Here is a 55,538-nt window from a genome sequence, read left to right as displayed (position 1 = left end):
TCTGCAGATCGACGATCTGATCCTGTCGTCGCTGGCGTCGAGCACCGCGGTGCTCACCTCGGACGAGCGCGAGCTCGGTGTGGTGCTGGTCGACATGGGCGCGGGCACGACGGATCTGGCGGTGTTCGTGCAGGGCGCGATCTGCCACACGGCCTCGTTGCCGATCGCAGGCGACAAGGTCACCGAAGACATCGCGCACATGCTGCGCACGCCGACGCCGGAAGCCGAGCAGATCAAGGTCCGTTACGCCTGCGCGCTGGCGCAGCTGGCGACCAGCGAGGAATCGATCCAGGTGCCGAGCGTCGGCGATCGTCCGCCGCGTCGTCTGCCGCGCCAGTCGCTGGCGCAGGCGGTACAGGCGCGCTACGAGGAGATCTTCGAGATGGTGCAGGCCGAACTGCGCCGCTCGGGCTTCGAGCAGCACGTCCGCGCCGGCATGGTGCTGACCGGTGGCGCTTCGAAGATGGAAGGTGTGGTCGAACTCGCCGAGGAAATGCTGCAGATGCCGGTGCGCGTGGGCATTCCGCAGCACGTCACGGGCCTGGGCGAGGTGGTCGGCAATCCGGTGCACGCCAGCGGTGTGGGCCTGCTGCTGATGGGCAGCCAGATCGAACATCCGCGGCGCCCGGTGGTTTCCGGCGGCCGCGCCGGCGGGTGGCTGAAAAAGATGTGGGCGCGGTTCAACGGCGAATTCTGATTCGCGCCAGTGCGGGACGCGGCGGGCAGGGCGACAGCGACAGACGCAAGTGCGGCACGCAGTACATAAACCAATAGATGCCGGGAAGGACGTGGACACCACGCCGAACCCGGCCCAAACCCAGAGGACGACGGACATGGCACATTTCGAACTGGTCGAGAAGATGGCTCCAAACGCGGTGATCAAGGTCATCGGCGTCGGCGGCGGCGGTGGCAACGCGGTCGCACACATGGTCAACAACAGCGTCGACGGCGTGGAGTTCATCACCGCCAACACCGATTCGCAGGCGATCAAGAACTGCGGCGCCAAGCTGCAGCTGCAGCTCGGCAGCAGCGTCACCAAGGGTCTGGGCGCAGGCGCCAACCCGGAAGTCGGCCGTCAGGCCGCACTCGAAGACCGCGAGATCATCATGGATGCGCTGCAGGGCGCGGACATGGTGTTCATCACCGCCGGCATGGGCGGCGGCACCGGCACCGGCGCAGCGCCGGTCGTCGCGCAGCTGGCCAAGGAGATGGGCATCCTGACCGTCGCCGTGGTCACCAAGCCGTTCCCGTTCGAAGGCCGTCGCCGCATGCAGGTCGCACTCAAGGGCATCGAGGAGATGTCCGCGCACTGCGACTCGCTGATCACCATTCCCAACGAGAAGCTGATCACCGTCCTGGGCCGCAACGCCACGATGATCCAGGCCTTCCGCGCCGCCAACGACGTGCTGCTGGGCGCCGTGCAGGGCATCGCCGACCTGATCGTCCGTCCGGGCCTGATCAACGTCGACTTCGCCGACGTGCGCACCGTGATGTCGGAAATGGGCCTGGCGATGATGGGCACCGGCAACGCACGTGGCGACGACCGCGCGCAGGCCGCCGCCGAAGCTGCGATCCAGAACCCGCTGCTCGACGACGTCAACCTGGCCGGCGCCAACGGCATCCTGGTCAACATCACCGCGGGCGCGGACTTCACGATGGCCGAGTTCGACGAAGTCGGTCGCACCGTCGAGAACTTCGCCAGCGAAGACGCGACCATCGTCATCGGCACCGTGCTCGATCCCGACATGCAGGACGAAGTCCGCGTGACCGTGGTCGCCACCGGCCTCAACCGCGCACCCGCGCGCACCACCGGCTACAACGGCGACAGCGCCGGCCGTGGCAAGCCGCAGGTGCAGCTGATCAGCAACAACCAGCGTGGCGTCCGCGACGGCACGACCGGCATGCTGATCGAAGACGAGTCCGACGCGGTCGCCCCGTACAGCCCGGGTCACAGCATCGCGGCATCGCTGCGGGGCAACGGTGGCGCTGCGCCGGCGGCATCGCCGCTGCGTGGTGCGGCCCGCGCCGAGTCGTCGGATGCCCCGAAGGCTGCCGACTTCGGTGGTGACAGCAGCTACCTGGACATCCCGGCGTTTCTGCGCCGCCAGGCCGACTGATCCGCGTCGATCGCGGCAGTCCGTTGCGCGCGCATCGTTGAACGATGCGCGGCGATGGCATGCCGCTGCATGGCGGATCGTCCTCCCGCCATGCGGTTTTGCCCGGCGTCGCGTTGTCCGCGCGGCGCTTTTGGGTCCACCGGGGATTTCCGGTGGACCGTTTTCCCGGCATTGCCATGCGGCATCACCGCATGCATCTGTCGCGCTGAAGCACCGCCGCGCTTTCGTTCAGGTTCAGGCGATGCCGTGATAATCTGCCCCCGGTTCCGATGACAGTCCCATGACGGACACGCGGGACCTTTCTTTCTGCGGACTCCCCCATGCCCCGCCAACGCACCATCAAGAACGTGATCCGCGCGACAGGCGTCGGCCTGCACAGTGGCGAGAAAGTGTTCCTGACCTTGCGTCCGGCAGCGCCCGACACCGGCATCGTGTTCCGCCGTGTCGACCTGGATCCCGTGGTCGAGATCCCGGCTGACGGCAACCTCGTCACCGAAACCACGTTGTGCACCGGCCTGAGTTGCGGCCCGGCCAACGTGCAGACCGTCGAACACCTGATGTCCGCGCTTGCGGGCCTGGGCGTCGACAACCTCTATATCGAACTGTCCGCGGCCGAAGTGCCGATCATGGACGGCTCGTCCGGTCCCTTCGTGTTCCTGCTGCAGTCGGCCGGCGTGGTCGAGCAGGACGCACCCAAGCGTTTCATCCGCGTGCTCAAGCCGGTGGAAGTCCGCGAGGGCGACAAGATCGCCCGCTTCGAGCCCTACGACGGCTTCAAGCTCGACTTCACCATCGCCTTCGATCACCCGGCGATTCCGGTCGCGCAGTCGCGCGCCGAAGTCGAGTTCTCGACCGAGGCCTACATCCGCGAAGTCAGCCGCGCGCGCACCTTCGGTTTCATGCGCGATCTCGAATACATGCGCGAGCGCAACCTCGGCCTCGGCGGCTCGATGGACAATGCGATCGTGCTCGACGAGTTCCGCGTGCTCAACGACGACGGCCTGCGTTACGCCAACGAGTTCGTGCGCCACAAGATCCTCGATGCGGTGGGCGATCTGTATCTCGCCGGTCATCCCATCCTCGGCCGCTTCGTCGGCTACAAGTCGGGCCACGCGCTCAACAACAAGCTGGTGCGTGCGCTGCTGGCCGAGGTGGACGCGTGGGAGAAGGTCAGCTTCGACCGGACCGCGCCCGCGCCGGTGGCATACGGTACGCCGGCAATCGCCTGATCCGCTGGATTCAGCTTCGCCAATCGGCGATGAACTCCGACGCGATGCGCGGGTACGGTTCAGCGCATACGGCGCGTCTAACAGAAATTTAACTTCAAATTTCTGATCTCTTAATTTTCAGTTAACTTCCTGCCGTGGAACCGCCGGTAGGATGCCCGCTCCCCTTCACTCGGCGTCGACGTCGGTGACCAGGGGGAGAAGAAGGGATCATCCGACTCAAGACGTCCCGTTGTCCTCGCCGTCCGGCGATTGCAGCGAGGCCAGTGCGGCCGCCACGGCCCTGCGGGCCACGGCGGACGGCGGTTTCGGACGTGCGCGGCCCGCATCGACCTCGGGTCGCAGCGGCCGGGTCGAGGTCCTGATCACGATGTCGCTGACATCCAGCCCGATGGACCGGGCGGCGTCGAGCAGCACATCGGCCGACAGGCGCAGCCTGGCGTGCCAGATGGGCGAATCGACGAGGAAGACCAGCCTGTTGCCGTCGACATTGGCCAGCCGCGCATGCGGCGCCAGCGTCGGAGGGAGCAGGGGAACGAGGCGGCGGTCCAGCGCGTCGAGCCACATGGCCCGGCGGATCGGATCGGCCGACGCACCACCCAGTGCCGCATCCAGTGCGGACGTCGCCTTCCCGGTACGGGATGGACCGATGCGGGGTGGCTTGGACCTGGACCTGAAATCAGACATTGGCACGCATGACCCTAGATACGTTGTTGAATGATATGCGCGGCCGCGCCGCGCAGGTGGCCGCCAAGGCCCGCGCACTCGCGGTACGCAAGCCCCTCACCGTCATGACCGCCGTTGCGGTTGCCAGCCTGTGCGGCGGCGCCGCACTCAATGCCGCCGAAGTCGCGCGCATGCATGGCGTGGCCTCGGCGAACGAACGCGGTGTCGAGAACACCCGCCGTGAGGCGCAGCGCGAGATCAACGCACTCGCCGCGCGCATGGGCGAACTGCAGGCGCAGGCCAACCGGCTCAATGCCCTCGGCGACCGCCTCGCGCGTGGCGCGGGCCTCGAAGACGGCGAGTTCGATTTCGACCGTCCGGTCGGCCAGGGTGGTGCGGAGCCGGCGCGTGACATGCCCGCACGCAAGCTGCTCGGTGGCATGGACGCGCTCGATGGCGACCTCGCCCACTCCGGCCAGCAGCTTTCGGTGCTCGAAGCGCTGCTCTTCGACCGCCGCATCGAGCAGAGCGCCCGGCCGTCGCGTTCGCCGGTCGCGAGCAGCTTCGTGACCTCGTCGTACGGGTATCGCGCCGATCCCTTCGGCCGCGGCGGCCAGTTCCACAAGGGCATCGACTTCGACGCCCGCACCGGTGACCCGGTGATGACCGTCGCCGACGGCGTGGTCAGCTATTCGGGCGTGCGCGGCGGGTACGGCAACACGGTGGAAGTGGACCATGGCAACGGCTTCGTGACCCGGTATGCGCACAATTCGCGCAACGGCGTGAAGGTCGGCGACCTGGTGCGCGTCGGGGATGAGATCGCCAAGGCCGGTTCGACCGGTCGCTCCACCGGCGCCCACGTGCATTTCGAAGTCTGGGAGAACGGACGCGTACAGAACCCGCGCCAGTTCCTCGGCGAGATGGGCGTGCGCCGCCAGTAACGGCAGGCGCCGCGTGCGTGCCGGCGCCGCGACCTGCGGGCACCGGCGCTTGAAAACGCGCGGCGGCTCCCCAAGCTACAATGCGTGTTGCCAACGAAAGGGCGCCCAGCGCCCTTTTCTTTTTTGCGGCTTCGGGGGAAACCGCCCGGACGCCGCGTTCCGTCTCCAGGATCCGGATCGCCAATGTTCAATCGCCTGCTCACCAGTGTCTTCGGTAGCCGCAACGACCGCTTCGTCAAACAGCTCGAGAAGATCGTCGCGAAGATCAACGCGCTGGAGCCGCAGATGGAGGCGCTGTCGGACGCCGAGCTGCAGGCCAAGACCCCCGAGTTCAAGGACCGCGTCGCCAAGGGCGAGACGCTGGACAAGATCCTGCCCGAGGCCTTCGCGGTGTGTCGTGAGGCCAGCAAGCGCGTCCTGGGCATGCGTCCCTACGACGTGCAGCTGATCGGCGGCATGGTGCTGCACATGGGCAAGATCGCCGAGATGCGCACCGGTGAGGGCAAGACCCTCGTCGGCACGCTGCCGACCTACCTCAATGCACTCGAGGGCAAGGGCGTCCACGTCATCACGGTCAACGATTACCTGGCGCGTCGCGACGCCGCGCAGATGGGCAAGCTCTACAACTGGCTGGGCCTGACGGTCGGCGTGATCTGGCCGGGCATGCCGCACGGCGAAGCCAAGCGCGATGCCTACCGCGCCGACATCACCTACGGCACCAACAACGAGTTCGGCTTCGATTACCTGCGCGACAACATGGCGCTGTCGAAGGCCGACCGTTACCAGCGCGGCCTGAACTACGCGATCATCGACGAAGTCGACTCGATCCTGATCGACGAGGCGCGCACGCCGCTGATCATCTCGGGTCCGGCCGACGATTCGCCGGAGCTGTACATCAAGGTCAACCGCATCGTCCCGTCGCTGGTGCGCCAGGAAACCGAAGAGGGTGACGGCGACTTCTGGGTCGACGAGAAGGGCAAGCAGGTCCACCTGTCCGAGGCCGGCCAGGAACACGCGGAAACGCTGCTGCGCGGCGCCGGTATCCTCGGCGAGGACGACAGCCTCTACGCACCGCAGAACATCCACGTCGTGCACCACCTCAACGCCGGTCTGCGCGCGCATGCGATCTACCAGCGCGACGACCACTACATCGTCCGCGACGGCGAAGTCATCATCGTCGACGAGTTCACCGGCCGTACGCTGCCGGGCCGTCGCTGGTCCGACGGCCTGCACCAGGCGGTCGAGGCGAAGGAAGGCGTGCCGGTGCAGCGCGAGAACCAGACCCTCGCCAGCATCACCTTCCAGAACCTGTTCCGCATGTACGGCAAGCTCTCGGGCATGACCGGTACCGCGGATACCGAAGCGTTCGAGTTCGAAAGCATCTATTCGCTCGAGGTCGTGGTCATCCCGACGCATCGTCCGATGATCCGCAAGGACGCGCCCGATGCGGTGTTCCTCAACCGTCCGGGCAAGTACCGCGCGGTCGCGCGCGAGATCGAAGCCGCGAACGAACGCGGCCAGCCGGTCCTGGTCGGCACCACGTCGATCGAAGTGTCCGAACTGCTCAGCGAACACCTGCGCAAGGAAGGCATCCACCACGAGGTGCTCAACGCCAAGCAGCACGAGCGCGAGGCGACGATCATCGCGCAGGCCGGTCGTCCGGGCGCGGTGACCATCGCGACCAACATGGCCGGCCGCGGTACCGACATCGTGCTCGGTGGTTCGCTCGAAACCGAGCTTTCGACGCTGGAAGCGGAAACCGGCGTGCCGGTCGACGACGCGACGAAGGCGAAGCTGCGCGCCGAATGGCAGGTGCGCCACGACGCGGTCAAGGCCGCCGGCGGCCTGCACATCATCGGCACCGAGCGCCATGAATCGCGCCGTATCGACAACCAGCTGCGCGGCCGTTCGGGCCGCCAGGGTGACCCGGGTTCGAGCCGTTTCTACCTGTCGCTCGAAGACAACCTGATGCGCATCTTCGCCGCCGACTGGGTGCAGAAGGTCATGGCGCGCATGGGCCTGCAGGAAGACGACATCATCGAATCGCCGCTGGTCACCAAGCAGATCGCGAACGCGCAGCGCAAGGTGGAAGCGCACAACTTCGACATCCGCAAGAACCTGCTCGACTTCGACGACGTCAACAACGACCAGCGCAAGGTGATCTACGGCCAGCGCGACGAACTGCTGGACGCGGAGAGCGTCAAGGACAACATCGACGGCATCCGCGCCGACGTCATTGCCGGCATCGTCGGCCGCTACGTGCCGCCGCAGTCGATCGACGAGCAGTGGGACCTGCCGGGTCTGGAGTCGGAGATCGATCGCGAGTTCAGCCTGCGCCTGCCGCTGGTGGAGATGGCCAAGACCAGCGAAGAGCTCGATTCCGAGCAGATCACCGAGCACGTGCAGCAGGAAGTCGATCGCCTGTTCGCGGACAAGGAAGCGTCGCTCGGCGACGAGACGATGCGTATGCTCGAGAAGCACATCATGCTCAACGTGCTCGACCAGGGCTGGAAGGAGCATCTGGGCCGCATGGACTATCTGCGCCAGGGCATCCACCTGCGCGGTTACGCGCAGAAGCAGCCGAAGCAGGAGTACAAGCGCGAGGCGTTCGAGCTGTTCTCCGAGATGCTGGAGAAGGTCAAGCAGGACGTGGTGACGATGCTGGCGCGCGTGCGCGTGCGCAGCGAGGACGAGATCGCGGCGCTGGAAGCTGAAGAGCGCCGCCAGGTCGAAGCCAAGCTCAACCAGGCCCAGTTCCAGCATGCCGACGCCGGTGGCTACGGTGCCGACGAGGAGGCCGAGGACGTGCGCGCTGCACGTGCCGCGCAGCCGGCCACCGTCGTACGCGAGGGTGACAAGGTCGGTCGCAACGATCCCTGCCCCTGCGGCAGCGGCAAGAAGTACAAGCACTGCCACGGCCAGTTGAACTGAGCCACGCCTCGTCGGGCCCGATGCACGCCTGCGTGCCGGGCCTGATCGATCGTCCTGTTGGCCGTCTGTCTGCCGGTGCGGGCGTGGACGGCGGAGCGCGCGATCATGGTCGCGTGTGATGACGGGTGATGCGGCCGGCGGTCACACCGGCGCACCTGCTCCCCGATGACCTGGTGATCTGCGCTGGCGAGGCCCGCGCGGCCCGGGTTGTCGCGCTTCTGGAAGACCGGTCGACCGACGCGTGTTCGCGCATGTGCCTGTACACGCACTCAGGGACATGAGGACGCGCTTACGGTTTCTCGACCGGCACTTGATGCCCGGCGCGCGAGGATCGGTGTGTGGCGACGTCATCTGCATCTGCGACGCGCCGCGACCCCTCCGAACCAGGACGAGATCGCCATGAACAAAGACATCATTGCCGGCAAGTGGACCCAGGTGAAGGGCAAGGCCCAGGCCAAGTGGGGCGACCTGACCGACGACGTGTTCGATGTCGCGGCCGGCGACAGCAAGTACCTCGCGGGCAAGCTGCAGGAAAAGTACGGCTGGGAGCGTGACCGCGCGGAACGCGAGGTCAAGGAGTTCGAGAAGACGCTCGACAGCTGATGCTGCGATCGTGCGTTGCGACGCGCGGCGCCAGCGAAGCCAGAACGGACCGGCCTGTGCCGGTCCGTTCGCATATGCGCTGTTGAAAAATACGGATCGATCAGGGATCCGGTACGAAGCCGCCCGGAAACGCTTCGGGACGACGTGCCTGTGCCCAGGCGTGATGGCGCGGCAGCACGCCACGCGCCACCAGCACGTCGACGCTGTCGTAGCGCAGCGTGGTGATCTGCACGGGCGTGCGCGTGGCGCGCTCGAATGCGGTGGACGAAACCGGCGCCCACTCGCGTGCGCCATGGCCGGTGCCCATGCTCTGACTCTCCGCGCGCATGCTCGACGCGTTCGATTGGGCCGCGACCGAATCGGAGGCGGCTGACGCCGAGCGTTCGCGTGCAACGGGCGCGGGCGGCGACGGCGGTGCTGGATAGGGAGCCCGGGACACCGCGACGGGCGGCGGCGGTGCGCGTTCGCCGAACACCGCGATGCCGATCGTACCGACGTTGTCCGGACGGCCCGTGCGCGCCGCGTAGCTGTCGCCGAGCGCGGCGAATTCGAAACGTGCGACATCGTCGTGCGACTTGCGCCAGCCGGTGATCTCGGTCGTCTGCCAGGGCGCGAGCACGTAGCCGGTCTGCGATGGCGCGGCGGTCTCGCCGCTGATCGCATTGACGCCGTCGACCGACAGCACGACGAGCACGCGCGCGCCGGTCGTGTTGGTCAGGCGGATCGCGTACGGCGCGCCGGGTGTGCCGGCGATCCAGCTGTCGCCACGGTGCGACACGGGCTGGGTCGTGCTGCCGGTGTCGCGATCGACGACCTCGATGCGGACACGCTCTTGCGCCTTCCAGGCGCGGGCCGCGTGCGCGGCGGGCATCGCCAGCAGACTGCCCAGCAGCAGCCAGGCGGCGATGGATCGGACGGGGCGGGGTGCGTGCATGGCGGGTCTCTCGCGGGGGGTGTACTGGCGAACGGCCCCGCATCGCGAACGGGGTTACGGCCGGTCGCACGCCGGGCAGCGGTTAGACTGGCGACCTGTTTTCCGCAGCCTGCAGCCCATGTCCCAGCGTCCCCAGCGCGTCCTCACCGGCATCACCACGTCCGGCACGCCGCACCTCGGCAACTACGTCGGCGCCGTGCGTCCGGCGATCACCGCCAGCCGCGCGCCGAACACCGAGAGCTTCTATTTCCTCGCCGACCTGCACAGCCTGATCAAGGCGCAGGACCCGGCGCGCACCCAGCGCTCGACGCTGGAGATCGCGGCGACGTGGCTCGCGGCCGGACTGGATCCGTCGAAGGTGTGGTTCTACCGCCAGAGCGATGTGCCGGAGACGACCGAGCTGATGTGGCTGCTGACCTGCGTGGCCGGCAAGGGCATCCTCAACCGCGCGCACGCCTACAAGGCCGCGGTCGACAAGAACCGCGCCGACGGCGAGGACGACGATGCCGCGGTGACAGCGGGCCTCTTCATGTACCCGGTGCTGATGGCCGCCGACATCCTGATCTTCAACGCCGACCGGGTGCCGGTGGGTCGCGACCAGATCCAGCACATCGAAATGGCGCGCGATTTCGCCCAGCGTTTCAATCACGTCTACGGCCGCGACTGGTTCAACCTGCCGGAAGCGGCGATCGACGACAACGTGGCCACGTTGCCGGGTCTCGACGGCCGCAAGATGAGCAAGAGCTACGACAACACCATTCCGCTGTTCGTGCCGCAGGCGCAGCTGAAGAAGCTGGTGTTCTCGATCCTCACCGACTCGAAGTTGCCGGGCGAAGCGAAATCGACCGACGGCTCGGCGCTGTTCCAGCTCTACCAGGCCTTCGCGACACCGGACGAGACTGTGGGCTTCTCGAATGCGTTCGCCAACGGCATCGGCTGGGGCGATGCGAAGCAGCAGCTGTTCGATATCGTCGAACGCGAAATCGCCCCGATGCGCGAACGCTACGAGGCCCTGATCGCGAAGCCGGGTGACATCGAGGACATCCTGCGCGATGGCAGCCAGCGCCTGCGCGAGCGTTATGCGATTCCGTTGCTGCGCGAACTGCGTGACGCGGTCGGCCTGCGCAACCTCGGCAGCGCGGCGTCGATTCCGTCCGATGCGCCTGCGTCCGCCAAGGCCGCGCCGCCTGCGTTCAAGCAGTACCGCGAAGCCGATGGAAAGTTCTATTTCAAGCTGGTCGACGGCGAACGCGTGCTGCTGCAGAGCGCAGCCTTCGATGCGCCGCGCGATGCGGGCCAGACGATCGCGCGCCTGCGCCGCGGTGAGCTCGCGCTCGCCGATGCGCCGGCCACGCTCGGCGACGGTGTCGATGCCGAGACAGTGCAGGCCGCGTTCGATGCGCTGGCCGCAGCCGATGCCGAGAAGGCCGCCTCGTGAACCCGACCGTCGCCCAGAATCTGGCGCTGCTGCTGTTCCTGCCGTGGTTCCTGATTCTGGGCGTGCTGTTCTGGGTGTACCCGCGCCAGCCGCGTGGCGCGCGCAGGGTCGTGTTCGATCTGGTCAGCCTCGCGGCGTCCGTCGTCGCATTCCTGATGTCGATCCACTGGGCGCATGTGGTCGCCGACCGCGGTCACGGCACGATGTGGGCGCAGATCCTGGCGACAGCAATGGGCTACGGCGTGTTTCTCGCGATGCTCGGTACCGCGTTCGCGTTGCGCACGCGCGTGTTGCGCCGCCGCGGCTGAGCAGCTTCGACCAAGGCCGTATCGGGCGTCGACACCGCGCGCCCTAGACTGTCGGTTCTGTTCAACGGGAGACGCGCGATGCACGATCGACACGCGATCACGATCATCGACACCGGCTACGTTCGCCCGGGCCTGTGCGCGGCCTACCTCGTCGAATCCGGCGGCCGCGCCGCGCTGATCGACTGCGGCACCGCGACCTGCGCGCAGACGTTGCTCGATGCGATCGACACAGCGGGTGTGCCGCGCGACGCGGTCGACTGGCTGATGGTCACGCACGTGCATCTCGATCACGCCGGTGCAGCGGGCCCGCTGATCCGCGCGTTGCCGAACGCGAAGCTCGTCGTGCATCCGCGCGGGGCGCCGCACATGATCGATCCCACGAAACTCATCGCCGGCGCAAAGGCCGTCTACGGCGAGGCGATGTTCGAACGCGACCACGCCGGCATGCTGCCGGTCGCCGAAGACCGCGTGGTCATCGCCGACGACGGCCACGTCGTCGAACTCGCCGGGCGTGCGCTGCTGTGCATCGACACGCCCGGCCACGCGCTGCATCACTACAGCGTCTGGGACGCCGCGACGCGCAGCTGGTTCGCAGGGGACACGTTCGGCCTGTCGTATCGCGAACTCGATACCGCGAACGGCGCCTTCATCCTGCCGACGACCTCGCCGGTGCAGTTCGATCCCCAACAGATGCACGCCTCGATCGACAAGCTGCTCGCGAAGTCGCCGGTGTCGATCCGCATCGCGCATTACGGCGAAGTCACCGGATGCACGCGACTCGCCGCCGATCTGCACACGCAGATCGACGCGATGGTTGCGATCGCGCGCGATGCTCACGGGCATGCCGATCGCCACGAGCGCATCGTCGACGGCCTGACGCAGCTCTATACCGGTCGCGCGCTCGCGCACGGCATCGAAAACGCGGATGCGCGCGTACAGGACATCCTCGGCGGCGACATCGTCATCAATGCGCAGGGACTGGGTGTGTGGCTCGACCGGCAGGCACGCGCGGGCTGAGGCCGCGCGTCAGTCCCAGGTGTTGTGGTGCGGGCCCATCGGCGTGCGCTGCGGGCGTACGACGCAGAAGCGGTGCCCGCTCGGCGCCTGCATGACCCACCAGGTTTTCACCTGTTCGACGCGTACGGCGCCCAGTTGTTCCAGACGTGCGACTTCGGCATCGACGTCGTCGGCTTCGATGTCGAGATGGATGCGCGACGCGTGGTCGACCTTCTGCAGCATCAGCACCGGCTCGTCGTCGGCGGTGTCCAGCACCGCGTAGCGGCCGTCATCGTCTTCGGGCGGCAGCGGCTTGACCGGTTTGCCGAGCGCCTGGCGCCAGAACTCGACGTGCGGCGCGAGATCCTCGACGTTGCAGTCGAGGACGAACGTGGACAGGCGGCTGTGGTGCGGCATCTCCGATCCTCCGATGTGGATGCACCGGAGGATCCCGCGCTGATCGCGCAGCGGATGTGATCAGGGCAGCAGCGGCTGGCCCAGATCGGCGAACAGCAGGTTCTGCGCCTTGCGCGCGTTCGAGCGCGGCACCTTGGCGACCACGCCGGGATGCGTGAGCGCCAGATTGCCCTGCATCACCAGCGCATCGACGTGCACGTAGCTGCGCGTGGTGTAGCGGTCGCCATCGCGGTCCACTTCGAAGCGCATCGGCGCGGTCAGGAAGTTGACGCCCTTCTGGTAGACCCGGCGGCGGCCGTCATCACTGCGCAGCTTGTAGCCGTTGGCGGACGCCCAGGTGTCGATGCGTCCGAGGACATCGCCGTCCGCGTTGAACGTGCGCTCGTCCCACGGGTTGTTCGCGCTCTTCGCCCGGTTCGCGGTGAACACGAGTGCGCCGAATCCAATGAGACCACCGACAATCGCCCAGACCATGATCGACATTGCACGCCTTTGTTTTTTGATGAATGGGCGCGGACTGTAGTACGTGCCCTGTGAGGGAGATGCTGGGGCGCGCCCCATCTGGACACGAAGTCCGGCATGCGGCAGGCGGCGCCGGTCGATCAGCCCGCAAGCATCTGGCCACCGTCGACCGCGAGAACCTGCCCGGTGATCCATCGCGACTGGTCCGAACACAGGAACAGGGCGGCGGCTGCGACGTCTCCGGGGGCACCGAAACCGCCGAACGGAATCGAATCGCGCACGCGGCTGTACAAGGCAGGATCTTCGATGGCGCGTGCAGCCCACAGGCCGCCGGGAAACTCGATCGATCCCGGCGCAAGCGCGTTGACGCGGATGCGCGCCGGCGCGAGTTCCGCGGCCAGCGTCACCGTGTAGTAGGTCAGGGCCGCCTTCGCGGTGGAATAGGCGGTCGCGCGTGGCGTAGGTCGCAACGCGTTGATCGAGGCGATGTTGAGGATCGCGGGATGTTGGCTGTCGCGCAGGTACGGCAGGGCGGCGCGGTTGCAGCGCACCGCCGCCATCAGGTCGACCTCGAAGCCGGCCCGCCAGGCATCGTCGTCGGTGCCATGGGCGAGCGCGGAGGCGTTGTTGACCACGATGTCGACCCCGCCGAGCGCCAGCGTCGCGGCCTCGACCCAGCCGGCAGGCGCATCCGCTTCGGCGAGATCGCAGCGGTGCGTGTGTATCCCGGTGCCATGGATCCGGAGTCGGGAGGCGGCCTGATCCAGTGCCTCTGTGCCGCGTGCGCAGATGGACACGCTGGCGCCGGCCTGCGCCAGTGCGTCCGCGATCGCCAGTCCGATGCCGCGGCTGCCGCCTGCGACAAGCGCGCGGCGTCCGTGGAGCGTGCCGGACGGCAGCTGATCCATTACGGCGCGGCGCTGACGTCGGCGTCGCTGCCGCGCCCCGGTCCGACGTGCGTGCGGACTTCGAACAGTTCGGGGAAGAAGGTCAGCTCCAGCGCCTGCTTGAGGAAGCCCACGCCGCTCGAGCCGCCGGTGCCGCGCTTGAAGCCGATGATGCGCATCACCGTGCGCATGTGGCGGAAGCGCCACAGCTGGAACTGGGATTCCAGATCCACCAGGTCCTCGCACAACGAGTACTCGCGCCAGTGGCGTTCGGTGTCCTCGTAGATCGACTCGAACACCGGCACCAGCGTGGCATCGAAGGTGTGCGGCTGGCGCCACTCGCGCTGCAGGTGCCGCGGATCGACGGGGTGGCCCCAGCGGGCCAGATAACACAGGAATTCGTCGTAGAGGCCGGGCGCGTCGAGCACGGTCTGCAGCGCCGCCTGGCCGTCGGGTTCGTGCGCGAACACGTCGAGCATCGCCGCATTCTTGTTGCCGAGCAGGAACTCGACGGTGCGGTACTGCAGCGACTGGAAGCCCGACGAGGGGCCCAGCACGTCGCGGAACTCCATGTACTCGGCGGGCGTCATCGTCTCCAGCACCGACCATTGCTCGGTCAGCTGCCGCAGCACCTGCTTGCAGCGCGCCAGCACCTTGCGGCAGCGCCAGACCTCGTCGCGCTGCAGGTGGCCGATCGCCGCCGACAGTTCGTGGATCAGCAGCTTGAGCCACAGCTCCGAAACCTGGTGCTGGACGACGAACAGCATCTCGTCGTGGTGCGGCGGCTGCGACAACGGCTGCTGCGCGGCCAGCAACAGGTCCAGGCGCAGGTAGCCGCCATAGGTGATGCGGCCGGACAGGTCGCGGTGGATGCCGTCTTCGAGAGGGCGCTGGTTGCGGTCGATCGTCATCGGCGCAGGGTACCGCAGGCCTCTCGCTGCCGGGCGCGCTGACGCTGCGCGGCGACAACTGCCGGCACGCGTCATGCAATCGCCATCCAACCCCGGCACAATCGGGGGCGGGGCGCTTTCGCCCGGGGATACCAGGGGATTCACGCATGACTCGAACAACCAGCCGACTGCTGTCGGCCTTGTTGCTGTGTTGCGGCGCCGGCGCCGCGCAGGCGGACGTCGTCGTCAGCCAGGTCTACGGGGGCGGCGGCAACAGCGGCGCCACCTACAACGCCGATTTCGTCGAGCTGTTCAACAGCGGTGACCTGCCGGTCTCGCTGGCCGGCAAATCCATCCAGTACAGCAGTGCGACCGGAACCGGCCACCTGGGCGCCAATGCCAACCAGCTGGTGGTCCTGCCGGACGTCGAGATTCCGGCCGGGGGCTACTTCCTGATCGGTCTCGCCGGTGGCGCCAACGGCGTCGCGCTGCCCGGCACGGACGCGATCGGCACGATCAACATGGCCGCGGGTGCCGGCAAGGTCGCCCTGGTCGAAGGCACGGCGTCACTCGGTTGCAACGGAGGCAGCGCGCCCTGCGAACCGGCACAGCTCGCGCGGATCCTCGATTTCGTCGGCTTCGGCAACGCCAATTTTTTCTGGGGCAGTGGCGCTGCGCCCACCCTGTCATCCTCGCTCGCTGCATTGCGCGGCGGGGACGGCTGCACCCAATCACGTGACAACGCGGCCGACTTCACTGCAGTCACGCCCGCGCCGCGCAACAGCGCCAGCATCCCCAACATCTGCAGCGGTGGCGGCACGCTGTACATCAGCATCAGCGATACCCGTAGTGCCGAGGGTGACAGTGGCACCAGGCCGTTCTTCCTGACCATTTCGTTGAACCAGCCGGCCGGGCCGGAGGGTGTCTCGTTCGAGTACGCCACCGCCGATGGCACCGCGACCGTCGCCGACAACGACTACATCCCGCTCAGCAGCGCCCACACGTTCGAAGAAGGCCAGCGCGAGGTGTCGATCCACGTCGAAGTCGTGGGTGACGAAAAGGTCGAGCCGGACGAGGTGTTCTACGTCAACCTGGACAACGTCACCGGCGCCGAGGTGGCGAAGGCCCAGGGCGAAGTGACGATCGTCAACGATGACGTCTTCACCCTGCCGATCCACGCGATCCAGGGCAGCGGCGAACGTTCGCCCTACGAGAACCAGCCGGTTGCGACCCGGGGCATCGTCACCGGGCGCAAGAACAACGGCTTCTTCATCCAGACCCGCGACGGCGAGGATGACGGGGATCCGGCGACGTCCGAAGGCCTGTTCGTGTTCACCAGCAGCACGCCGCCGGTCGACGCGGCCGTCGGCAACGAGGTGCTGGTCCAGGGCACGGTGATCGAATACATCCCGACTGCCGACCTGCTGCAGTTGCCGCTGACCCAGATCAGCCTGCCCACCTCGGTGGTCGCGCTGTCGGAAGGCAATCCACTGCCCGCACCGGTCGTGCTCACGGTCGACATGCCCAATGCCGACGGCGGGCTCGCCCAGCTGGAGCATCTGGAAGGCATGCGGGTCACCGCGCCGAGCTTCACGGTGGTCGCGCCGACCGGTGGCAATACCAACGAAACGCAGGCGACGGGCAGCAGCAACGGCCGTTTCGCCGTCGTCGTCACCGGCACGGCGCGTCCGTTCCGCGAACCCGGCATCCAGATCCCGAATCCCGATCCCTCGGGCAGCAGTGCGGCCAACATCCCGCGCTGGGACTTCAATCCCGAGCTGATCGCGGTCAACAGCACCACGATCGGTGCGCCGACTGCGGATCTGGCGGCTGGCTGCCGCATCCTCGACGGCTCGCTGACCGGTCCGCTCGACTACACCTTCCGCCGCTACACCATCTATCCGGAAGGCGCACTGTCGAGCGACTGCAGTGACGCGGGCGAGCCGCGTCCGTCGATGGCGCCGGGTCCTGACCACGTGACCTTCGCGACCTACAACCTGCAGCGCTTCTTCGACACGGTGAACGATTCCAACAGTGGCCCGACGCTGACGCCGGACGCACTGGCGCGTCGCCTGTCGAAGGCGTCGATCGGTATCCGCGGCTATCTGCATACCCCGGACATCGTCGGCGTCACCGAGGTCGAGAACCTGCCGGTGCTGACCACGCTTGCCGAGCGCATCAACGCCGACGCGGTTGCAGCCGGTCAGCCGGATCCGCGCTACGTCGCGTATCTGGAAGAAGGCTTCGACGTCGGCGGCATCGATGTCGGCTTCCTGGTCAAGACCGCGTCGGTCGGCGGTGTCGCCCGCATCGCGGTGGCGTCCGTCCAGCAGGAAGGCGTCGACGACGTGCTGGTGAATCCGAACGGGTCGACCAGCAAGCTCAACGACCGTCCGCCGCTGGTGCTCGACGCCGTCGCGCATTTCGCCGATGGCCGCAGCTACCCGTTCACCGCGATCGTCGTGCACCAGCGCTCGTTGAGCGGCATCGAAGCCGAGACCGCAGGCGGCAACGGCTGGGCCACCGGCGGCCAGCGGGTGCGCGAGAAGCGCCAGAAGCAGGCCGAGTTTCTGGCCACGCTGATCGATGGCATGCAGAAGGACGATCCGCTGCGCCAGATCGTGGTGCTCGGGGACTTCAACGCGTTCGAGTTCAATGACGGCCTCGTCGACGCGATGGGCACCGTGACCGGCCTGCCGTCGCCCGACGACCAGACCGCGGTCGACAACGACGGCCAGGTGCTGATCGCGCCGTCGCTGCTCAACATGACGCTGGAAGCGGCCAACGAAGAGCGCTACTCGTTCGTCTTCGACTACCAGGCGCAGTCGCTCGACCATGTGCTGGTGAACCAGGCGCTGGTCGACTCGCCGATGGTCGTCGGTCTCGACATCAGCCACGCGCGCATCAACGCCGACTTCCCGGAAGTCGCGCGCAACGATGCAGGTACGCCGACGCGTCTGTCCGACCACGATCCGACGGTGCTGCTGGTGCGTCTGCAGCCGGTGACCGCCGCCGATCTGGGCATCATCGCCGAGGCCGCCAACGCCGAGGTGTTCGAAGGCGGTCTGCTCGAGTTCGCGGCCACCCTGGTCAATGCGGGGCCCGATGCCGCGCAGTTCCCCGGTTTCGGTGCGGTGCTCGATGCCGAACTGGACGATCTGCTGGTGTCGCCGTCCGACGGCTGGACCTGCGACGCGCCGAGCGTGGCGGACAGCAAGACCACGCTGTCGTGCAGCAACGAGGCACTGGCCAGCGGCGGCGAGGCGGTGTTCGCACTGTCGGCGACCGCACCCGCTGCGTCGGTTGGCCAGACCGTCACCATGACCGTGGCTGCAACCTCGCAGACGCAGGATCCCGATGAAACCGACAACAGCGCCACGGCGTCGGTCTCGGTGGTGGAGGATCCGGCATCGGCCGCGCAACTGCTGGTCAACGGCGTGCCGGTGACCGGTGTCGAAGGTGCAGCGGGCGACTCACGCCTGTTCCGCATCGACGTGCCGGCAGGTGCGCGCAACCTGCGCTTCCTGACCAACGGCGGCACCGGCGACGTGTCGCTGTATGCCAGCCGCGACGCGTTGCCGACGGTCGAGGATGCGCAGTTCAGTTCGCAGCGACCCGGCAACACCGAAACGGTCACGGTTTCCGCGCCGCAGGCGGGCACCTGGTACGTGCGCGTCGTCGGTGAGCGCGCCTTCGCCCGCTTGACGGTCCGGGCCACGTTCACGCCCTGACCGGCACCACCGGTATCCACGGAAAACCCCGGCCACGTGCCGGGGTTTTTCGTTGCGGCGGCCGGCGCGACTCCGGGTCCCGGCTGCGCCGGGCTGCTAGGATGCGGCGTCGACCACAGGGGACTTCCACCGCATGAGCCAGCCTTCTCCGGACACCGCAGCGCCGCGTGGCGCGATCGCCCGTTTCCTCGACACGGTCGAGCGTGTCGGCAACAAGCTGCCGGATCCGGCGATGCTGTTCCTGCTGTTGATGCTGGCGGTGTGGGCGTTGTCGTGGGCGTTGTCGAGCGTGTCGTTCACCGCGATCGACCCGCGTACCGGCGTTCCGATCGAGGTGGTGAACCAGCTGTCGGGCGAGTCGCTGACCGCCTTCATGGCCAACATGGTCCGCGTGTTCCTGGGCTTCGCGCCGCTGGGTGTGGTGCTGGTGGCGATGCTGGGTCTGGGTGTCGCCGAACACACCGGTTTCATCAATGCCGGCCTGCGGCGCGTGCTGTCGGTGACGCCGAAGATGCTGCTGACGCCGGCGCTGGTCGCGGTCGCCGTGCTGAGCCATGTCGCGGTCGACGCGGGCTACGTGCTGGTGATTCCGCTCGGTGGCGTGATCTTCTACGCCGCGGGCCGGCATCCGCTTGCGGGCATCGCGGCCGCGTTCTGCGGTGTGTCGGGCGGCTTCTCGGCGACGCTGCTGGTGCCGTCCTCGCTCGACCCGCTGCTGGCCGGCTTCACCCAGGAAGCGGGTCGCATTCTCGACCCGGCCCTCGTGGTCAATCCGCTCAACAACTGGATCTTCACCACCGCGTCGAGCGTGCTGATCATCGCGATCGGCTGGTTCGTCACCGACCGTATCGTCGAGCCGCGCCTCAAGCGCACCGCCGTCGACGGCGATCCGGCGAACCTGCCGAAGATGGACGAGCTCAACGCCGCCGAGAAGCGCGGCCTGCTGTGGGCGGTCGTGGCGATGCTGATCGCCGCAGCCCTGTTCGCCTGGACGCTGATGCCCGAAACCTCACCGTGGCGCGCGCCTGCCGAGGCCGTGCCCGACGGCAGCCATCCGCTGCTGGTCGCCGCCGCACCGGTGATGCAATCGATCGTCGCGCTGATCTTCGTACTGTTCCTGCTGCCGGGCGTGGTCTACGGCTACATCGCCGGCACCGTGAAGTCGCACCGCGACATCATCGCGGCGATGACCAAGTCGATGAGCGGCATGGGCTACTACATCGTCATCGCGTTCTTCATCGCGCAGTTCCTGGCCGGCTTCAACGGCTCGGGCCTCGGCACGCTGATGGCGGTCGAGGGCGCCGATTTCCTCAAGGGCCTCGGCCTGCCGATGTGGCTGACGATCATCGGCCTGATCCTGATGACCGGCGTCGTGAACCTGTTCATCGGCTCGGCGTCGGCGAAGTGGGCGCTGCTCGCACCGATCATGGTGCCGCTGATGATGCAGCTCGGCGTGTCGCCCGACCTGACCCAGGCGGCCTACCGCGTCGGCGATTCGATGACGACCATCCTGACCCCGCTGATGCCGTACTTTCCGCTGATCGTCGTGTTCTGCCAGCGCTATGTGACCTCGGCCGGCATCGGCACGCTGGTCTCGATCATGATTCCGTATTCGATCGCGCTGTCGATCCTGTGGACGCTGTTCCTGCTGGCGTTCTGGGGCCTGGGCATTCCGCTGGGCGTCGGCGCGAGCTACGTCTATCCGGCAGGCTGAATGCGCAGCGGCGCCACGGTGCGCCGCCGCACGTGCGCGAGACCACGGGCCAGGGGTGGCAATGGTCACTTTCCATGTGGTCCGGGCGCCGCTAAGTTAGCGCGTCGCCCGGCCCGGTCCGTGGCATCGATCAACGTCAGGAGTCGCCCTACGTGTCAATGAATCCGTACGCCGCCGAGGAAAAGAAAACCATCCTCGGCCATCCGCGCGGCCTGTTCGTGCTGTTCTTCGCCGAGATGTGGGAGCGGTTCTCCTACTACGGCATGCGCGCGCTGCTGATTTTCTATCTCGTGCAGCACTGGATGTACTCCGATCAGGATGCGTCGGTGATCTATGGCGCCTACACGGCGCTGGTGTACATCGCGCCTGTGGTCGGCGGCTATCTGGCCGACCGGTATCTGGGGCAACGCAAGGCGGTGGTGTTCGGCGCAGTGCTGCTGACCTTCGGTCATTTCCTGATGGCGTTCGAAGGTGACGGCGGCCAGTCCGCGGCCGAGATCAACATCTTCTGGCTGGCGCTGTCGTTCATCATCATCGGGTCGGGCTTCCTGAAGGCCAACATCTCGGTGATGGTGGGTCAGCTGTATCCGCGTACCGACGTGCGTCGCGATCCTGCCTACACGATCTTCTATATGGGCATCAATCTGGGCGCCGCGATGGGCTCGGCGTTGGCCGGCTACCTGGGCATGAACTACGGCTGGGCCTGGGGTTTCGGTGTGGCCGGTTTCGGCATGCTGTTGGGCCTGATCGTGTTCGTGCTGGGCAAGCCCCTGCTGATGGGGCGCGGCGAGTCGAAGGCCCCCGAGCGCCTTGCGGCCCCGGTCATGGGCATCCGCTTCGAGTGGTTGCTGTACGCGCTGGGCATCGCATCGGTGGGTGTTGTCTGGTTCCTGATCCAGTACCAGAAACTGGTCGGCGGCCTGCTGATGGGCACCGGCGCGCTTCTGATGGGCTACGTCCTCTGGACTGCGGTCTTCAAGCTGGAGCGGGAGGCACGGCATCGTATTTTCGCCGCGTTGATCCTGATCGTCGGATCGATCCTGTTCTGGGCGCTGTTCGAACAGGCAGGCGCCTCGCTGAACCTCTACACCGACCGCTCCGTGGATCGCCACATCTTCGGCTGGGAAGTGCCCGCGCCGATGTTCCAGTCCCTGAACTCGATCTACATCATCCTGCTCGCACCAGCGTTCGCCATTCTGTGGCTCTGGCTGGGACGTCGGGGCTGGGAGCCTTCCACGCCGTTGAAGTTCGCGCTGGCGGTGATCCAGGTGGGCCTTGGCTTCCTGGTGCTGGTCTGGGGTGCGAACAGTGCCGGTCCGAACGGCATGACGCCGGTGATCTTCATCTTCCTGATCTACCTGATCCACACGATGGGCGAACTGTGTCTGTCGCCGGTTGGACTGTCGGCGATGAACCGGTTGGCGCCGGCGCACATGGCCAGTCTGATCATGGGCACGTGGTTCTTCGCATCGGCGACCGGCAACTTCGCTGCCGGCCTGATCTCAGCCGCGACCGGTGGCGAGGGTGAGGGACGTGTGCTGGAGGTGTACTCGAACGTGGGTTGGCTTGCGGTCGGCGTGGGCGTGGTGATGATCTTCATCTCGCCGCTCATCCGCCGCCTGATGCACCTCGATACGCTTCAGGACGACGAACCGTCGCTTGCGGGTCAGGACGGGATCGGCGAGCCGATCGCGGCCGGCACCACGCTCGAGCAGGAACGCCGTCCCTAACCGGATCGTGCTTCCGCTACGAAAACAGCGCCCTCGGGCGCTGTTTTCGTTTGGGGCACGGGAGGCGCGTCGCGCGGACTTCAGTCCTTCAGCGGCGCTTCGAGCTTGGCCATCATCGCGGCGAAAGCGGCGCGCTCGCCGTCGTCCAGCGGCGCCAGCACATTGCGCTGGTAGTCCAGCGCCAGCGGCACGACCACGTCGTAGACCGCGTAGCCGGCCTCGCTCAGCTCCAGCACCGAGCGGCGGCGGTCGCTGTCATGCATCTCGCGTTCGATCAGCTCGCGCTCGAGCAGACGCGCGACTGCGCGACTCACGGCAACCTTGTCCATCGCCGTGCGCTCCGCCACGCCGTTCGCCGACAGGCCGGGATAGCGCCCGAGGACCGCGATCACCCGCCACTCGGTCACGCTGATCCCGAAGCGCTCGCTGTAGATGTCGGCCAGTCCGCGGCTGATGCGGTTGGTCAGCACGCTCAGCCGGTAGGGCAGGAACTGCTCGAGATCGAGGCGATGGTGGCCGTGGCCGTCATGGGCGTCGGCGGGGTCGGACAGGGCAGCGGAAGGGGCCGCGGGTGCGTTCATGGTGCGATGCGCCTTGCAATTAGGTTGCATTCGTAACTATAAAGAGAGAACTGAAACCGCGCCCGTTCCCGGCCGGCCCCATCGCGACGGAGTATCCCATGAGCGCTCACGCACACACCGCCCCCAATCTCGGCATGGAAGTGACCACGTTCGAGAACCCGATGGGCATCGACGGCTTCGAATTCGTCGAGTTCGCCGCGCCCGCGGGCCAGGCCGATTTCATGCACACCTACTTCCGCAACATGGGCTTCACCGCGGTGCTCAAGCACAGGACGCGGGCGATCACCGTGTACCGGCAGGGCGGGGTGAACTTCCTGCTCAATGAGGACCCGGATTCCTTCGCGGCCGATTTCGCCAGGGCGCACGGTCCGTCTGCCTGTGGCTTCGCGATCCGCTTCAAGCAGCCGGCAGGCGACGTCTACGGCAAGGTGCTGGGCAACGGTGGCGAGGCGATCGGTGATCGCGAATCGAGCAAGGCCGTCGACGCGCCCGTGGTCAAGGGCATCGGCGACTGCATGCTGTATCTGGTCGACCAGTACGGCGCGTCCGGCTCGATCTACGGCGACGACTATGTCGCGATCGACGGCGTCGACCAGAACCCGACCGGGTTCGGCCTGACCTTCATCGACCACCTCACGCACAACCTCTACTTCGGCAACATGCAGAAGTGGTCGGACTATTACGAGAAGCTGTTCAACTTCCGCGAGATCCGCTACTTCGACATCAAGGGCGCCAAGACCGGCCTGAAGTCGAAGGCAATGACCGCGCCCGACGGCGTGGTGCGCATCCCGCTCAACGAGTCGAACGATCCGAAGTCGCAGATCAACGAATACCTCGACGCCTACAAGGGCGAGGGCATCCAGCACATCGCCTGCTTCACCGACGACATCTACGCCTCGATCGAGCAGATGCGCGAGAAGGGCATCGACTTCCTCGACACGCCGGAGACCTACTTCGACGTCATCGACCAGCGCATTCCCGACCACGGCGAAGACGTCGCGCGCCTGCAGCGCAACAAGATCCTGATCGACGCCGATCCGGAGACCAAGCAGCGCAAGCTGCTGCAGATCTTCACCAAGAACGCGTTCGGCCCGATCTTCTTCGAGATCATCCAGCGCAAGGGCAACGAAGGCTTCGGCGAAGGCAACTTCCAGGCGCTGTTCGAGAGCATCGAACGTGACCAGATGCAGCGCGGCGTGCTCTGAGACACGGCGAACGAAAGGCGGCCCCGGAATGTTCCGGAGCCGCCTTCGGATGACGCGTTACAGGCGCGCGTAGGCGCTGGCGATCATGCGTTTGCCATGCCCGCCATGCCTGCCAGCAGCGCCGCACCGCCGAGCAGGAAGAACGCACCCATGATGAGCAGTGCGATCAGCAGCAGGATGCCCTGGATCATGAAGAACAGGCGCAGCTTGTCGGTCGAACGGACGGCAGCATCGACCTGTCCAGTCGCTGCGGCTTCTTCCGCCGCGCTGGCCGCCTGGAACAGCAGCACGCCCAACCAGATCGGCACCCATGCCCAGAGGATGCCGATGATGCTGAGCACTTGCAGCGCGCCCGAGATCATCAGCATCACGCCCAGCAACTTCATCCACAGCTTGCCGTCCACCAGCGGGCGGACGATTGCCCGCACGGCGTTGTCCGTCGTGTCCATCAAATTTTTCCCCTTGAATGCCGCCTTTCCTTCGGCGGTCCGCGCAGGTTAGCCGCTGCATTGTCTGAAAGGAACGCGCCATGACTCCATCCACTCCGGCGTACATGTCCGGCTTCGGCAACGAATTCGCGACGGAGGCCGAGCCTGGCACGCTCCCGATCGGCAGAAACTCGCCGCAGCGCGTGGCGCATGGCCTGTATGCCGAGCAGTTGTCGGGCACGGCGTTCACCGCGCCGCGCGGCGAGAACCGGCGCAGCTGGCTGTATCGCATCCGGCCCGCGGCGATGCACGGCACGTTCTCGCCGTTCCAGCAGCCGCGTTTCCACGATGGTTTCGATCGCGGCCCCGTCCCGCCGGACCAGATGCGCTGGAGTCCGTTGCCGATCCCCGAAGCGCCGGTCGATTTCGTCGACGGTCTGTTCTCGATGGCCGGCACCGGTGGTCCCGGCGCGCACGAGGGGGTGGGCATCCACGTCTACGCCGCGAACGCGTCGATGACCAACCGCTTCTTCTACAGCGCCGACGGCGAACTGCTGATCGTGCCGCAGCAGGGGCGTCTGGTACTGGCGACCGAGTTCGGTGTGCTCGAGGTCGAGCCGCAGGAGATCGCGGTGATTCCGCGCGGCGTGCGCTTCCGCGTCGAACTGCCGGACGGCCCGAGTCGCGGTTACGTCTGCGAGAACCAGGGGCACGCGATGCGCCTGCCGGATCTCGGCCCGATCGGCGCGAACGGCCTGGCCAATCCGCGCGATTTTCTTGCGCCCGTCGCGGCGTACGAAGACATCGAGGGCGACTTCACCCTGATCGCCAAGTTCCAGGGCCATCTGTGGCAGGCGCCGATCGACCACTCGCCGCTGGACGTCGTCGGCTGGCACGGCAACTACGCGCCGTACAAGTACGACCTGCGCCGCTTCAACGCGATCGGCTCGATCAGCTTCGACCATCCCGATCCGAGCATCTTCACCGTGCTCACCTCGCCCAGCGACACGCCCGGTACGGCGAACATGGACTTCGCGATCTTCCCGCCGCGCTGGCTGGTGGCGCAGGACACGTTCCGCCCGCCGTGGTTCCACCGCAATGTCGCCAGCGAGTTCATGGGTCTGGTGCACGGCCAGTACGACGCCAAGGCCGACGGCTTCTCACCCGGTGCGTGCTCGCTGCACAACTGCATGAGCGGACACGGCCCGGATGCGGCGACGTTCGAAAAGGCCAGCGCGGCCGATCTGTCGAAGCCCGATGTCATCAGTGGCACGATGGCCTTCATGTTCGAGACGCGTGCGGTGATCCGGCCGACGCGGCAGGCGATGGACGCGACGCACCGGCAGGGCGATTACCAGGACTGCTGGGCCGGCCTGCAACGGAACTTCGTGCCGCCACGCGGCTGAGGTTTCAATGCGCCGCGGTGGCTACGCCACCGCGTATGTGCCGTCATCGAGTGGCAACGCCGCCAGCGCGGGCAGGTGCGGCTCCGGCAGCACCTCGGCCACGCGCTCGCGCACGCGCGATGCGTAGCCGGGTTTGGTGAAGGCGGGCAGGCCGGCGATCGCCTCGAGGATCGCCGACACGGTCGCCGCCTCGTCGCTGCAGCCGAGCAGACGCGCACGCAGTACCAGTGCCGCCGGCGCGCGCTGCAGTTCCAGCATTCCCTGCACGTAGATGCGCGCCGCGCTCAGCGAACGGCGTCGCGTCGTGGCGGTCTGCATGTCCGCAGGCGGCGGGGCGACGACGGTGGCCGTCTGCACCGCGCCGGTCTCGATGCCTTCGAGATAGCCGGCATCCTGCAACTGCAGCAGCAGCGACGGCGTGTCCGCGCCCAGCAGGCGAGCGAGTTCGCGTGTCGAGCGGTGCCCGTCACACAGGATCAGCGCGCGGCGCTGCCGCAGGTCCAGTGCCGCACTGTGGTGGGCGAGGGTATGGCGGGCGAGTTCGGTCTTGCGGGCGGGCACGGACGGCGACTTCCTGCGGCAGGCGTGCAGCATGGGAAGCGGCGATGAAACGACCATGACAGCGGGGGGCACCTGGTGTTCACGCCGACGCGCTAGGCTCGCACCGAACCCAACTACGGAGTTGCCGCATGAATCTGCAACGTGCCCTGCCTGCTGTCGCCGTGCTCGTGCTCGCCCTGTCGGCCTGCAATCGCGAAGCGCCACCCGCCGAGCCGTTGCCGGCGTCATCCGGTCCGGCCCTGCCGGCCGATCCGGCCGTGCCTGCGCATGACCAGCCTGCCGAGGACGTCCCGCCGGCGACCGCCATGGGCAGCAACGTGCCGCAGGTGGTCGATGGCGTGGTGACCTTCCAGGGCTTCGGTCCGGCGGCCTTCGGCAGCGACGCCGAGCAGGTACGCATGGCCTGGGGCAACGATCTGGGCGATGCGACACCGTCCGAGCCGGGTGGCTGCTATTACCTGACGCCGCCGCGCATGGGCAGCACCGATTACGACATCGGTTTCATGGTCGAAGGCGACCGCTTCTCGCGCATCGATGTCGGCAACGACGGCTACACCGCGCCGGGTGGCGGCAAGGTCGGCATGACGCGCGCGGAGATCGAGGGCCTGTACACCGGCCGCGTCGAGGCATCCCCGCACAAGTACGTCGAAGGCGCCCACACGCTGCGCGTTGCCGATGCGGACGGCGGCACATCGGCGCTGGTGTTCGAGACGGATGCGGACGGCAAGGTCACCGGATGGCGGATCGGTGTGCCGCCGCAGGTCGACTACGTCGAGCGCTGCGGCTGATCCGCAGGTGACACCCGGGGCCGCAGGTGCGGCCCCGGCTCAGTCGCGTTCGGGCGGCGCGGGATCTTCGCGGTCGACGACCTGCTGGCCGGCATCGGGCGTGCGGCCGGGATGCGGAGGCCGATCGTCCATCAGCGACAGCGCCGCACGCGACATCAGGTGCGCGCTGATCGGCGCGGTCAGGAACAGGAACACCGTGATCAGGATTTCGCGCGGGTGCACGCCGCTGCCGTTGACCGCGTGGTAGACGATCGACGCGACCAGGATGCAGCCCACGCCCAGGGTGCTGGCCTTCGCCGGCCCATGCACGCGCTGGAAGAAGTCGCGCAGCTTGAGCAGCGCGATGGCGCCGAGCAGGGTGAAGAAGCAGCCCACGACGAGCAGGAACGCGAGGATGGCATCGAGGACGGTGCTCATTCGACGATGTCCCGGCGGATGACGTATTTGCTCAGGACCACCGTGCCCACGAAGCCGAGCATCGCGATGACCAGCGCGGCCTCGAAGTAGATCTCGGTGTTCAACAGCATCCCGAACAGGATGAGCTGGGCGATGGAGCTGACGTAGAGCGTGTCCAGCGCCAGGATGCGGTCCGGGGCGGTGGGGCCACGCAGCAGCCGCCACAGCGACAGCAGCATGGCGATGCCGACCAGGTGCATGCCGACGATGATCGCGATCGTGATCATGGGAATACCTCGCGCAACGGTGCCTCGTAGCGATGCTTGATCTCGGCGACGAGCGCCTGCGGATCATCGGTGCTGAGGCAGTGGATCAGCAGGTGCTTGCGGTCCTCCGACAGTTCGGCGGAGACGGTGCCCGGCGTCAGCGTGATCACGCTGGTCAACGCCGAGATGCCGTGGATGTTGGTCAGGTCCAGCGGGATCCACACGAACTGCGAGTGCAGTTTGTGGTTCGGACCGAGCACCTGCTTGGCCACCGTCAGATTGGCGACCAGGATGTCCCACAGCAGGCGCCCCACAAGCGTGCCGATGCCGCGCAGCCGGCCCAGTTGCGCGAACTCGCGCTCCAGGCGTGCGGCCAGCTGCGGCATCAGCCAGGCCAGGATCAGGGCCATGACGATGTTGCCGGGGCTGTAGTCCTCGGCCATCAGCAGCCAGAACACGAAGACAGTCACGCTCTGCGGAATGGACGGCAGGAAGCGACGCATGAAGGGCTGGACGTGGCGTTTCATCGCGAGGGCTCCCGGATGACGGGGGTTTCGCCGATGACGCGTTCGATCATCTCCGACGGGGCCAGCAACTGGGCGGCGGTCGCTTCGGTGTAGCGCAGCATGGGACCGGCGAACACCGTCATCACGATGCAGTAGCCCAGCAGCAGCATCGTGGCGCCGAGTTCGGCCCGGCGCAGCGGCGGCGCCTCGACGCCCTCCGGTACCGGGTCGACACGCCAGAACAACCGCGTGCCGCTGCGTGACAGGCCGATGACCGCCATCAGGCTGCTGCCCAGCACCGCTGCCCAGATCCAGCCGATGACATCTTCGGGCACGGAGTTGAGCAGCTGCAGCTTGCCGATGAAGCCTGACAGCGGCGGCAGTCCGGTGACGGTGATCGCGGCGATCAGGAACAGCATCGCGGGCACCGTCTTGCCCGGCATCGATGCGATCGGCATCAGATAGTCGCCGGTGCCGCCGCGATGGCGCTGGATGATGTCGGCCAGCAGGAACAGCGACGCGGTGACGAACACGCTCTGCGGCAGGTAGTACAGGCCGGCCGAGATCGCGCCGGCGTTGCCGAGCGAGAACGACACGAACAGCGTGCCCGCCGACAGCAGCACGAGATAGGCGACGCCGATCCGCAACCGCGGCGCGCCGACCACGCCGAGCGCGGCCAGCACCATCGTCGCCGCGCCCGCCGGCAGCAGCCACGGCCAGGCGAAATCGGCCAGCAGGCCGGCCTCGCTGCCGAACACCAGCGTGTAGATGCGCAGCACCGCGTACAGACCGACCTTGGTCATGATGGTGAACAGTGCGGCGACCGCGGCCGGCGCACGCGCATAGGCTTCCGGCAGCCACAGATACAGCGGCAGCAGTGCGGCCTTCGCGCAGAACACCAGCAGCAGCAGGCCGGCGCCGGCGCGTACCAGCAGTGCCTGGTCCGGTCCGAGTGCGGCCACACGCACCGCCATCTCGGCCATGTTGAGCGTGCCGAGCATGCCGTAGAGCAGACCCAGCGCGAGCAGGAACACGGTCGATGCGGCGATGTTGAACACCACGTAGTGCATGCCGGCCTTGATGCGTGCGCCGCGCGCGCCGCTGAGCAGCAGGCCGTACGAGGCGATGAGCATCACCTCGAAGAACACGAAGAGGTTGAACACGTCGCCGGTCAGGAATGCACCGTTGAGGCCGGCGAGCTGCACCTGGAACAGCGCGTGGAAGTGCAGGGCGCGCTTGTCCCAGCCGGCGCATGCGTAGAGCAGGCACGGAATCGCCAGCAGCGTGGTGGTCATGACCATCATCGCCGAGAGACGGTCGACGACGAGCGCGATGCCCAGACGTGCCGGCCAGTCGCCGAGCAGATACACCAGGGTGTCGCCGGCCAGCACTTCGCGCATCAGCGCGATGCTGACCACCAGCAACGCCGCCATGCCGATCCAGGCCCACAGGCGCAGCACGGAGGCGCGGTGCGTGCGTTCGAGCAGCAGCAGGATCGCGCCGGTGACCAGCGGTACCAGAACAGGGGCAACCGCGATGTGGTTCATCGGCGACCTCCGCGCTGCTCTTCATCGGGCTCTTCGCCGTCGACGTGGTCGGTGTGCAGATCCGAGTGCTCGCGCATCGCGATGACGACGGTCACCGCGGTCATCGCGAAGGCGATGACGATCGCCGTGAGCACCAGCGCCTGCGGCAGCGGGTCGGTGTAGTTGACCAGGGTTTCGGCCAGGCCGTCCTTGAGCACCGGCGGCTTGCCGATGACCGGACGGCCGGACGAGAAGATCAGCAGGTTGGTCGCGTACGACAGCAGCGTCAGCCCGAGGATCACATCGAAGGTGCGTGCGCGCAGCAGCAGGTAGATACCCGAAGCGGCGAGTACGCCGATGGCGGAAGCGATTGCGAGTTCCATCAGTGCGCCTCCTCTGCGGCCTGGCGTTGTCGGACCGTGCCCATCGTGGAGAGCATCAGCAGGGTGCCGGCGAAGACGACCACGTAGACGCCGGTATCGAACACGAGTGCGCTGGCGAGCGGCAGCAGGCCGATCAGCGGCAGCTCCACATCCAGATGACCGCTGGTCAGGAACGGCACGTCGAACCACCAGGAGCCGACGCCGCCGATCACCGCCAGCAGCAGGCCGACGCCGATGCCGCGCAGATAGTCGAAGCCGAACGTCGCCTCCACTGCGCGCGCGCCCTGCAGCACGTACTTCACCAGCACCGGCACCGCGAACACGAGGCCGGCGATGAAGCCGCCGCCGGGTGCGTTGTGACCGCGCAGGAACAGGTAGATCGACACGGTCAGCACCAGCGGGAACAGCAGCTGGGTGAGGTCGGCCGCGATCGGCAGCTGCACCGGCGGACCGGGCATCACCTCGTCCGGCTTGAGTCGTGCCCAGCGCAGCATCGCGTGCACCACCAGCGCGGCGGTGCCGAACACGGTGATCTCGCCGAAGGTATCGAAGCCGCGGAAGTCGACCAGGATCACGTTGACCACGTTGCGGCCGTAGGCCTCGGGCAGCGAACGCACCAGCAGCTCGTTGGAAATCGTATCGACGGGCGACAGCATCATCGCGTACGCCAGTGCGGCGAGGCCGCCGCCGGCGACGATCGAGATGCCGATGTCGCGGAACTTGCGCAGCGGCCGGCGTGTGCTCTTCGACTGCTTGGGCAGATAGTTCAGTGCCATCATCATCAGCGCGATGGTCACCATCTCGACCAGTAGCTGGGTCAGCGCCAGATCGGGCGCGGAGAGGTAAACGAACATCAGGCTGACCGCGAGGCCGACACCACCGATCACGATCAGCGCGGTCAGGCGCTTGCCGTGCACGACGACCGTGCCGATCGAGGCGCCCACGATCACCGCCCAGATCATCCAGCCCATCGGCGGCAGCGGGCGCGGGCCCGGTGCATTGGCGACCAGTTCGGCGAAGTTGCCCAGCAGCGGCCAGCCGGCCAGCAGCAGCGCGACCAGCAGCAGGCCGAACAGGCTGCGCTGCAGGCTGCCGTTGGCGACGCGCGCGGTGAAGGCACGGGCCAGCGAGAACAGCCGTTCGAGATTGACGTGGAAGAAGTTGCGGCCGGTCGAACTGGTGACCACTGCATGGAAATCGAGCAGCCGGCGCAGGCCGAAGTAGAGCGCCACGCCCAGCACCACGCTGGCCACGCTCATCATCAGCGGCAGGTTGATGCCGTGCCACACCGACAGGCTGAATTCCGGCGTCGCATCGCCCAGGGTGCCGCGCACCATCGTCTCGAGCAGCGGGCCGATGGTCAGCGCCGGCACGATGCCGATCACGACACACAGCACCACCAGCACGCCGACCGGGATCCGCATCCAGCGCGGCGGTTCGTGCGGCACCACGTCGAGCGCGCGCGGGCCGCGGCCGAAGAACGTGTCGTGCACGAAGCGCAGGCTGTAGGCGATGCCGAAGATGCCGGCCAGCAGCGCGGCGATGCTGATCACCAGACGCATCGTGCCGTGGCCGCCGATCTCCAGCGCTTCGGCGAAGAACATTTCCTTCGACAGGAAGCCGTTGAGCAGCGGGATGCCGGCCATCGCCAGCGACGCGACGATCGCCAGCGCGCTGGTCATCGGCATCAGGCGTCTGAGATTGCCGAGCCGGCGCATGTCGCGCGTGCCGCACTCGTGGTCGATGATGCCCGCCGCCATGAACAGCGACGCCTTGAACATCGCGTGGTTCAGGGTGTGGAACAGCGCGGCGACCACCGCCATTTCGGTCGACAGACCGAACAGCAGGGTGATCAGGCCGAGGTGGGAGATCGTCGAATACGCCAGTAGTCCCTTGAGATCGTGCTGGAAGATCGCGAACCACGCGCCGATCAGCAGCGTGGTCGCACCGACACCGCTGACCACGTAGAAGAACAGGTCCGTGCCGGCCAGCGCCGGGTGCAGGCGCGCCAGCAGGAAGATGCCGGCTTTCACCATCGTCGCCGAGTGCAGGTAGGCCGACACGGGGGTCGGCGCAGCCATCGCGTGCGGCAGCCAGAAGTGGAACGGGAACTGCGCGCTCTTGGTGAAGATGCCCAGCAGCACCAGGCCCAGCGCCCACGGGTACAGATGGCTCGCGCGGATCAGATCGCCGGAGGCCAGCACCACGTCGAGGTCGTAGCTGCCGACGATGCGGCCGATCAGCAGCACGCCGCCGAGCAGCGCCAGACCACCCATGCCGGTGATCGTCAGCGCCATGCGTGCGCCCTGGCGTGCGTCCTGGCGGTGCGACCAGAAGCCGATCAGCAGGAACGAGCTGATCGAGGTCAGCTCCCAGAACACCGCGAGCAGCAGCAGGTTGCCGGCGATGACCATGCCGAGCATCGCGCCCATGAAGAGCAGCAGATAGGTGAAGAACCGTCGCGGACTGTCCTTGGCCGACAGGTAGTAGTGGCCGTAGAGCACGACCAGCGCGCCGATGCCCAGCACCATCAACGCGAACGTCCAGGCCAGCCCGTCCATGCGCAGGCTGAAATCCAGCCCGGCCTCGGGAATCCAGGCGTACTGTGTCTTGAGGATGGTCCCGTCGAACACGTCGCCGGCCAGCAGCGCCAGCACGGCCAGGCCCAACAGCGGCGCAAGACCGGCGAGCCACGCGGACGTGCGGCGCGATGCATTCGCGGACAGCGCCACGGCAAGCGCCAGCACGAAGGGCAGGGCCAAGAGAAGTTCGAGCATCGGGCTCCTTGTGGAGGCGGGTCGACCAGGTGGACGACGGGTCGCGCAAGGGCCGACCAGTTTAACCGAACCCCGTGCACGGTGCGTCGTCGCGGCTCGATATGCTATGTCCCATGCGCTCGAGTACCGCCGCCACGTCATCCCCTGCACGCCATGCCCTGGTCTTCGGTGCCAGCGGCGCGATCGGTGCCGCGTTGACGGAGCGTCTGCTCGAAGCGGGCTGGACACTCGACGCACTGTCACGCACGCCGCGTCCCGCTGGAGCGCAGCTGCGCTGGCACGTCGGACACTTCGCCGCGATGCCGGACACCTTGCCGGCGCGGGTCGATGCGATCTTCAGCTGCGGCCCGCTGGACCAGTTCTCGCTGTGGTACGCCGAGGCCTCGATCGAATGTCCGCGCGTCGTCGCCTTCGGCTCGACCAGCGACGCGACCAAGCAGGCGGCCAGCGATCCGGGCGAGCGCGAACTGGCGATGCGCCTGCGCACGTCGGGGGAGCGCGTGTTCGCGGCGGCGCAGGCGCGTGACGCTGCAGCGACCCTGCTGCGGCCGACGCTGGTCTACGGCAGCGGACGCGATCGCAACCTCAGTCTGATCGTCGCGTTGGCGCGGCGTAGCGGCGTGTTCGTGTTGCCGGCCGATGCGCGCGGCAGGCGTCAGCCGGTACACGTCGAGGATCTCGCGGCGGCGGCGCAGGCCGTGGTCGATGCGCCCGCGGCGTACGGCCATGCCTTCGCGTTGCCGGGCGGGGAGACCCTCGACTACCGCACGATGGTCGCGCGCACGCTGGCCTGCCTGCAGCCCGCGCCGCGCCTGCTGGTGCTGCCGGGTCCGCTGTTCGATGCGGCGCTGTGGGCGGCGCACCGCGCCGGTCGCCTGCAGGGCCTGCCGCCGGGTGCGGTGACGCGCATGCGCGAAGATCTGGTGTTCGATGCCGCGCCTGCGCAGGCGGCGTTCGGCTATGCGCCGCGCGAGTTCCGCCCGGAGCCTGCAATGTTCGGCGTCGACTGACGCGCGCCGTCGCGTCCGGATCGGATCACGGCCCTGCCATCGGTTCCTCGACCAGCTTGCGCGACTTCTGCAACGCGCGCAGTGCGATCACCAGCACGCCGCCGAGCACCATCGCGCCACCGATCCACAGCCGCGGGCCCGGCCGGTCGCCCCAGAACGCGACGCCCAGACCGATCGCCATCACCGGTACCAGCAGCAGCCACGGCGTGACCATCGCGACCGGGTAGCGCTGCATCAGCACGTAGTACAGGCCGTGGCCGAGCAGCGAGGACACGAACGCCGCGTAGACCGCGCCGCCCCAGCCGGCGAAGCCGGCGTTGCCGAGCTGGTCGAAACCGCCGGGCTCGAACACCAGGCTGATCGCCAGCAGCGGCAGCACGCTGAAGACCGCGGTCCAGCCCTGCATGTTCCACATGTCGACATTGCGCAGGCGCTTCATCAGCACCGTGCCGATCGCGAGCATCGCAGCCGATGCCAGCATGGTCAGCAGCGCGGCCGGGTTGGCCAGCACCACCGGATCGAAGCCCAGCACCAGCACGCCGCAGAAGCTCACGCCGATCGCCAGACCCGTGCGCCAGGCGAACCGCTCGCCCAGCACCGCCCAGGCCAGCAGGGCGGTCATCGGGATGTAGCTCTGCATGACGATCGCCGGCGACGACAGATCGGTCGACAGCCGCAGCGCGAGAAAACTCAGGCCGAAATGCGCCACGCCGATACACAGGCACACCGCAATCAGGCGTGGCCATTGGCCGGGCGCGGGCGGACGCAGCAGCCACACCAGCGGCAGCGCCAGCATTGCGAAGCGCACCGCGGTGAAGAGAAACGGGGGAATCTCGCGCAGCGCATTGGCCGAGACGAGGAAGTTCAGCGCCCAGGCGATACAGACGACGAGAACCAGAACGAGATCGCGGGGCGACACGGGCGATGCACCAGCGTGGCGCGACAGGATCGCACGTGCGGCGCCTCAGTACGTCAGATGCAGGCGCCGGTAGAGCTTGGACAGCACCCAGGCCGGGCCGACCAGCAGATAGCGCAGGTCGGTGAAGAAGCTCGGCTTGCGGCCTTCGAACAGTTTGCTGTGGCCGACGAACTGTGCGACCCACGCGACCGCGAACACGCCCAGCGCCAGCCAGAAGAGGAACGGCGTGCCGAAATCGCGCTGCAGCCACCAGGTCAGCGCCGACATCGCCACGAACACCAGCAGCATGCCCAGACCGATGGCACGCGAGGCGCGGTAATAGAACATCCACGCCCCGAACATCGCCAGGCCCGCCCACAACCCCGGCTTGAAAAATGTGCCGGTGGGAATGCACCACAGCAGCGCGATCACGCTCCACAGGATCGCCGGCACGGCGAACACGTGGATCCACTGGTTGGTGTCGTCGCGATGGTCGGCCGAATAACTGGCGAACCAGCGGTCGATGGGGCGGTCTGTGGTTGCGTGCATCGGCGCTCTCCCGGGCGTGTGCAGGTGCGAGAGGAGCATACGCCCGGCGGTGCTCGTGATGCTCCCTCCACTTTTGCACTTGCCGCTGCTGTGTTGCGGCAATGACAAGTCGGCGGGCCCCACAGACCCGAAGGGCGGGGCATCAATGGGCGGCGCCCTACGGGTCTGCAGGCTGTGCGGACACGTTATTGCACAGAAAGATCAAACGCGTGGTATCGCCGCATGTCTGTCTTCCGCACGCCGAGCGAATAGGCGAGCCGCCGAATGACGGGCGAGCCGCCGACTTTCTTTGCGACCGTCCGTCCTTCTTCGGCCGTCCGTAGGAGGAACGAAATCACACAGAGGCGAGGCGCTCCGTCAGTCGATCGAAATATCCGCCAGCTTCTGCAGCGCTTCGGCGTACCGGGCGCGGGTGCGCTCGATGACTTCGGCCGGCAGCGTCGGGCCGGGCGCGGTCTTGTCCCAGTCGGTGGTTTCCAGATAGTCGCGCACGATCTGCTTGTCGTAGCTCGGCGGGCTGGTGCCCACTTCGTACGCATCGGCCGGCCAGTAGCGCGAGGAATCCGGGGTCAGCACTTCGTCCATGACGTAGAGACGACCGTCGGCATCGGTGCCGAACTCGAACTTGGTGTCGGCCAGGATGATGCCGCGCTCGGCGGCATACGCGGCGGCGAACGTGTACAGCCGCAGCGTGGCCTCGCGCACCTGTTCGGCGAGATCGGCGCCGATGATGCGGACCATTGTGTCGAAATCGATGTTCTCGTCGTGGTCGCCGACGGCGGCCTTGGTCGACGGGGTGAAGATCGGCTGGGGCAGGCGTTCGGCCTGGCGCAGGCCGTCGGGCAGAGCGATGCCGCTGACGCGACCCGTGCGCTGGTAATCCTTCCAGCCGCTGCCGATCAGATAGCCGCGCGCGATTGCCTCGACCGGCACCGGCTTGAGCTTCTTCGTCACCACCGCGCGCTTGGCGTACAGCGCCGGGTCGACGCCTGCGGGCAACACGCTGGCGACATCGATGCCGGTCAGGTGATTGGGCATCAGCGCGGCGGTCTGTTCGAACCAGAAATTGCTGATCTGGCAGAGCATCTCGCCCTTGCCGGGAATCGGATCGGGTAGCACCACGTCGAACGCGCTCAGGCGATCGGTCGCGACGATCAGCAGACGCTCGTCGCCGAGGTCGAACACGTCGCGGACCTTGCCGCGGTGACGCAGGTGGAGGCCGGGGAGGTTCGCTTCGAGAAGAGTCGTCGACACGGTTGACATTTCCGGGTGGATCGCGAGCGGCCGGCAAGTGTAGTGCGAACCGCAGCGCCTTGCAGTGAGTCGCGACCACCGGCATCACGACGGCCGGCTACACTGTCGGACATGCAACGCTGGTATGGAAAATTGCTGGGCTTCATCGCCGGATGGCTGCTGCTGCGCCACCCGGCCGGCGGCGTGATCGGCGCGATCATCGGCCACGCCTTCGATGCCGGCTGGCTCGCGCCGCGGCGTTACAAGGACCACAAGGTGTTCGGTCTGGGGCCGGAGGCGACACGCGAAGAGATCGACCAGGCGTATCGCAGGCTGATCTCGCAGTACCACCCGGATCGCGTCGCCGGCGCCGCACCCGAACTGCGCGCCCAGGCCGAGGCCCGCGCCGCCGAACTCAATGCTGCCTACGACCGGTTGCGTCGGGGCCGCGACGGTCGCAAGACGCGCCGCTGACGCTGCTGCCGGATGCGTGACGTCCGGAGCAGACAATGTCCGTGAAACACTTGCACGCCGGGTCCGCGTGTCCCGCGCATGATCTCCGCCATTGCGTCGTCCGCGGCCGATCTCCGGACGCTGCCCGGACGGTCGATGCCGGAATGACGGGGTCGCTTCATCCACCGATACCCGCACAAGCAGAAGCCGGCTTGCGCCGGCTTCTGGCCACGCGATCACGCTGGCTGGATCAGAAGCGCCAGTTGACCGTGGCGCGGGCGGCGCCGTACTCGAAGTCCTTGTCGCTGCGGCGCATGTCGGTACCGGCACGGTTGACGATCAGGAAGGGGTTGGTCGCAGGCGCGGTGCCCGGACCGGTGCGCACGCGCTGGTCGTCGGCTTCCAGGCTCGTGAACAGGTATTCCAGACCGACCGACACGTTGTCGCCCAGCTTGCGCTCGTAGCCAACACCGGCCTGCCAGCCGAAGCCGGTGGTGTCGCCATTGGTGGTGAACGAGTTGGCGGCGTTGCTGGTGGTGAACTCGTTGTCGAGCTTGGCATGCGCCATACCACCCGTCAGGTAGATCAGGTTCGCCGAGTCGGCGCCGAAGGCCCAGCCCGAACGCAGGCGCAGGGCTGCGATGCGATCGACCTTGCGGAACATCGTGTAGTAGGCCGGCGTGGTGCTGAACGAGCTCACGGCGTCACGGACGTCGTTCGCGCCGTATTCGCCGACGACACCGAACACCCAGCTGCCCATCTGCCAGTCGTAACCGCCGCGCACGCCGTAATCGGCACCGCCACGGTTCTTGGTGCAGCCTGCAGCAGGCGTCGAGCCCTGGGCGGCGCCATTGCAGGAGCCGGGCGAGAACGCGTCGGCGCCAGCGGCGGTGCGCACCGTGTCGCCGTACACGCGGTCGAGATTGGTGTCGAAGATGAAGCGGTCGGTGCTGCTGTCTTCGGGGCTGTCCACCACACCGCCGTACAGGCCGACGTAACCGCCGGTCCAGGTGTCGTCGGTGGACTGGGCAAATGCAGCGCCGGTGCTGGCGGCGAGCAGGGCGATGCTGGCGGATGCGGCGTGGATCATCTTCATTGGGGTAGCTCTCCATTCTTGTTTTTGCCGGCCGAACTGCGTCGGCGCGGTGCGGGGCACGGTCGCCGGGGATGCGGCCGCGCGAGAGAGATACGCAGGCATGCGTGATGGGGGATGCATGGACGTGTCGAAAAAATGAATGAATGGGCGTCACGGATTCAGGCGGACGACTGGATGCAGAGCATGAGCTGCCGGGCTGCGGCTGCACCGGCGCATTAGAATGGTGCGCTGCGGCCTGCAGGCCGTTGTCCGCCCCAGACCTGGAACCGCATATGCAGCCCGCCGTTATCGCACCCTCGATCCTGTCCGCGAATTTCGCCCGCCTCGGTGAGGAGGTCGACAACGTGCTCGCCGCCGGTACGGACTGGGTGCACTTCGACGTGATGGACAACCATTACGTGCCGAACCTGACGATCGGCCCGATGATCTGCGAAGCCCTGCGCAAGCACGGCGTGACCGCGCCGATCGACGTGCATCTGATGGTCGAGCCGGTGGATCGCATCGTCCCCGACTTCGCCAAGGCCGGCGCGTCGCTGATCAGCTTCCATCCCGAAGCCAGCCGCCACGTGCACCGCACGATCCAGCTGATCAAGGCCGAAGGCTGCCAGGCGGGCCTCGTGCTCAATCCGGCGACGCCGATCGAAGTGCTGGACTACGTGCTCGAGGATCTCGACATGGTGCTGCTGATGTCGGTCAATCCCGGCTTCGGCGGCCAGGCCTTCATTCCGTCGACGCTCGGCAAGCTGCGCCAGGTGCGCGCGCGCATCGACGCACTCGGTAAGCCGATCCGGCTCGAGATCGACGGCGGGGTGAAGCCCGACAACATCGGCGAGATCGCCGCGGCAGGCGCCGACACCTTCGTCGCCGGCTCGGCGATCTTCGGCAAGCCGGACTACCGCGCCGTGGTCGACGCGATGCGCGCCGAAATCGCACGCGCGACTTCGCTGCGCGCGTGAGCGCGGACGTCGTCACCTGCGACCTCTGCGACGCACACCCCGATGCGGTGCGCGTGCTCGATCTGCCGCTGCGCGATTTCGGCGGGCGTGTCGCCTTCGCCGGCATCGTCAGCACGGTGCTCGCGCTGGAGGACAACTCGCGCGTGCGCGATGCAGTGGCGGAAGCCGGCGCGGGCCGCGTGCTGGTGATCGACGGCGGCGGCTCGACGCGCCGCTCGATGCTCGGCGACCTGCTGGCCGAACAGGCGGTCGCCAACGGCTGGGCGGGTGTCGTGGTACATGGCGCGATCCGCGACAGCATCGCGATCGGCCAGCTGGATCTTGGCGTCAAGGCGCTGGGCACGGTGCCGCTGAAGACCGAGAAGCGCGGGCAGGGCGTGCGCGATGTCCCGGTGACCTTCGGCGGCGTGACGATCCGGCCCGGCGACTGGCTGGCCGCCGACGCGGATGGCGTGGTGCTGGCGGATCGAGCGCTGGCCTGAGCAGCGCACAGAAAGAAGGCCGCATCCTGCGATGCGGCCTCCGGAAATTTGGAGGCTGATCCTGCCTCCGCCAGTCGTCCCTGCTATGGACTTCCATGCTCCGGGTCATCCATGACGGGGTGATGACAGCGGGCGTGAGGGCCGGTTAACGGTGGCGGCCCCGGCATCGGCTACGCTCCGCGCCACTCCCGCCCCCGCACGACATCTCCGCATGCCCGCACCGCACTGGCGCCTGATCCTCAATGGCAAATCCGCGGGTGACGAGGCCGTGCGCACGGCAGTCGCCGCCGTCCGCGCGCGCGGCGTCCATGTCGACGTCCGGGTGACCTGGGAGGCCGGCGATGCCGAACGTTATGCCGCCGAGGCGCTGGCCGAACCGGTCGACACGATCATCGCCGCCGGTGGCGACGGCACTCTCAACGCCGTGGTCTCGGTGCTGGCCGCGCAGTCCGCTGATGCCGATGCGCTGCCGTCGCTGGCGTTGCTGCCACTCGGCACCGCCAACGATTTCGCGACGGCCGCCGAAGTGCCCGTGCTGCCGGAAGACGCACTGGCCCTGGCGCTCGACCGGCCGGCCGTGCCGATCGACGTGCTGCGCATCGAGACCGATGACGGCGTGCACTGGTGCGCGAACCTCGGGTCCGGCGGCTTCGGCACGCAGGTGACCGTGGAAACACATGCCGGCCTGAAGAAGGTGCTCGGCGGCCTGGCGTATTTCATCACCGGACTGTCGCGCATCGGCCGCATCGAACCGCTGGAAGCGCGCATCACCGGTCCGGATTTCGCCTGGGCGGGCGGCTTCATCGCGCTGGGCATCGGCAACGGTCGCCAGGCCGGTGGCGGGCAGGCGCTCTGCCCGGATGCCTGCATCGACGATGGCCTGATCGACGTCACCATCGTCCCGGAGCTCGAAGGCGAACTCGTCAACACGCTGCGCACCGCGCTGACCGAGGGCAAGGTTGCCGCGCTCGACCAGGTGGCCGTGCGCACGCAGCTGACCGAGCTGGTCGTCGAGTCCGATACGCCCCTGGTGCTCAACCTCGACGGCGAGCCCGCGCGCGCGCGGCGCTTCGCGATCACCTGCCAGCCCGGACGCCTGCGGCTGCACCTGCCGAAAGACTGTCCGCTGCTCGTCGCGTCGCCGCACCCGACCGTCTGAGGCTGTCGCGCGTTCGCGGCCGAGCCGCTACAGTAGCTGCCATGCACGCGTCTGCCCTCCCGCATTTCCGTTTGCTCGACGCCGGCTGGCGATGGTGGCGTACTGCCTCCGTTGCCCCCGTTCGTCCGACTGTCCAGGAAATGCCGCGTGATCACGCACACCGAGTTCCAGCACTACGCCGCTGAAGGCCACACCCACGTACCGGTGGTCCGCGAGGTCCTGAGCGATCTCGATACGCCGCTCTCGGTCTACCTCAAACTCGCCGACGGCCCGCATACCTATCTGTTCGAATCGGTGGAAGGCGGCGAACGCTTCGGCCGCTATTCGATCATCGGTCTGCCCGCCGAACGCGTGTATGCGTTCCATGGCCACACGCTGACGGTGCGCGAGCACGGCGAGGTGATCGAGACGCGCGAGGTCGAAGATCCGTTCGCCGAAGTCGAGCGCCTGCGCACCGCGCATTCGGTGCCGCAGATCGAAGGCTTGCCGGGTTTCACCGGCGGTCTGGTCGGCTGGTTCGGCTTCGAATGCATCGAGTACATCGAACCGCGTCTGCGCAGCGGCCAAAGTGCCGACGTGCGCGACGAGCTCGGTACGCCCGACATCCTGCTGATGCTGAGCACCGAGGTCGCGGTGTTCGACAATCTCAAGGGCCGCCTGTATCTCGTGGTTCACGCCGACACGCGTGAACCGCAGGCCTGGCTGCGCGCGAACCGCCGTCTCGATGCGCTGACGCATCGCCTGCGTCAGGGCGGCGCCGGGTATCCGGAAACGCTGCAGCCGGCCGCGCTCGACGAGTCCGATTTCGTGTCCGGCTTCACCCGCGAGGGCTTCATCGAGGCCGTCGCGAAGACCAAGGAATTCATCGCCGCTGGCGACGCCTTTCAGGTCGTGCTGTCGCAGCGCATGTCGGTGCCGTTCCAGGCGCGACCGGTCGACGTCTATCGCGCGCTGCGCGCGCTGAATCCGTCGCCCTACATGTATTTCCTCGATGTCGGCGGCACCCAGGTCGTGGGTTCGTCGCCGGAAATCCTGGTGCGTCTCAAGAACGGCGAAGTCACCGTGCGCCCGATCGCCGGCACGCGTCCGCGTGGCGAGACGCCGGCGCAGGACCAGGCGCTGGAGGCCGAACTGCTGGCCGATCCCAAGGAGCGCGCCGAGCATCTGATGCTGATCGACCTGGGCCGCAACGATGTCGGCCATGTGTCGAGCGCGGGCACGGTCGAGGTCGGCGAGCGCTTCGTCATCGAACGCTACAGCCACGTCATGCACATCGTCAGCGAAGTCACCGGCCGCCTGAAGGACGGGTTGAGCTATGCCGACGTGCTGCGCGCGACGTTCCCGGCCGGCACCGTCAGCGGCGCGCCGAAAGTACGCGCGCTGGAGATCATCCGCAGCCTCGAACCGGTCAAGCGCAATGTGTACTCGGGCGCGGTCGGTTACATCGGCTGGCACGGCGACGCCGACACCGCGATCGCGATCCGCACCGCGGTGATCCAGGACGGCCGCCTCTACGTGCAGGCCGGCGCCGGCATCGTCTACGACTCGGATCCGGAAATGGAATGGGCCGAGACCATGAACAAGGGTCGCGCATTGTTCCGCGCGGTCGCGCAGGCGGCGAAGGGACTGTGATACAGCGCGCCGATTCTTCCTTCAACGCCCGATCCGCCGGAACCGCACGATGCTGTTGATGATCGACAATTACGACAGCTTCACCTGGAACCTCGTGCAGTACCTGCAGACGCTGGGTGCCGAGGTACGGGTGGAGCGCAACGACGCCTTGACGGTCGATGCGATCGCGAAACTCGCGCCCGAGCGCATCGTGATTTCGCCCGGCCCATGCACACCGAACGAAGCGGGCGTGTCGCTGGAGATCATCGAGCGTCTTGGCGCGACGACGCCGATCCTCGGCGTGTGCCTCGGGCATCAGGGCATCGGTCAGGCCTATGGCGGCAAGGTGATCCGCGCGCAGCGGATCATGCACGGCAAGACGTCTGCGATCCGCCACGAAGGCCGGGGCGTGTTCGCAGGTCTGCCGGACGGCTACGAAGCGACGCGCTACCACTCGCTGGTCGTGGAGCAGTCGTCGTTGCCGGACTGTCTCGAAGTCACCGCGTGGACCGAAAACGCGGACGGCAGTGTCGAGGAGATCATGGGGCTGCGTCATCGCAGCCATCCTGTCGAAGGCGTGCAGTTCCATCCCGAGTCGATCCTGACCGAGCATGGGCATGCGCTGTTGAAGAACTTTCTCGATCGCTGATCGTGCGCTGCCGGACCGGGTAACCCCGGTGCGGCAGTCGCGACACGCGCCGCGTCACCGGCTGGAGTCCAGTCGCCGAATCACGAGTTCACTGTCATGCCGATCACGCCCCACGAAGCCCTGCAACGCACCATCGAGCACCGCGAGATCTTCCGCGACGAGATGGTCGAACTGATGCGCCAGATCATGCGCGGCGAAGTGTCGCCGCTGATGACGGCGGCGATCCTGTCCGGTCTGCGGGTCAAAAAGGAAACCGTCGACGAGATCGCCGGTGCGGCGCAGGTGATGCGCGAGTTCGCGCTGCCGGTGCCGGTCGCCGATGCGGATCGCGCGCATCTGGTCGACATCGTCGGCACCGGCGGTGATGGCGCGCACACGTTCAACATCTCGACGGCGAGCATGTTCGTCGTCGCCGCGGCCGGCGCGAAGGTGGCCAAGCACGGCAACCGCAGCGTGTCGTCGAAATCCGGCAGCGCCGACGTGCTCGAAGCGCTCGGCGCGCGCATCGATCTGCAGCCCGACGACGTCGCGCGCTGCATCGCGGCGACCGGCATCGGTTTCATGTTCGCGCCGGTGCATCACCCGGCGATGCAGGCGGTCGCGCCGGTGCGTCGCGAAATGGGCGTGCGCACGATCTTCAACATTCTCGGTCCGCTGACCAATCCCGCCGGTGCGCCGAACATCCTGATGGGCGTGTTCCATCCCGATCTCGTCGGCATCCAGGTGCGCGTGCTGCGCGAGCTCGGCGCGGAGCGCGCGCTGGTGGTCTGGGGCCGCGACGGCATGGACGAGATTTCGCTGGGCGCCGGCACGCTGGTCGGCGAGCTGCGAGACGGCGAGGTGCGCGAGTACGAGATCCACCCCGAGGACTTCGGCATCGCCATGGCGGCCAGCCGCAACCTGCGCGTGGAGAACGCCGACCAATCGAAGGCACTGGTGCGCCAGGCGCTCGACGGCACCGCCGGACTCGCCCAGGACATCGTCTGCCTCAACGCGGGCGCGGCGCTGTATGTGGCAGGCGTGGCGGATACGATCGCCGATGGCGTACGTCGCGCGCGCGCGGCGGTTGCCGACGGCAGTGCGCTGGCGCGGCTGCACGACTTCGTCGCAGCCACCCGCGCGGAGTGAGTGGCGGTCCGGCTGCGGCAGCTGCGGCACCGCCTGCGGTATCGTGGGCGGCCCTTCTGACCGGCGCGTGTTGCGCTGGCCCCCGGTGCCGATCTTGAACGACGTCCTGCAGCGCATCCTGGCGCGCAAACATGAAGAAGTCGCCGCGCGTCGCGCGGCGGTGCCGCTGGCCGAGATCGTCGCGCGGGCCGCTGCCGCGCCGCCGGTGCGCGGTTTCGCCGCCGCCATCGAGGCGAAGATCGCCTCGGGCCGGGCTGCGGTGATCGCCGAGATCAAGAAGGCCAGCCCGTCCAAGGGTGTGATCCGCCCGGATTTCCGTCCGGCCGAGATCGCCCGCAGCTACGCGGCCGGTGGTGCGGCATGCCTGTCGGTGCTGACCGACATCGATTTCTTCCAGGGCGACGATGCGTATCTCGTGCAGGCGCGGGCGGCCTGCACGCTGCCGGTGCTGCGCAAGGATTTCATCGTCGATCCGTGGCAGGTGCACGAGGCGCGCGCGCTCGGCGCGGACTGCGTGCTGCTGATCGCGGCCGCACTCGACGACCGGCAACTGGTGGAGCTGGCGGATCTGGCGATGTCGATCGATCTTGACGTGCTGGTCGAGGTGCACGACATCGACGAGCTCGAGCGCGCCCTGCAGGTGCCGGCGCCGCTGCTGGGCATCAACAACCGCAGCCTGCGCTCGTTCGAGGTCTCGCTCGACACCACGCTGTCGCTGCAGGGCGCGGTGCCGCGTGACCGCCGCCTGGTGACCGAGAGCGGCATCCACACGGTCGCCGATGTGCGGCGCATGCGCGAGGCCGGCATCGACGCGTTCCTCGTGGGCGAGGCCTTCATGCGTGAGCCCGATCCGGGCCAGGCGCTGCGGACGATGTTCGCGATGCCGGGTGCCAGCGCGCCCGTCGACGCGGTGCCGCGCGCCGACCTGTCGGCGATTGCGATTGCGGCGGCGACCACGCCTGCAGTCGCTGTCGTCGAAGCGCCGCGGGCCGACGCCGGCCAGCCGGTGGTCGCGCAGCTGCTCAAGGACACCACCGCCGATGAGACGGTGCGCACCGTGGTCTTCGATTTCGACCACACGCTGTATGACGGCGACTCGGGCACGCACCTGTTCCGCTGGCTGATCACCCGCAGCATCTGGCGCACGGCGCTGGCACTGATCGCCGCGCCGGTGCTCGGGCCGATGATCGCCTGGCTGCCGACACGCCGTTACGGCATCTCCGGCTTCGTCTGGATCGGCACGGTCGGCATGCACAGCCGTGGCCTGCTGGACCGCATGATCGACCGCTATGTGGCGCAGAACGCCGACACCATCCGCCCGAAGCTGCTGCCGATCGCGCTCGACGTGCTGCACGCGCATCTTGAAGCCGGCGACAACGTGGTGATCGCCACCGGCGCACCACCGGAACTCGCACGCGCGATCCTCGCATTCGTCGCGCACGAGACGGTGCCGGTGATCGGCACCGCGGTCGGGCCGAAATTCGGCGCGGTCACCGCGACCCGGCACTGCCACGCGGAAGAGAAGATGCGCATGCTGCGCGAGCGCGGCTACGTCGCGATCGACATCGCCTACTCTGATTCCTCGGCCGACCTGCCACTGCTCAAGGCGGCGAAGGCACCGGTGGTGGTCAACCCGAAGGCGGGCAACATCGACATGTTCCGCCGTGTGCTGCCGCCGGGGACGCCGGTGCTCAACTGGGGCTGCGCGGACCGCGCCGGTGATCCGGTCGCCGCCCTGGCGTCCTGATCCGTCTCAGTCCAGCAGCGATCGGCCGATCTGGTAGAGGCTGATCGCCATCACCAGCGTGCCGACCGCGAGCAGCACCCAGCGCTCGCGGACATGCCTGACGAACAGTGCCGCCAGCGGCGCGGCGATCATGCCGCCGACCAGCAGGCCGACGATCACGTCGAGATGCTGCAGGCCCATGGTCAGAAAGAACGTCACCGAGATCGACACGGTGACCAGGAATTCGGCCGCGTTGACGGTGCCGATCGTGGTGCGCGCCGTGCCGCCGCGGGCGAGCAGGGTGGACGTGGCCACCGGACCCCAGCCGCCACCGCCGGTGGCATCGAGCAGGCCGGCGAAGAAGCCCAGCAATGACACCCGCCGCACTTCCTTTTTCGGCAGCAGCCGGCCGGCCGCGCGCAGCAGGATCAGGATCGACAGGATCAGCAGGTAGGCGTAGATGAAGGGCCGGATCACATCGCCGGGCAACTGCGTCAACACGTAGGCGCCGATCGCGCCACCGACCATGCCGGGCAGGGCGAGCCGCAGGAACAGCCGCCTGTCGACGTTGCGCATCGCCAGATGCGAGGCGCCCGATGCGCCGGTGGTGAACACCTCGGCGGTATGCACGCTGGCGCTCACCGCGGCCGGCGGCACGCCCATGCCGAGCAGGACCGAGGACGACACCAGACCGAAGGCCATGCCCAGCGCACCGTCGATCAGTTGCGCGGCCAGTCCGACCAGCACGAAGAACAGGAACTGGTCACCGAATTCCATGCGGCAGGCTCCGAAGGCCCGCACAGTCTGCAGTGGATGCGTGACCGGGGCGTGTGGCCGCCGGCGGCGCGCGGGTCAGGCGTCGCCGAGCCGCTTGATGAATCGCAGGGTGCCGTCGGAGAAGCCGCAGGCCTTGTAGAACGCGTGCGCATCGGCGCGCTGCGAGCCGCTGACCAGTTCCAGTCGCGCGGCGCCGGCGAAGCGGGCACGGCGATCGGCTTCCTTGAGCAGTTCACGACCCAGGCCCTTGCCCTGCGAGTCGCTGGTCACCACGAGCGCGGTGATGCGGCAGGTCGTCGAGCCGAGCGGCAGGTAGTACATGAAGTCCAGGGCGATCAGCCCACAGACCCGGCCGCCGCTGCGTGCGACCACCAGGGCCTGCCGGTCGTTGGCAGTGATCAGCCGGATGCGCTCGCGCGCTTCGCTCTCGGTGCAGGGATAGCCCATTTCCGACAGCAGTGCGGCCACGTCGTCGGCATCGATCACCGACGCGCTGCGCAGATCGGCGTCGGGCAGGTCGCCGCGCGGGCCGAAATGACCGAGGCTCATGCGGACAGTCCTAGCGGGTTCCGAACAGCACGATGGTCTTGCCCCGCGCGGTCAGCTTGCCGTCCAGCTGCAGCTTCTTGAGTACGCGTCCGGCCATCTCGCGTGAGCAGCCGACGAGACGCGCCAGTTCCTGCCGGGAGATCCGCAGCTGGGTGCCCTGCGGATGGGTCATCGCTTCCGGCTCGCGTGTCAGGTCGTGCAGCGTGCGGACGATGCGGTCGGTGACGTCGAGGAATGCCAGCCGTCCCGCCTTGCGGCTCGTGTCGAGCAGGCGCCGCGAGAGCTGTGCGCCGATCGCATACATGATCGACGTCGCGTCGTTGGCCAGCACGCCATCGAACAGCTGGTACAGGCGCTCGTAGCTGATCTCGGCCAGATCGCACTGGGTGCGGGTGCGCAGGATCACCTCGCGCACGTCCGACTCGATGAACAGCCCCATTTCCCCGACCAGTTCACCCGGGCCGAAGTACCCGAGGATCAGCTCGCGGCCGTCCTCTTCCTCGGTGATGATGCTGACCGAGCCGCTGACCACGTAATAGAGCGTGCCTGCGGGATCTCCGGGACGGAACACCTCGCTGCGCGGCGGGTAACGACGACGATGGCAGTGCGCCAGGAAGCGCTCGATGGCCGCCGGTGTCGGCGCCATCGGGTGCGGTGGTCGGATATGGGGATTGATCAGGGCCACAGGCGTCGGGGTCATCGTTATCGGATCGGGGGATATGCCGCAGAGTAGGCCGTCTGTCTGCCCGGGGCAAACGAGCGCGGTCCGAAGGTCGCGGCGTGCATGCGGTTTGCCGCATAATCGCGGTTTCGCCCAACCCCCGAGGGTCGACCGCTGTGGTCAAACCGCTCCCGCGCCTGAAGCTCCAGGGTTTCAACAACCTGACCAAGGCCCTGTCGTTCAACATCTATGACGTCTGCTATGCCGCGTCGGAAGACGAGCGTCAGCGCTATATCGCGTACATCGACGAGGTGTACAACGCCGACAGGCTGACCCAGATCCTGACCGATGTGGCCGAGATCATCGGCGCCAACATCCTCAACGTCGCACGCCAGGACTACGAGCCGCAGGGCGCGTCGGTGACGATCCTCATTTCCGAGGAGCCGGTGATCGACAAGTCGCAGGCCAAGGGTGTGATCTCCGATGCGGTGGTCGCCCACCTCGACAAGTCGCACATCACGGTGCACACGTATCCGGAAACCCATCCGGACAACGGCATCGCGACCTTCCGCGCCGACATCGACGTCGCGACCTGCGGTGTGATCTCGCCGCTGAAGGCGTTGAACTACCTGATCGAAAGCCTCGAGTCCGACATCGTGGTCATGGACTACCGCGTGCGCGGTTTCACCCGTGACGTGAAGGGCAAGAAGCACTACATCGACCACAAGATCAATTCGATCCAGGACTACCTGGCCAAGAACATCAAGTCGCGCTACGACGCGCTCGATGTGAACGTCTATCAGGAAAACATCTTCCACACGAAGATGCACCTGAAGGAGTTCGATCTGGACCAGTACCTGTTCGAAGAGAAGGCCCGCAATCTCTCGTTCAAGGAGCGCATGAAGATCGAGGCGCGTCTGCGCCGCGAGATCGAAGAGCTCTATCACGGCCGCAATCTGGTCGACTGACCGGCGCGCGTCGCAGGTCAACGAAAAGGCCCCGCATTGCGGGGCCTTTTCCGTTTACGTGAGCCCTCACACCCTCACGTATTCCGTCCTGACGCCCTCACGGCTCTACAGCCGGTACGCCACCGCCTTCATCAGGCTCGACGCGGTCGCCATCAGCGACGGCACCGGCCATGGCAGCACGCGCGCGCCGGCCTGCTCGGCGTGTTCGGCGTGGCGCGCTTCGTCTTCCTTCATCTGCTTGAGGATGTCGCGGCTGCGCTGGTCGGCTTCGGGCAACGTCTGCAGGTGTTCGTCGAGATGCGCCTCGACCTGGCGCTCAGTCTCCACGACGAACCCCAGGTTCCAGCCGTCGCCACGCAGACCGGCCACGACGCCGAGTGCGTAACTGCCGCCGTACCACAGCGGGTTGAACAGGCTGGGGCGGCTGTCGAGCTCGCGCAGCCGCTGCGCGCACCAGGCCAGGTGATCGGTCTCTTCCTGCGCGGCATCGAGCAGGTGCGCCCGCGTGTCCGGCTCGCGGGCCACCGCCGCCTGGCCGAAGTACAGCCCCTGGGCGCAGATCTCGCCGACATGGTTGATCCGCATCAGGCCCGCGGCGTGGCGGCGTTCGGCGTCGTTGAGGACCACGTCCGGGGTCTCGACCGCCGGATTGGGCCGAGTCGCGGGCGGGTTGCCGAAGACCGTGTCGAGCGCGCGCTGGGTCTCGACCAGCAGCTGGTCGACGGGATTGAGGCGGAGTCGGGGGGTGGGCATCGTCGCGGAATTCCTGCAGCGCGGCGGGCGGCTGCGTCGCGTATCATTCTCGGCCCTCGTTCCGGGACGCGCCAGCGCCGGAAGGCACGCCGGGTCGGCGCCTTGCCTCACGACGGACCAGGGGCTATCATTCCGCTTCTGTGTTGCACGCTCTACAACGCGAGGCGACGTTCCGCCGCTACCGGCGCAACCAGCCCGACCAGTCACCCAACGAGTATTTCCATGAAGACCTTCATTGCCAAGAACGAGACCGTCCAGCGCGACTGGTATCTCGTCGATGCTTCCGGCAAGACCCTGGGCCGCCTGAGCGCGGAAATTGCCCACCGTCTGCGCGGCAAGCACAAGCCCGTCTACACCCCGCACGTCGACACCGGCGACTACATCATCGTGGTCAATGCCGAGAAGATCGCCGTGACCGGAAAGAAGATGACGGACAAGCTGTACCACCGTTTCACGGGCTACATCGGCAACCTCAAGACCGAGACCCTGGGCCAGGCGCTTGAGCGCCACCCGGAGCGCGTGATCGAGATTGCCGTCAAGGGCATGCTGCCGAAGAACACCCTCGGCCGCGCCATGTACCGCAAGCTCAAGGTCTACAAGGGTGTCGAGCACCCGCACGCCGCACAGCAGCCGCAGCCCCTGGAACTCTAAGTCATGGCAATTACCCAGAATTACGGCACCGGCCGTCGCAAGTCCTCCGTCGCCCGCGTGTTCCTGCGCAAGGGCAGCGGCACGATCACCGTCAACGACCGTCCGCTCGACGAGTTCTTCGGCCGCGAGACCGCGCGCATGATCGTGCGCCAGCCGCTCGAGCTGACCCAGAATACCGAGACGTTCGACATCTTCGTCACCGCCAGCGGCGGCGGCACCACCGGCCAGGCCGGTGCGATCCGTCTGGGCATCGCCCGTGCACTGGTCGAGTACGACGAGACGCTGAAGACCGAGCTGCGCAAGGCGGGCTTCGTGACCCGTGACGCACGCGAAGTCGAGCGCAAGAAGGTCGGCCTGCACAAGGCACGTCGCGCTACGCAGTTCTCGAAGCGCTGATCGCGCTGTGCCGGGTCCGCGCAAATGCGTGGATCCGGTGCTGCCGAAGCTTGCGGAACACTGCGGTTTCGGCGTTACAATATGTTCATAGCCCCGTCGCCAAGCGGTAAGGCACCTGACTCTGACTCAGGCATTCGGAGGTTCGAATCCTTCCGGGGCTGCCACATCGAAAACGAAAAAGCCCGCCGAAAGGCGGGCTTTTTTGTGGGCGTCGTCCGTGGCGATCACGTTGCGGATCGTGGCGTCGGAGTAGCGAATTTCGCGTCCGGCGCTGTTGTGTGTGCTCACGCATGTCGATTGCATTCACGGCATGCCGTTCGCGAGACGACTGCATTCCACGCCTGCGCATGACGACACGATGCGCGCGCATCGATGCGGCTCTAGAATTCCGCGATGAACGCATTTCCGCCGCCGTATACCGCTCCCGATACCGTCGTCGACGCCTTGCGCACGCATGGCTGCGCGGTGCTCGCACCGTCGACGCTCGCCGCGCTGTGCGGCGTGCGCATCGATGACCTGGAGGCGTGGCGCGCGGGTTGGGAAGATCTGCCGCCCGATGCCTATCTCAAGGATGGCGGCCGTTATCGCCGGCGTCGGCACGGCTGCTTCGTGCAGCACGGCGACACGCTCGCGCAGGTCGCGCATCGCGCGCACTGGCAGTCCGAGGACTACAACGCACTGCACGGTGGCATGCATCGCTGGTTCGAACCGCTGGCGCCGGCACTCGCCGCCGATCCCGCATGGACGCAGCTCGTCGCCGGACTCGGTCGCGTGTTCGCGCAGGTGCGCGACGACGGCGACTGGCATGTCGAAGCGCACCAGTTCCGCATCGACACCACCGACGGCATCGGCCGGCCCACCCCCGAAGGCGCACACCGCGATGGTGTTGATTTCGTGGCCGTGCTGCTGGTCGGCCGCAGCGGTATCAAGGGCGGGGAAACGCGCGTGTTCGAGGCCGACGGCCCGGCCGGCCAGCGCTTCACGCTGACCGAACCGTGGGCAGTGCTGCTGCTCGACGACCACCGCGTGATCCACGAATCGACGCCGATCCAGCCTGTCGGCGACAGCGGTCACCGCGATACCCTCGTGCTGACCTACCGTGCCGGCGCATTCCAGGGCGACGACTGACCCCGCCGCGGACGCGTGATTGGTTACAATCGCAACAGATAGCCGACGCCAACCGGAGTTGCCATGAAGCTGGGTTCTTTGAAGGAGGGCGGCCGCGACGGCACCCTGATCGTCGTCTCGCGCGACCTCACCTGCGCCGTGCGCGCCACCGGCGTCGCCGCGACGCTGCAGCAGGCGCTCGACGACTGGTCCAGTGCCGCGCCGCGCCTCAACGCGCTGTACGAGTCGCTCAACGCCGGCGATGCCGATGGCGTGTTCGACCTCGACGTCGCGCGTATGGCTGCGCCGCTGCCGCGCGCGTACGAGTTCGTCGATGGCAGCGCGTATCTGCCGCACGTCGCGCGCGTGCGTCGCGCGCGCGGTGCAGAGGTGCCCGAGAGCTTCTACACCGATCCGCTGATGTACCAGGCAACCGGCGCCGGCTTCTACGGCCCGCGCGACACGGTAAAGGTGACGAGCGAGGACTACGGGATCGATCTGGAAGCGGAAATCGTCGTGGTCACCGACGATGTGCCGATGGGGTCGAACGCGGCGCAGGCCGCCGGCCACATCCAGCTCGTCGGCCTGGTCAACGATGTTTCGCTGCGGGGTCTGATTCCGGGTGAACTTGCGAAGGGCTTCGGCTTCCTGCAGTCCAAGCCGCGCTCGGCGTTGAGCCCGGTGTTCGTGACGCCCGACGAACTGGGCGATGCCTGGCGTGACAACAAGCTGCACCTGCCCCTGCTCACCCACATCAACGGCGAGTGGTTCGGTGCGCCCGAGGCCGGCGTCGACATGCAGTTCGACTTCGCGCAGCTCGTTGCACATGCGGCGAAGACGCGGCCGCTGACCGCCGGCACGATCGTCGGATCGGGCACGATCGCGAACGAGGACACGTCGAAGGGCGCCTCGTGTTTCGCTGAAAAGCGCACGGTCGAGACGCTGGAGCAGGGCGCGCCGAAAACGCCGTTCATGACGTTCGGCGATACGGTGCGGATCGAGATGCTCGATGCCGCCGGCACCAGCATCTTCGGTGCGATCGAGCAGGTGATCGAGCGTCAGGCGTTGCCGGAGTAATGCCGGTGACTGCCGCGCTGACGCTGCATACCTACTGGCGTTCCAGCGCGGCCTACCGCGTGCGCATCGCCCTGCATCTCAAGGGGCTGGCATTCGACAGCGTGCCGGTGCATCTGGTGCGCGATGGCGGTGAGCAGCGCACGCCTGCGTTCGCGGCGCGCAATCCGCAGCAGCTGGTGCCGACCCTGCAGCATGGCGATGCGGTGATGCGCCAGTCGCTGGCGATCATCGAGTATCTGGACGAAGTCTTCCCGGACACGCCGCTGCTGCCGCGAGACGCGCTGGCGCGGCAGCGCGCACGTGCACTCGCGCAACTGGTGGCGTGCGACATCCATCCGCTCGGCAACCTGCGTGTGCTCCAGTACCTGGAGCACGACCTGCAGTTGCCTGCGGACGCACGCACGCGCTGGGTCGCGCGCTGGGTGCAGGAAGGACTGGCCGCGTTCGAGGCGCTGCTCGTGCAGGAGGGCGGGAATGGCTTCTGCGTCGGGGATGCGCCCTCGCTGGCCGAGTGCGCCCTGGTGCCGCAGCTCTACAACGCCCGCCGCTTCGGGATCGACCTGACGCCCTATCCGGTCGTCCGTCGCATCGAATCGGCGTGTGCCGCATTGCCGGCATTCCAGGCCGCAGCGCCGGAATCCCAACCCGACGCGCCACCCGCCGCCTGAGCGTGCTCAGGGGTCGGTGGCGAAGACGTCCGCATAGGGGTCGTGGCTGCCGCTTCCGCCTTCGGACAGGCGGAACTTGAGGTCCAGACCGTCACGCGAATCGGCCGCGCGCAGGGCGGTCTCGCGCTCGATGCGCCCTTCCTTGTAGAGGCGGAACAGGCACTGGTCGAAGGTTTCCACACCTTCCTCCAGCGAATCCTCCATCGCCTGCTTGATCTCGTGCACCTGCCCGCGACGCAGCAGGTCGCGGATCATCGGCGTGTTGAGCAGGACCTCGGTCGCCGGCAGGCGTCGGCCATCGAGGCCCGGCACCAGACGCTGTGACACCACCGCGCGCAGGTTCAGTGCGAGGTTCATCAGCACGTTCTTGTGCGCGGCATCCGGGAAGAAGTTGAGGATGCGCTCGATTGTCTGGTCGGCATTGTTCGAATGCAGCGTCGCCAGACAGATGTGGCCCGTCTCGGCGAACGAGATCGCGGCTTCCATCGTCGTCGCATCGAGAATTTCGCCGATCAGGATGACGTCCGGCGCTTCACGCATGGCGTTCTTGAGCGCGTTGTGGAAGGTCAGCGTGTCCAGCCCGACCTCGCGCTGGTTGACCAGCGATTTCTTGTGCCGGTGCAGGTACTCGATCGGGTCCTCGATGGTGAGGATGTGTCCGGAGGTGCTGGCGTTGCGGTGGTCGATCATCGAGGCGAGCGTGGTCGACTTGCCCGAGCCGGTGGAGCCGACGATCAGCACCAGCCCGCGCGGCGCCATGATGATGTCCTTGAGCACCTGCGGCAGTTGCAGTTCCTCGATGCTCGGAATGCTGCTGCGGATCGCGCGCACCACCATGGCCACTTCGCCACGCTGCTTGAACACGTTGACGCGGAAACGTCCGGCGTCCTGCAGCGAGTAGGCCATGTTGAGCTCGTAGTCGCGCTCGAACTGCTGGATCTGGTCCTCGTCCATCAGCGAGTAGGCGATCTTGCGTGCCATGCCCGGCGGAAGCCCCGTGCTGCCGAGCGGATAGAGCCGGCCTTCGACCTTGATGTAGACCGGTGCGCCTGTGCTCAGGAACATGTCGGACGCGTTCTTCTCGGTCATCAGCTTCAGGAAGTAGCCGATATCCATGTACAGATTCCCCGTAGACGGCCGGCCTGCGTTGCGCATCCGGTTGAGGCTGACCACAATGGTCCGGACGACGCGTCCGGGCCATGGCTCCTCGATGAATACAAGCTTCGCATACATCCGTCCGCTGCTGCAGGGCACCCTTCTCGCCGGTGTGCTGCTGCTGTCGGCCTGCGCCAGTGCGCCGCCGCCCAGGGAAGAGCTGGCAGCCGCGCAGCTGTCCGTCGCGCGTGCCGGCGATGCCGACGCCGACCAGTACGCCTCCGCCGACATCGCACAGGCGCGGCGCGCGCTGGAGCAGGCGCAGGCCGCCATGGCCAGCCAGCGTGACGCCGAAGCGCGAACGCTGGCACTGTCGGCCAGCGCCCTGGCCGACCTGGCGCATGCACGCGCTACGCAGGCCACGACCGAGGCCGAACTGTCGGCGCGACGTGCCGAAATCACCAATCTGCGCCAGCGGCTGCAGGTGGAGGAATGATCCCCATGCGTTCGACGATCCGTCTTGCCGGCCTGCTGGCTGTGCTGTTGCTGCCAGTGGCTGCCGTGGCCCAGACCGCATCCGAAGGCGACGTGGCGGCGCTGCAGCAGCGGCTGCAGGCGATCGATTCCGATCCCCAGACCGCGGGCACCGCGGCCTATGAGCGGCTGCAGGCGCGCCAGTCCCTGACCGCGTTGGCCGAAGTCCGCAGTGCGCAGCGCGCGTCGGCGCTGCAGGTCGCGCAATGGCGCGTCGAGACCGCGGAACTTGCCGCCCGCACCGAGGCCTCGCGCCGCGAACTGGGCCGGCTCGAGCGCGAGCGCAGTGCACTGATCGTCGAGGCCAGTCGCCAGGACGCATCGCGTGCCAGGCAGGAGGCGGAGCGGCTGCGTGTACAGGCGCAGATCCAGGCCGAAGAAGCGGCCCGGCTGCGTCTCGCCGCCGAGGAGGAGCTGAGCGCCCGTCAGGAGGCCGAGACGGTGTTGCAGGGCGTCGCCAGCGGCGAGGCCGCCAAGCTGCGCGCCGCCCGCCAGCGACAGGCCGAACTGCGGGCACGTGAGGCGGAACTGCTCAAGA

At 67.4% G+C, this 55,538-nt stretch carries 56 protein-coding genes, 1 tRNA gene and 1 pseudogene (2 of these 58 cut by a window edge); 34 read left to right on the top strand and 24 right to left on the bottom strand.

Annotation, left to right across the window (positions count from 1 at the left end):
• From ftsA to lpxC, 3 genes are all read left to right on the top strand, one after another.
• Nucleotides 1-697, top strand: the 3' portion of a protein-coding gene (gene ftsA, locus AC3A4E_RS15140; protein ID WP_487632314.1) for a cell division protein FtsA. It extends 539 nt beyond the left edge of the window; 697 of the gene's 1,236 nt are visible here — the last part of the coding sequence; its start codon lies off the left edge, out of view; the stop codon is at nt 695-697.
• Nucleotides 698-833: 136 nt separating this feature from the next.
• The gene (gene ftsZ, locus AC3A4E_RS15135) at nt 834-2,117 is read left to right on the top strand and encodes a cell division protein FtsZ (protein WP_487632313.1); all 1,284 of its coding nucleotides are present in this window, start codon (nt 834-836) and stop codon (nt 2,115-2,117) included.
• A 320-nt stretch (nt 2,118-2,437) separates the two neighbouring features.
• Complete coding sequence (lpxC, locus tag AC3A4E_RS15130) at nt 2,438-3,346, top strand: UDP-3-O-acyl-N-acetylglucosamine deacetylase (RefSeq protein ID WP_487632312.1); 909 nt, start codon at nt 2,438-2,440, stop codon at nt 3,344-3,346.
• 216 nt (nt 3,347-3,562) lie between these two features.
• Here lpxC and AC3A4E_RS15125 read toward each other — a convergent pair whose 3' ends face one another.
• Complete coding sequence (locus AC3A4E_RS15125) at nt 3,563-4,030, bottom strand: DciA family protein (protein ID WP_487632311.1); 468 nt, start codon at nt 4,028-4,030, stop codon at nt 3,563-3,565.
• Between the two features lie 8 nt (nt 4,031-4,038).
• On the opposite strand from AC3A4E_RS15125, the gene AC3A4E_RS15120 reads away from it, so the two are divergent.
• The 3 genes from AC3A4E_RS15120 to AC3A4E_RS15110 all read left to right on the top strand — a co-directional run bounded on the left by AC3A4E_RS15120 (nt 4,039) and on the right by AC3A4E_RS15110 (nt 8,484).
• Nucleotides 4,039-4,950, top strand: coding sequence for a M23 family metallopeptidase (locus AC3A4E_RS15120; RefSeq protein WP_487632310.1), 912 nt, complete (start codon nt 4,039-4,041; stop codon nt 4,948-4,950).
• A gap of 183 nt (nt 4,951-5,133) precedes the next feature.
• Complete coding sequence (secA, locus tag AC3A4E_RS15115; RefSeq protein ID WP_487632309.1) at nt 5,134-7,881, top strand: preprotein translocase subunit SecA; 2,748 nt, start codon at nt 5,134-5,136, stop codon at nt 7,879-7,881.
• A 399-nt stretch (nt 7,882-8,280) separates the two neighbouring features.
• The gene (locus tag AC3A4E_RS15110; RefSeq protein WP_159677686.1) at nt 8,281-8,484 is read left to right on the top strand and encodes a CsbD family protein; all 204 of its coding nucleotides are present in this window, start codon (nt 8,281-8,283) and stop codon (nt 8,482-8,484) included.
• 100 nt (nt 8,485-8,584) lie between these two features.
• On the opposite strand, the gene AC3A4E_RS15105 is transcribed toward AC3A4E_RS15110, so the two are convergent.
• Nucleotides 8,585-9,418: a hypothetical protein gene (locus AC3A4E_RS15105; RefSeq protein ID WP_487632308.1), complete on the bottom strand. Its 834-nt coding sequence runs from the start codon at nt 9,416-9,418 to the stop codon at nt 8,585-8,587.
• A gap of 118 nt (nt 9,419-9,536) precedes the next feature.
• Between AC3A4E_RS15105 and AC3A4E_RS15100 the strand changes: the two genes are divergently transcribed.
• From AC3A4E_RS15100 to AC3A4E_RS15090, 3 genes are all read left to right on the top strand, one after another.
• Nucleotides 9,537-10,856, top strand: coding sequence for a tryptophan--tRNA ligase (locus AC3A4E_RS15100; protein WP_487632307.1), 1,320 nt, complete (start codon nt 9,537-9,539; stop codon nt 10,854-10,856).
• On the top strand, nt 10,853-11,164 hold the full coding sequence (locus AC3A4E_RS15095) for a hypothetical protein (RefSeq protein ID WP_487632306.1): 312 nt from the start codon (nt 10,853-10,855) through the stop codon (nt 11,162-11,164). The genes AC3A4E_RS15100 and AC3A4E_RS15095 overlap by 4 nt, the downstream gene beginning before the upstream one ends.
• Before the next feature lie 78 nt (nt 11,165-11,242).
• Complete coding sequence (locus tag AC3A4E_RS15090; protein WP_487632305.1) at nt 11,243-12,181, top strand: MBL fold metallo-hydrolase; 939 nt, start codon at nt 11,243-11,245, stop codon at nt 12,179-12,181.
• Nucleotides 12,182-12,190: 9 nt separating this feature from the next.
• On the opposite strand, the gene AC3A4E_RS15085 is transcribed toward AC3A4E_RS15090, so the two are convergent.
• The 4 genes from AC3A4E_RS15085 to AC3A4E_RS15070 all read right to left on the bottom strand — a co-directional run bounded on the left by AC3A4E_RS15085 (nt 12,191) and on the right by AC3A4E_RS15070 (nt 14,837).
• Nucleotides 12,191-12,577 carry a VOC family protein gene (locus tag AC3A4E_RS15085; protein WP_487632304.1) on the bottom strand — a complete coding sequence of 129 codons (387 nt, stop codon included), beginning with the start codon at nt 12,575-12,577 and terminating at the stop codon, nt 12,191-12,193.
• A gap of 60 nt (nt 12,578-12,637) precedes the next feature.
• Complete coding sequence (locus AC3A4E_RS15080; RefSeq protein ID WP_487632303.1) at nt 12,638-13,060, bottom strand: hypothetical protein; 423 nt, start codon at nt 13,058-13,060, stop codon at nt 12,638-12,640.
• 119 nt (nt 13,061-13,179) lie between these two features.
• Entirely contained in the window at nt 13,180-13,947 is a 768-nt protein-coding gene (locus tag AC3A4E_RS15075) for an SDR family NAD(P)-dependent oxidoreductase (RefSeq protein ID WP_487632302.1), read from the bottom strand.
• The gene (locus AC3A4E_RS15070; RefSeq protein ID WP_487632301.1) at nt 13,947-14,837 is read right to left on the bottom strand and encodes a tryptophan 2,3-dioxygenase; all 891 of its coding nucleotides are present in this window, start codon (nt 14,835-14,837) and stop codon (nt 13,947-13,949) included. The genes AC3A4E_RS15075 and AC3A4E_RS15070 overlap by 1 nt, the downstream gene beginning before the upstream one ends.
• Before the next feature lie 146 nt (nt 14,838-14,983).
• Here AC3A4E_RS15070 and AC3A4E_RS15065 point away from each other — a divergent pair, with 146 nt between their 5' ends.
• The 3 genes from AC3A4E_RS15065 (at nt 14,984) to AC3A4E_RS15055 (ending at nt 21,991) form a co-directional block, all read left to right on the top strand.
• On the top strand, nt 14,984-18,547 hold the full coding sequence (locus AC3A4E_RS15065; RefSeq protein WP_487632300.1) for a pre-peptidase C-terminal domain-containing protein: 3,564 nt from the start codon (nt 14,984-14,986) through the stop codon (nt 18,545-18,547).
• Nucleotides 18,548-18,680: 133 nt separating this feature from the next.
• Nucleotides 18,681-20,261, top strand: a complete 1,581-nt coding sequence (locus AC3A4E_RS15060) for an AbgT family transporter (protein WP_487632299.1) — start codon at nt 18,681-18,683, stop codon at nt 20,259-20,261.
• A 158-nt stretch (nt 20,262-20,419) separates the two neighbouring features.
• Nucleotides 20,420-21,991 (top strand): peptide MFS transporter, encoded by a 1,572-nt coding sequence (locus AC3A4E_RS15055; protein WP_487632434.1) that lies wholly within the window; start codon nt 20,420-20,422, stop codon nt 21,989-21,991.
• A gap of 80 nt (nt 21,992-22,071) precedes the next feature.
• Here the strand turns inward: AC3A4E_RS15055 and AC3A4E_RS15050 are convergent, their stop codons facing one another.
• The gene (locus AC3A4E_RS15050) at nt 22,072-22,572 is read right to left on the bottom strand and encodes a MarR family winged helix-turn-helix transcriptional regulator (protein ID WP_487632298.1); all 501 of its coding nucleotides are present in this window, start codon (nt 22,570-22,572) and stop codon (nt 22,072-22,074) included.
• Nucleotides 22,573-22,706: 134 nt separating this feature from the next.
• Between AC3A4E_RS15050 and hppD the strand changes: the two genes are divergently transcribed.
• Nucleotides 22,707-23,777 (top strand): 4-hydroxyphenylpyruvate dioxygenase, encoded by a 1,071-nt coding sequence (gene hppD, locus AC3A4E_RS15045; protein WP_487632433.1) that lies wholly within the window; start codon nt 22,707-22,709, stop codon nt 23,775-23,777.
• 83 nt (nt 23,778-23,860) lie between these two features.
• Here the strand turns inward: hppD and AC3A4E_RS15040 are convergent, their stop codons facing one another.
• Complete coding sequence (locus tag AC3A4E_RS15040) at nt 23,861-24,226, bottom strand: DUF5362 family protein (RefSeq protein ID WP_487632297.1); 366 nt, start codon at nt 24,224-24,226, stop codon at nt 23,861-23,863.
• An 80-nt stretch (nt 24,227-24,306) separates the two neighbouring features.
• Between AC3A4E_RS15040 and hmgA the strand changes: the two genes are divergently transcribed.
• Nucleotides 24,307-25,611: a homogentisate 1,2-dioxygenase gene (gene hmgA / locus AC3A4E_RS15035; RefSeq protein ID WP_487632296.1), complete on the top strand. Its 1,305-nt coding sequence runs from the start codon at nt 24,307-24,309 to the stop codon at nt 25,609-25,611.
• Nucleotides 25,612-25,632: 21 nt separating this feature from the next.
• On the opposite strand, the gene AC3A4E_RS15030 is transcribed toward hmgA, so the two are convergent.
• Complete coding sequence (locus tag AC3A4E_RS15030; RefSeq protein ID WP_487632295.1) at nt 25,633-26,172, bottom strand: hypothetical protein; 540 nt, start codon at nt 26,170-26,172, stop codon at nt 25,633-25,635.
• Between the two features lie 128 nt (nt 26,173-26,300).
• On the opposite strand from AC3A4E_RS15030, the gene AC3A4E_RS15025 reads away from it, so the two are divergent.
• The gene (locus tag AC3A4E_RS15025; protein WP_487632294.1) at nt 26,301-26,960 is read left to right on the top strand and encodes a lectin; all 660 of its coding nucleotides are present in this window, start codon (nt 26,301-26,303) and stop codon (nt 26,958-26,960) included.
• A 39-nt stretch (nt 26,961-26,999) separates the two neighbouring features.
• Here the strand turns inward: AC3A4E_RS15025 and AC3A4E_RS15020 are convergent, their stop codons facing one another.
• Genes AC3A4E_RS15020 through AC3A4E_RS14995 form a run of 6 tightly spaced genes read right to left on the bottom strand, consistent with a single transcriptional unit; the run spans nt 27,000 to nt 32,814 of the window.
• Complete coding sequence (locus AC3A4E_RS15020; protein WP_487632293.1) at nt 27,000-27,377, bottom strand: Na+/H+ antiporter subunit G; 378 nt, start codon at nt 27,375-27,377, stop codon at nt 27,000-27,002.
• Nucleotides 27,374-27,643, bottom strand: coding sequence for a K+/H+ antiporter subunit F (locus tag AC3A4E_RS15015; protein ID WP_487632292.1), 270 nt, complete (start codon nt 27,641-27,643; stop codon nt 27,374-27,376). Before AC3A4E_RS15015 ends, AC3A4E_RS15020 begins: the two co-directional genes overlap by 4 nt.
• Nucleotides 27,640-28,149 carry a Na+/H+ antiporter subunit E gene (locus tag AC3A4E_RS15010; protein ID WP_487632291.1) on the bottom strand — a complete coding sequence of 170 codons (510 nt, stop codon included), beginning with the start codon at nt 28,147-28,149 and terminating at the stop codon, nt 27,640-27,642. The genes AC3A4E_RS15015 and AC3A4E_RS15010 overlap by 4 nt, the downstream gene beginning before the upstream one ends.
• Complete coding sequence (locus tag AC3A4E_RS15005) at nt 28,146-29,675, bottom strand: monovalent cation/H+ antiporter subunit D (RefSeq protein ID WP_487632290.1); 1,530 nt, start codon at nt 29,673-29,675, stop codon at nt 28,146-28,148. Before AC3A4E_RS15005 ends, AC3A4E_RS15010 begins: the two co-directional genes overlap by 4 nt.
• Nucleotides 29,672-30,037, bottom strand: a complete 366-nt coding sequence (locus AC3A4E_RS15000) for a Na+/H+ antiporter subunit C (RefSeq protein ID WP_487632289.1) — start codon at nt 30,035-30,037, stop codon at nt 29,672-29,674. Before AC3A4E_RS15000 ends, AC3A4E_RS15005 begins: the two co-directional genes overlap by 4 nt.
• Nucleotides 30,037-32,814 (bottom strand): monovalent cation/H+ antiporter subunit A, encoded by a 2,778-nt coding sequence (locus tag AC3A4E_RS14995; RefSeq protein ID WP_487632288.1) that lies wholly within the window; start codon nt 32,812-32,814, stop codon nt 30,037-30,039. Before AC3A4E_RS14995 ends, AC3A4E_RS15000 begins: the two co-directional genes overlap by 1 nt.
• A gap of 113 nt (nt 32,815-32,927) precedes the next feature.
• Here AC3A4E_RS14995 and AC3A4E_RS14990 point away from each other — a divergent pair, with 113 nt between their 5' ends.
• Nucleotides 32,928-33,824, top strand: coding sequence for an SDR family oxidoreductase (locus AC3A4E_RS14990; RefSeq protein WP_487632287.1), 897 nt, complete (start codon nt 32,928-32,930; stop codon nt 33,822-33,824).
• Nucleotides 33,825-33,849: 25 nt separating this feature from the next.
• Here the strand turns inward: AC3A4E_RS14990 and AC3A4E_RS14985 are convergent, their stop codons facing one another.
• The 3 genes from AC3A4E_RS14985 to AC3A4E_RS14975 all read right to left on the bottom strand — a co-directional run bounded on the left by AC3A4E_RS14985 (nt 33,850) and on the right by AC3A4E_RS14975 (nt 36,525).
• Nucleotides 33,850-34,743: a DMT family transporter gene (locus AC3A4E_RS14985; RefSeq protein ID WP_232137988.1), complete on the bottom strand. Its 894-nt coding sequence runs from the start codon at nt 34,741-34,743 to the stop codon at nt 33,850-33,852.
• A gap of 45 nt (nt 34,744-34,788) precedes the next feature.
• The gene (locus AC3A4E_RS14980) at nt 34,789-35,271 is read right to left on the bottom strand and encodes an Mpo1 family 2-hydroxy fatty acid dioxygenase (protein WP_487632286.1); all 483 of its coding nucleotides are present in this window, start codon (nt 35,269-35,271) and stop codon (nt 34,789-34,791) included.
• A gap of 357 nt (nt 35,272-35,628) precedes the next feature.
• On the bottom strand, nt 35,629-36,525 hold the full coding sequence (locus AC3A4E_RS14975) for a phosphoribosylaminoimidazolesuccinocarboxamide synthase (protein WP_487632285.1): 897 nt from the start codon (nt 36,523-36,525) through the stop codon (nt 35,629-35,631).
• A gap of 111 nt (nt 36,526-36,636) precedes the next feature.
• On the opposite strand from AC3A4E_RS14975, the gene AC3A4E_RS14970 reads away from it, so the two are divergent.
• The gene (locus AC3A4E_RS14970; RefSeq protein WP_487632284.1) at nt 36,637-36,978 is read left to right on the top strand and encodes a J domain-containing protein; all 342 of its coding nucleotides are present in this window, start codon (nt 36,637-36,639) and stop codon (nt 36,976-36,978) included.
• 229 nt (nt 36,979-37,207) lie between these two features.
• On the opposite strand, the gene AC3A4E_RS14965 is transcribed toward AC3A4E_RS14970, so the two are convergent.
• Nucleotides 37,208-38,053, bottom strand: coding sequence for an outer membrane protein (locus tag AC3A4E_RS14965; RefSeq protein WP_487632283.1), 846 nt, complete (start codon nt 38,051-38,053; stop codon nt 37,208-37,210).
• 272 nt (nt 38,054-38,325) lie between these two features.
• On the opposite strand from AC3A4E_RS14965, the gene rpe reads away from it, so the two are divergent.
• From rpe to AC3A4E_RS14925, 8 genes and pseudogenes are all read left to right on the top strand, one after another.
• A complete protein-coding gene (gene rpe / locus AC3A4E_RS14960; protein WP_487632282.1) occupies nt 38,326-39,009 on the top strand; it encodes a ribulose-phosphate 3-epimerase in 684 nt (227 codons plus the stop codon).
• Nucleotides 39,006-39,491 (top strand): ribonuclease E activity regulator RraA, encoded by a 486-nt coding sequence (gene rraA, locus AC3A4E_RS14955; protein ID WP_487632281.1) that lies wholly within the window; start codon nt 39,006-39,008, stop codon nt 39,489-39,491. Before rpe ends, rraA begins: the two co-directional genes overlap by 4 nt.
• 211 nt (nt 39,492-39,702) lie before the next feature.
• Nucleotides 39,703-40,650, top strand: a complete 948-nt coding sequence (gene yegS, locus AC3A4E_RS14950; RefSeq protein ID WP_487632280.1) for a lipid kinase YegS — start codon at nt 39,703-39,705, stop codon at nt 40,648-40,650.
• Between the two features lie 147 nt (nt 40,651-40,797).
• On the top strand, nt 40,798-42,282 hold the full coding sequence (gene trpE / locus AC3A4E_RS14945) for an anthranilate synthase component I (protein ID WP_487632279.1): 1,485 nt from the start codon (nt 40,798-40,800) through the stop codon (nt 42,280-42,282).
• Nucleotides 42,283-42,331: 49 nt separating this feature from the next.
• Nucleotides 42,332-42,910, top strand: a complete 579-nt coding sequence (locus tag AC3A4E_RS14940) for an anthranilate synthase component II (protein WP_487632278.1) — start codon at nt 42,332-42,334, stop codon at nt 42,908-42,910.
• Nucleotides 42,911-43,006: 96 nt separating this feature from the next.
• Nucleotides 43,007-44,038, top strand: a complete 1,032-nt coding sequence (gene trpD, locus AC3A4E_RS14935) for an anthranilate phosphoribosyltransferase (RefSeq protein ID WP_487632277.1) — start codon at nt 43,007-43,009, stop codon at nt 44,036-44,038.
• 94 nt (nt 44,039-44,132) lie between these two features.
• Nucleotides 44,133-44,915, top strand: a pseudogene (gene trpC / locus AC3A4E_RS14930) (indole-3-glycerol phosphate synthase TrpC); the annotation flags it as partial.
• Nucleotides 44,916-45,056: 141 nt separating this feature from the next.
• Entirely contained in the window at nt 45,057-45,785 is a 729-nt protein-coding gene (locus tag AC3A4E_RS14925) for a haloacid dehalogenase-like hydrolase (RefSeq protein ID WP_487632432.1), read from the top strand.
• Nucleotides 45,786-45,791: 6 nt separating this feature from the next.
• On the opposite strand, the gene AC3A4E_RS14920 is transcribed toward AC3A4E_RS14925, so the two are convergent.
• The 3 genes from AC3A4E_RS14920 to crp form a co-directional block, all read right to left on the bottom strand.
• Nucleotides 45,792-46,541 (bottom strand): sulfite exporter TauE/SafE family protein, encoded by a 750-nt coding sequence (locus tag AC3A4E_RS14920; RefSeq protein WP_487632276.1) that lies wholly within the window; start codon nt 46,539-46,541, stop codon nt 45,792-45,794.
• Between the two features lie 75 nt (nt 46,542-46,616).
• A complete protein-coding gene (locus tag AC3A4E_RS14915; RefSeq protein ID WP_487632275.1) occupies nt 46,617-47,090 on the bottom strand; it encodes a GNAT family N-acetyltransferase in 474 nt (157 codons plus the stop codon).
• 10 nt (nt 47,091-47,100) lie between these two features.
• Nucleotides 47,101-47,736, bottom strand: coding sequence for a cAMP-activated global transcriptional regulator CRP (gene crp, locus AC3A4E_RS14910; protein WP_487632431.1), 636 nt, complete (start codon nt 47,734-47,736; stop codon nt 47,101-47,103).
• A 191-nt stretch (nt 47,737-47,927) separates the two neighbouring features.
• On the opposite strand from crp, the gene speD reads away from it, so the two are divergent.
• Nucleotides 47,928-48,719 carry an adenosylmethionine decarboxylase gene (gene speD / locus AC3A4E_RS14905; RefSeq protein ID WP_159677746.1) on the top strand — a complete coding sequence of 264 codons (792 nt, stop codon included), beginning with the start codon at nt 47,928-47,930 and terminating at the stop codon, nt 48,717-48,719.
• Nucleotides 48,720-48,824: 105 nt separating this feature from the next.
• Here the strand turns inward: speD and coq7 are convergent, their stop codons facing one another.
• Nucleotides 48,825-49,472: a 2-polyprenyl-3-methyl-6-methoxy-1,4-benzoquinone monooxygenase gene (gene coq7, locus AC3A4E_RS14900; protein WP_487632274.1), complete on the bottom strand. Its 648-nt coding sequence runs from the start codon at nt 49,470-49,472 to the stop codon at nt 48,825-48,827.
• Between the two features lie 222 nt (nt 49,473-49,694).
• Between coq7 and rplM the strand changes: the two genes are divergently transcribed.
• The 6 genes from rplM to maiA all read left to right on the top strand — a co-directional run bounded on the left by rplM (nt 49,695) and on the right by maiA (nt 53,371).
• Nucleotides 49,695-50,123, top strand: a complete 429-nt coding sequence (gene rplM / locus AC3A4E_RS14895; RefSeq protein WP_487632273.1) for a 50S ribosomal protein L13 — start codon at nt 49,695-49,697, stop codon at nt 50,121-50,123.
• Between the two features lie 3 nt (nt 50,124-50,126).
• Complete coding sequence (gene rpsI / locus AC3A4E_RS14890; RefSeq protein ID WP_487632272.1) at nt 50,127-50,519, top strand: 30S ribosomal protein S9; 393 nt, start codon at nt 50,127-50,129, stop codon at nt 50,517-50,519.
• An 89-nt stretch (nt 50,520-50,608) separates the two neighbouring features.
• A tRNA-Gln gene (locus AC3A4E_RS14885) sits at nt 50,609-50,683 on the top strand.
• Between the two features lie 229 nt (nt 50,684-50,912).
• Entirely contained in the window at nt 50,913-51,647 is a 735-nt protein-coding gene (locus AC3A4E_RS14880) for a 2OG-Fe dioxygenase family protein (protein ID WP_487632271.1), read from the top strand.
• A gap of 63 nt (nt 51,648-51,710) precedes the next feature.
• Nucleotides 51,711-52,703 (top strand): fumarylacetoacetate hydrolase family protein, encoded by a 993-nt coding sequence (locus AC3A4E_RS14875; RefSeq protein ID WP_487632270.1) that lies wholly within the window; start codon nt 51,711-51,713, stop codon nt 52,701-52,703.
• Nucleotides 52,704-52,708: 5 nt separating this feature from the next.
• Entirely contained in the window at nt 52,709-53,371 is a 663-nt protein-coding gene (maiA, locus tag AC3A4E_RS14870) for a maleylacetoacetate isomerase (protein ID WP_487632269.1), read from the top strand.
• Between the two features lie 6 nt (nt 53,372-53,377).
• On the opposite strand, the gene AC3A4E_RS14865 is transcribed toward maiA, so the two are convergent.
• The gene (locus AC3A4E_RS14865; RefSeq protein ID WP_487632268.1) at nt 53,378-54,487 is read right to left on the bottom strand and encodes a PilT/PilU family type 4a pilus ATPase; all 1,110 of its coding nucleotides are present in this window, start codon (nt 54,485-54,487) and stop codon (nt 53,378-53,380) included.
• 94 nt (nt 54,488-54,581) lie between these two features.
• Between AC3A4E_RS14865 and AC3A4E_RS14860 the strand changes: the two genes are divergently transcribed.
• On the top strand, nt 54,582-54,962 hold the full coding sequence (locus AC3A4E_RS14860; protein WP_487632267.1) for a DUF4398 domain-containing protein: 381 nt from the start codon (nt 54,582-54,584) through the stop codon (nt 54,960-54,962).
• 5 nt (nt 54,963-54,967) lie between these two features.
• Nucleotides 54,968-55,538: the 5' portion of a hypothetical protein gene (locus AC3A4E_RS14855; protein WP_487632266.1), read on the top strand. The gene runs 17 nt beyond the window's last position; 571 of the gene's 588 nt are visible here — the first part of the coding sequence; its start codon is at nt 54,968-54,970; its stop codon lies off the right edge, out of view.

The organism is Luteimonas sp. Soil_N_1 (assembly GCF_057656255.1).
This window is presented reverse-complemented; position numbering and strand designations above follow the sequence as displayed.

Coding starts and splice junctions, on each gene's coding strand:
- ftsZ (WP_487632313.1), top strand. CDS start 834: ATGGCACATTTCGAACTGGTCGAGAAGATGGCTCCAAACGCGGTGATC.
- lpxC (WP_487632312.1), top strand. CDS start 2,438: ATGCCCCGCCAACGCACCATCAAGAACGTGATCCGCGCGACAGGCGTC.
- AC3A4E_RS15125 (WP_487632311.1), bottom strand. CDS start 4,030: ATGTCTGATTTCAGGTCCAGGTCCAAGCCACCCCGCATCGGTCCATCC.
- AC3A4E_RS15120 (WP_487632310.1), top strand. CDS start 4,039: ATGACCCTAGATACGTTGTTGAATGATATGCGCGGCCGCGCCGCGCAG.
- secA (WP_487632309.1), top strand. CDS start 5,134: ATGTTCAATCGCCTGCTCACCAGTGTCTTCGGTAGCCGCAACGACCGC.
- AC3A4E_RS15110 (WP_159677686.1), top strand. CDS start 8,281: ATGAACAAAGACATCATTGCCGGCAAGTGGACCCAGGTGAAGGGCAAG.
- AC3A4E_RS15105 (WP_487632308.1), bottom strand. CDS start 9,418: ATGCACGCACCCCGCCCCGTCCGATCCATCGCCGCCTGGCTGCTGCTG.
- AC3A4E_RS15100 (WP_487632307.1), top strand. CDS start 9,537: ATGTCCCAGCGTCCCCAGCGCGTCCTCACCGGCATCACCACGTCCGGC.
- AC3A4E_RS15090 (WP_487632305.1), top strand. CDS start 11,243: ATGCACGATCGACACGCGATCACGATCATCGACACCGGCTACGTTCGC.
- AC3A4E_RS15085 (WP_487632304.1), bottom strand. CDS start 12,577: ATGCCGCACCACAGCCGCCTGTCCACGTTCGTCCTCGACTGCAACGTC.
- AC3A4E_RS15080 (WP_487632303.1), bottom strand. CDS start 13,060: ATGTCGATCATGGTCTGGGCGATTGTCGGTGGTCTCATTGGATTCGGC.
- AC3A4E_RS15075 (WP_487632302.1), bottom strand. CDS start 13,947: ATGGATCAGCTGCCGTCCGGCACGCTCCACGGACGCCGCGCGCTTGTC.
- AC3A4E_RS15070 (WP_487632301.1), bottom strand. CDS start 14,837: ATGACGATCGACCGCAACCAGCGCCCTCTCGAAGACGGCATCCACCGC.
- AC3A4E_RS15065 (WP_487632300.1), top strand. CDS start 14,984: ATGACTCGAACAACCAGCCGACTGCTGTCGGCCTTGTTGCTGTGTTGC.
- AC3A4E_RS15060 (WP_487632299.1), top strand. CDS start 18,681: ATGAGCCAGCCTTCTCCGGACACCGCAGCGCCGCGTGGCGCGATCGCC.
- AC3A4E_RS15055 (WP_487632434.1), top strand. CDS start 20,420: ATGAATCCGTACGCCGCCGAGGAAAAGAAAACCATCCTCGGCCATCCG.
- AC3A4E_RS15050 (WP_487632298.1), bottom strand. CDS start 22,572: ATGAACGCACCCGCGGCCCCTTCCGCTGCCCTGTCCGACCCCGCCGAC.
- hppD (WP_487632433.1), top strand. CDS start 22,707: ATGGAAGTGACCACGTTCGAGAACCCGATGGGCATCGACGGCTTCGAA.
- AC3A4E_RS15040 (WP_487632297.1), bottom strand. CDS start 24,226: ATGGACACGACGGACAACGCCGTGCGGGCAATCGTCCGCCCGCTGGTG.
- hmgA (WP_487632296.1), top strand. CDS start 24,307: ATGACTCCATCCACTCCGGCGTACATGTCCGGCTTCGGCAACGAATTC.
- AC3A4E_RS15025 (WP_487632294.1), top strand. CDS start 26,301: ATGAATCTGCAACGTGCCCTGCCTGCTGTCGCCGTGCTCGTGCTCGCC.
- AC3A4E_RS15020 (WP_487632293.1), bottom strand. CDS start 27,377: ATGAGCACCGTCCTCGATGCCATCCTCGCGTTCCTGCTCGTCGTGGGC.
- AC3A4E_RS15015 (WP_487632292.1), bottom strand. CDS start 27,643: ATGATCACGATCGCGATCATCGTCGGCATGCACCTGGTCGGCATCGCC.
- AC3A4E_RS15010 (WP_487632291.1), bottom strand. CDS start 28,149: ATGAAACGCCACGTCCAGCCCTTCATGCGTCGCTTCCTGCCGTCCATT.
- AC3A4E_RS15005 (WP_487632290.1), bottom strand. CDS start 29,675: ATGAACCACATCGCGGTTGCCCCTGTTCTGGTACCGCTGGTCACCGGC.
- AC3A4E_RS15000 (WP_487632289.1), bottom strand. CDS start 30,037: ATGGAACTCGCAATCGCTTCCGCCATCGGCGTACTCGCCGCTTCGGGT.
- AC3A4E_RS14995 (WP_487632288.1), bottom strand. CDS start 32,814: ATGCTCGAACTTCTCTTGGCCCTGCCCTTCGTGCTGGCGCTTGCCGTG.
- AC3A4E_RS14990 (WP_487632287.1), top strand. CDS start 32,928: ATGCGCTCGAGTACCGCCGCCACGTCATCCCCTGCACGCCATGCCCTG.
- AC3A4E_RS14980 (WP_487632286.1), bottom strand. CDS start 35,271: ATGCACGCAACCACAGACCGCCCCATCGACCGCTGGTTCGCCAGTTAT.
- AC3A4E_RS14970 (WP_487632284.1), top strand. CDS start 36,637: ATGCAACGCTGGTATGGAAAATTGCTGGGCTTCATCGCCGGATGGCTG.
- AC3A4E_RS14965 (WP_487632283.1), bottom strand. CDS start 38,053: ATGAAGATGATCCACGCCGCATCCGCCAGCATCGCCCTGCTCGCCGCC.
- rpe (WP_487632282.1), top strand. CDS start 38,326: ATGCAGCCCGCCGTTATCGCACCCTCGATCCTGTCCGCGAATTTCGCC.
- yegS (WP_487632280.1), top strand. CDS start 39,703: ATGCCCGCACCGCACTGGCGCCTGATCCTCAATGGCAAATCCGCGGGT.
- AC3A4E_RS14940 (WP_487632278.1), top strand. CDS start 42,332: ATGCTGTTGATGATCGACAATTACGACAGCTTCACCTGGAACCTCGTG.
- trpD (WP_487632277.1), top strand. CDS start 43,007: ATGCCGATCACGCCCCACGAAGCCCTGCAACGCACCATCGAGCACCGC.
- AC3A4E_RS14920 (WP_487632276.1), bottom strand. CDS start 46,541: ATGGAATTCGGTGACCAGTTCCTGTTCTTCGTGCTGGTCGGACTGGCC.
- AC3A4E_RS14915 (WP_487632275.1), bottom strand. CDS start 47,090: ATGAGCCTCGGTCATTTCGGCCCGCGCGGCGACCTGCCCGACGCCGAT.
- crp (WP_487632431.1), bottom strand. CDS start 47,736: ATGGCGCCGACACCGGCGGCCATCGAGCGCTTCCTGGCGCACTGCCAT.
- coq7 (WP_487632274.1), bottom strand. CDS start 49,472: ATGCCCACCCCCCGACTCCGCCTCAATCCCGTCGACCAGCTGCTGGTC.
- rplM (WP_487632273.1), top strand. CDS start 49,695: ATGAAGACCTTCATTGCCAAGAACGAGACCGTCCAGCGCGACTGGTAT.
- rpsI (WP_487632272.1), top strand. CDS start 50,127: ATGGCAATTACCCAGAATTACGGCACCGGCCGTCGCAAGTCCTCCGTC.
- AC3A4E_RS14880 (WP_487632271.1), top strand. CDS start 50,913: ATGAACGCATTTCCGCCGCCGTATACCGCTCCCGATACCGTCGTCGAC.
- AC3A4E_RS14875 (WP_487632270.1), top strand. CDS start 51,711: ATGAAGCTGGGTTCTTTGAAGGAGGGCGGCCGCGACGGCACCCTGATC.
- AC3A4E_RS14865 (WP_487632268.1), bottom strand. CDS start 54,487: ATGGATATCGGCTACTTCCTGAAGCTGATGACCGAGAAGAACGCGTCC.
- AC3A4E_RS14860 (WP_487632267.1), top strand. CDS start 54,582: ATGAATACAAGCTTCGCATACATCCGTCCGCTGCTGCAGGGCACCCTT.